Annotated in this window: 46 protein-coding genes (1 of these 46 running past the window's edge); 28 read left to right on the top strand and 18 right to left on the bottom strand. The window is 39.8% G+C overall.

All coding sequences use genetic code 11. The features are described 5' to 3' along the window. From JWQ54_RS21255 to sprA, 9 genes are all read left to right on the top strand, one after another. Nucleotides 1-1039 (top strand): murein hydrolase activator EnvC (locus JWQ54_RS21255; RefSeq protein WP_299589063.1); only part of this gene is annotated, 1039 nt, incomplete at its 5' end. Nucleotides 1040-1095: 56 nt separating this feature from the next. Beyond that, nucleotides 1096-1575, top strand: coding sequence for a twin-arginine translocase TatA/TatE family subunit (locus JWQ54_RS21260; protein WP_299589066.1), 480 nt, complete (start codon nucleotides 1096-1098; stop codon nucleotides 1573-1575). Nucleotides 1576-1609: 34 nt separating this feature from the next. After that, on the top strand, nucleotides 1610-1804 hold the full coding sequence (gene tatA, locus JWQ54_RS21265; protein WP_299589069.1) for a twin-arginine translocase TatA/TatE family subunit: 195 nt from the start codon (nucleotides 1610-1612) through the stop codon (nucleotides 1802-1804). A 111-nt stretch (nucleotides 1805-1915) separates the two neighbouring features. Further along, a complete protein-coding gene (gene gatA, locus JWQ54_RS21270) occupies nucleotides 1916-3340 on the top strand; it encodes an Asp-tRNA(Asn)/Glu-tRNA(Gln) amidotransferase subunit GatA (RefSeq protein ID WP_299589072.1) in 1425 nt (474 codons plus the stop codon). A gap of 58 nt (nucleotides 3341-3398) precedes the next feature. Further along, nucleotides 3399-4802 carry a lytic transglycosylase domain-containing protein gene (locus JWQ54_RS21275; protein WP_299589074.1) on the top strand — a complete coding sequence of 468 codons (1404 nt, stop codon included), beginning with the start codon at nucleotides 3399-3401 and terminating at the stop codon, nucleotides 4800-4802. A gap of 118 nt (nucleotides 4803-4920) precedes the next feature. Further along, nucleotides 4921-5310 (top strand): VOC family protein, encoded by a 390-nt coding sequence (locus JWQ54_RS21280; RefSeq protein ID WP_299589077.1) that lies wholly within the window; start codon nucleotides 4921-4923, stop codon nucleotides 5308-5310. Between the two features lie 167 nt (nucleotides 5311-5477). Next, nucleotides 5478-7769: an NADP-dependent malic enzyme gene (locus JWQ54_RS21285; protein WP_299589079.1), complete on the top strand. Its 2292-nt coding sequence runs from the start codon at nucleotides 5478-5480 to the stop codon at nucleotides 7767-7769. A 272-nt stretch (nucleotides 7770-8041) separates the two neighbouring features. Further along, nucleotides 8042-8626 carry a Holliday junction branch migration protein RuvA gene (ruvA, locus tag JWQ54_RS21290; protein ID WP_299589082.1) on the top strand — a complete coding sequence of 195 codons (585 nt, stop codon included), beginning with the start codon at nucleotides 8042-8044 and terminating at the stop codon, nucleotides 8624-8626. Nucleotides 8627-8650: 24 nt separating this feature from the next. After that, nucleotides 8651-15697, top strand: a complete 7047-nt coding sequence (gene sprA / locus JWQ54_RS21295) for a cell surface protein SprA (protein WP_299589085.1) — start codon at nucleotides 8651-8653, stop codon at nucleotides 15695-15697. Between the two features lie 364 nt (nucleotides 15698-16061). Here sprA and JWQ54_RS21300 read toward each other — a convergent pair whose 3' ends face one another. The 3 genes from JWQ54_RS21300 to JWQ54_RS21310 form a co-directional block, all read right to left on the bottom strand. Beyond that, a complete protein-coding gene (locus JWQ54_RS21300; RefSeq protein WP_299589088.1) occupies nucleotides 16062-16766 on the bottom strand; it encodes a head GIN domain-containing protein in 705 nt (234 codons plus the stop codon). 130 nt (nucleotides 16767-16896) lie between these two features. After that, on the bottom strand, nucleotides 16897-18711 hold the full coding sequence (locus JWQ54_RS21305; protein WP_299589090.1) for a hypothetical protein: 1815 nt from the start codon (nucleotides 18709-18711) through the stop codon (nucleotides 16897-16899). Next, nucleotides 18711-20573: a hypothetical protein gene (locus JWQ54_RS21310; protein ID WP_299589092.1), complete on the bottom strand. Its 1863-nt coding sequence runs from the start codon at nucleotides 20571-20573 to the stop codon at nucleotides 18711-18713. Before JWQ54_RS21310 ends, JWQ54_RS21305 begins: the two co-directional genes overlap by 1 nt. 221 nt (nucleotides 20574-20794) lie before the next feature. Between JWQ54_RS21310 and JWQ54_RS21315 the strand changes: the two genes are divergently transcribed. The 9 genes from JWQ54_RS21315 (at nucleotide 20795) to JWQ54_RS21355 (ending at nucleotide 30262) form a co-directional block, all read left to right on the top strand. Beyond that, entirely contained in the window at nucleotides 20795-22324 is a 1530-nt protein-coding gene (locus tag JWQ54_RS21315) for a MiaB/RimO family radical SAM methylthiotransferase (RefSeq protein ID WP_299589189.1), read from the top strand. Nucleotides 22325-22376: 52 nt separating this feature from the next. Continuing rightward, the gene (locus JWQ54_RS21320; RefSeq protein ID WP_299589095.1) at nucleotides 22377-22745 is read left to right on the top strand and encodes a four helix bundle protein; all 369 of its coding nucleotides are present in this window, start codon (nucleotides 22377-22379) and stop codon (nucleotides 22743-22745) included. Between the two features lie 99 nt (nucleotides 22746-22844). Continuing rightward, nucleotides 22845-24092, top strand: coding sequence for a sigma-54-dependent Fis family transcriptional regulator (locus JWQ54_RS21325; RefSeq protein ID WP_299589097.1), 1248 nt, complete (start codon nucleotides 22845-22847; stop codon nucleotides 24090-24092). 4 nt (nucleotides 24093-24096) lie between these two features. Continuing rightward, a complete protein-coding gene (locus JWQ54_RS21330; RefSeq protein ID WP_299589100.1) occupies nucleotides 24097-24621 on the top strand; it encodes an LptE family protein in 525 nt (174 codons plus the stop codon). A gap of 18 nt (nucleotides 24622-24639) precedes the next feature. Then, nucleotides 24640-26478, top strand: coding sequence for a hypothetical protein (locus tag JWQ54_RS21335; RefSeq protein WP_299589103.1), 1839 nt, complete (start codon nucleotides 24640-24642; stop codon nucleotides 26476-26478). Between the two features lie 11 nt (nucleotides 26479-26489). Further along, nucleotides 26490-26834, top strand: a complete 345-nt coding sequence (gene secG / locus JWQ54_RS21340) for a preprotein translocase subunit SecG (protein WP_299589106.1) — start codon at nucleotides 26490-26492, stop codon at nucleotides 26832-26834. Nucleotides 26835-27081: 247 nt separating this feature from the next. Next, nucleotides 27082-27375, top strand: coding sequence for a co-chaperone GroES (locus JWQ54_RS21345; RefSeq protein WP_299589109.1), 294 nt, complete (start codon nucleotides 27082-27084; stop codon nucleotides 27373-27375). A 53-nt stretch (nucleotides 27376-27428) separates the two neighbouring features. After that, the gene (groL, locus tag JWQ54_RS21350) at nucleotides 27429-29063 is read left to right on the top strand and encodes a chaperonin GroEL (RefSeq protein ID WP_299589112.1); all 1635 of its coding nucleotides are present in this window, start codon (nucleotides 27429-27431) and stop codon (nucleotides 29061-29063) included. Nucleotides 29064-29473: 410 nt separating this feature from the next. Further along, a complete protein-coding gene (locus JWQ54_RS21355) occupies nucleotides 29474-30262 on the top strand; it encodes a mechanosensitive ion channel domain-containing protein (protein ID WP_299589115.1) in 789 nt (262 codons plus the stop codon). Nucleotides 30263-30441: 179 nt separating this feature from the next. Here the strand turns inward: JWQ54_RS21355 and JWQ54_RS21360 are convergent, their stop codons facing one another. From JWQ54_RS21360 to JWQ54_RS21385, 6 genes are all read right to left on the bottom strand, one after another. Then, entirely contained in the window at nucleotides 30442-31788 is a 1347-nt protein-coding gene (locus JWQ54_RS21360; RefSeq protein WP_299589117.1) for a DUF58 domain-containing protein, read from the bottom strand. Nucleotides 31789-31861: 73 nt separating this feature from the next. Further along, nucleotides 31862-32839 carry a MoxR family ATPase gene (locus JWQ54_RS21365; RefSeq protein ID WP_299589118.1) on the bottom strand — a complete coding sequence of 326 codons (978 nt, stop codon included), beginning with the start codon at nucleotides 32837-32839 and terminating at the stop codon, nucleotides 31862-31864. A 2-nt stretch (nucleotides 32840-32841) separates the two neighbouring features. Then, on the bottom strand, nucleotides 32842-34020 hold the full coding sequence (locus JWQ54_RS21370; protein WP_299589121.1) for a DUF4350 domain-containing protein: 1179 nt from the start codon (nucleotides 34018-34020) through the stop codon (nucleotides 32842-32844). Beyond that, entirely contained in the window at nucleotides 34017-34754 is a 738-nt protein-coding gene (locus JWQ54_RS21375) for a DUF4129 domain-containing protein (protein ID WP_299589124.1), read from the bottom strand. The genes JWQ54_RS21370 and JWQ54_RS21375 overlap by 4 nt, the downstream gene beginning before the upstream one ends. Nucleotides 34755-34756: 2 nt before the next feature. Continuing rightward, nucleotides 34757-35629 (bottom strand): hypothetical protein, encoded by an 873-nt coding sequence (locus tag JWQ54_RS21380; protein WP_299589127.1) that lies wholly within the window; start codon nucleotides 35627-35629, stop codon nucleotides 34757-34759. After that, complete coding sequence (locus JWQ54_RS21385; protein WP_367187126.1) at nucleotides 35613-36623, bottom strand: stage II sporulation protein M; 1011 nt, start codon at nucleotides 36621-36623, stop codon at nucleotides 35613-35615. The genes JWQ54_RS21380 and JWQ54_RS21385 overlap by 17 nt, the downstream gene beginning before the upstream one ends. A gap of 52 nt (nucleotides 36624-36675) precedes the next feature. Between JWQ54_RS21385 and JWQ54_RS21390 the strand changes: the two genes are divergently transcribed. Beyond that, on the top strand, nucleotides 36676-37401 hold the full coding sequence (locus tag JWQ54_RS21390; protein WP_299589129.1) for an RDD family protein: 726 nt from the start codon (nucleotides 36676-36678) through the stop codon (nucleotides 37399-37401). Here JWQ54_RS21390 and JWQ54_RS29235 read toward each other — a convergent pair. Continuing rightward, the gene (locus JWQ54_RS29235; protein ID WP_367187127.1) at nucleotides 37383-37715 is read right to left on the bottom strand and encodes a DUF2752 domain-containing protein; all 333 of its coding nucleotides are present in this window, start codon (nucleotides 37713-37715) and stop codon (nucleotides 37383-37385) included. The genes JWQ54_RS21390 and JWQ54_RS29235 overlap by 19 nt on opposite strands. Before the next feature lie 89 nt (nucleotides 37716-37804). On the opposite strand from JWQ54_RS29235, the gene JWQ54_RS21395 reads away from it, so the two are divergent. Both JWQ54_RS21395 and JWQ54_RS21400 read left to right on the top strand, forming a co-directional pair. After that, the gene (locus JWQ54_RS21395; RefSeq protein WP_299589194.1) at nucleotides 37805-39232 is read left to right on the top strand and encodes an L-serine ammonia-lyase; all 1428 of its coding nucleotides are present in this window, start codon (nucleotides 37805-37807) and stop codon (nucleotides 39230-39232) included. Nucleotides 39233-39312: 80 nt separating this feature from the next. Beyond that, complete coding sequence (locus JWQ54_RS21400; RefSeq protein WP_299589132.1) at nucleotides 39313-40617, top strand: aminotransferase class V-fold PLP-dependent enzyme; 1305 nt, start codon at nucleotides 39313-39315, stop codon at nucleotides 40615-40617. Nucleotides 40618-40619: 2 nt separating this feature from the next. Here JWQ54_RS21400 and JWQ54_RS21405 read toward each other — a convergent pair whose 3' ends face one another. From JWQ54_RS21405 to JWQ54_RS21415, 3 genes are all read right to left on the bottom strand, one after another. Beyond that, nucleotides 40620-41348 carry an SGNH/GDSL hydrolase family protein gene (locus JWQ54_RS21405; RefSeq protein WP_299589135.1) on the bottom strand — a complete coding sequence of 243 codons (729 nt, stop codon included), beginning with the start codon at nucleotides 41346-41348 and terminating at the stop codon, nucleotides 40620-40622. Further along, complete coding sequence (gene lipB / locus JWQ54_RS21410; protein WP_299589138.1) at nucleotides 41345-42070, bottom strand: lipoyl(octanoyl) transferase LipB; 726 nt, start codon at nucleotides 42068-42070, stop codon at nucleotides 41345-41347. The genes JWQ54_RS21405 and lipB overlap by 4 nt, the downstream gene beginning before the upstream one ends. 87 nt (nucleotides 42071-42157) lie before the next feature. After that, nucleotides 42158-42793, bottom strand: coding sequence for a 4'-phosphopantetheinyl transferase superfamily protein (locus tag JWQ54_RS21415; RefSeq protein WP_299589141.1), 636 nt, complete (start codon nucleotides 42791-42793; stop codon nucleotides 42158-42160). A 99-nt stretch (nucleotides 42794-42892) separates the two neighbouring features. On the opposite strand from JWQ54_RS21415, the gene JWQ54_RS21420 reads away from it, so the two are divergent. From JWQ54_RS21420 to JWQ54_RS21435, 4 genes are all read left to right on the top strand, one after another. Next, a complete protein-coding gene (locus JWQ54_RS21420; RefSeq protein ID WP_299589144.1) occupies nucleotides 42893-43738 on the top strand; it encodes a phytanoyl-CoA dioxygenase family protein in 846 nt (281 codons plus the stop codon). A gap of 137 nt (nucleotides 43739-43875) precedes the next feature. Then, nucleotides 43876-45069: a Gfo/Idh/MocA family oxidoreductase gene (locus tag JWQ54_RS21425; protein WP_299589146.1), complete on the top strand. Its 1194-nt coding sequence runs from the start codon at nucleotides 43876-43878 to the stop codon at nucleotides 45067-45069. A gap of 290 nt (nucleotides 45070-45359) precedes the next feature. Next, the gene (dcd, locus tag JWQ54_RS21430) at nucleotides 45360-45896 is read left to right on the top strand and encodes a dCTP deaminase (protein ID WP_299589148.1); all 537 of its coding nucleotides are present in this window, start codon (nucleotides 45360-45362) and stop codon (nucleotides 45894-45896) included. Between the two features lie 214 nt (nucleotides 45897-46110). After that, on the top strand, nucleotides 46111-48819 hold the full coding sequence (locus JWQ54_RS21435; RefSeq protein WP_299589150.1) for a TonB-dependent receptor: 2709 nt from the start codon (nucleotides 46111-46113) through the stop codon (nucleotides 48817-48819). 113 nt (nucleotides 48820-48932) lie between these two features. Here JWQ54_RS21435 and JWQ54_RS21440 read toward each other — a convergent pair whose 3' ends face one another. Continuing rightward, nucleotides 48933-50054: a carboxypeptidase-like regulatory domain-containing protein gene (locus JWQ54_RS21440; protein ID WP_299589153.1), complete on the bottom strand. Its 1122-nt coding sequence runs from the start codon at nucleotides 50052-50054 to the stop codon at nucleotides 48933-48935. A 153-nt stretch (nucleotides 50055-50207) separates the two neighbouring features. Here JWQ54_RS21440 and JWQ54_RS21445 point away from each other — a divergent pair, with 153 nt between their 5' ends. Next, on the top strand, nucleotides 50208-50600 hold the full coding sequence (locus JWQ54_RS21445) for a hypothetical protein (RefSeq protein WP_299589155.1): 393 nt from the start codon (nucleotides 50208-50210) through the stop codon (nucleotides 50598-50600). A gap of 127 nt (nucleotides 50601-50727) precedes the next feature. Here JWQ54_RS21445 and JWQ54_RS21450 read toward each other — a convergent pair whose 3' ends face one another. Next, nucleotides 50728-51540, bottom strand: a complete 813-nt coding sequence (locus tag JWQ54_RS21450) for an SDR family oxidoreductase (RefSeq protein ID WP_299589157.1) — start codon at nucleotides 51538-51540, stop codon at nucleotides 50728-50730. Between the two features lie 248 nt (nucleotides 51541-51788). Here JWQ54_RS21450 and JWQ54_RS21455 point away from each other — a divergent pair, with 248 nt between their 5' ends. Together JWQ54_RS21455 and JWQ54_RS21460 are read left to right on the top strand one after the other, a co-directional pair. Next, nucleotides 51789-52259: a sigma-70 family RNA polymerase sigma factor gene (locus tag JWQ54_RS21455; protein ID WP_299589160.1), complete on the top strand. Its 471-nt coding sequence runs from the start codon at nucleotides 51789-51791 to the stop codon at nucleotides 52257-52259. After that, the gene (locus JWQ54_RS21460; protein WP_299589162.1) at nucleotides 52249-52839 is read left to right on the top strand and encodes a hypothetical protein; all 591 of its coding nucleotides are present in this window, start codon (nucleotides 52249-52251) and stop codon (nucleotides 52837-52839) included. Before JWQ54_RS21455 ends, JWQ54_RS21460 begins: the two co-directional genes overlap by 11 nt. Before the next feature lie 285 nt (nucleotides 52840-53124). Here the strand turns inward: JWQ54_RS21460 and recN are convergent, their stop codons facing one another. The 3 genes from recN to JWQ54_RS21475 all read right to left on the bottom strand — a co-directional run. Next, nucleotides 53125-54819, bottom strand: coding sequence for a DNA repair protein RecN (gene recN, locus JWQ54_RS21465; RefSeq protein WP_299589165.1), 1695 nt, complete (start codon nucleotides 54817-54819; stop codon nucleotides 53125-53127). A gap of 111 nt (nucleotides 54820-54930) precedes the next feature. Further along, complete coding sequence (locus JWQ54_RS21470; protein WP_299589168.1) at nucleotides 54931-55968, bottom strand: alpha/beta hydrolase; 1038 nt, start codon at nucleotides 55966-55968, stop codon at nucleotides 54931-54933. Between the two features lie 183 nt (nucleotides 55969-56151). Further along, nucleotides 56152-57671: the 3' portion of a M56 family metallopeptidase gene (locus JWQ54_RS21475; RefSeq protein ID WP_299589170.1), read on the bottom strand. 568 nt of this gene lie beyond the right edge of the window; the window shows 1520 of its 2088 coding nt (coding positions 569-2088); the start codon falls outside the window, past its right edge; the stop codon is at nucleotides 56152-56154.

Below are 57671 nucleotides of genomic sequence, written 5' to 3' on the forward strand. Positions count from 1 at the left end.
CAATAATTTTGTACGTAATTTACAAACCCAGTTGGACCAGCTGAAAAAGGAGTATGCAGCCATGGTTCTTTTTACGTATCGCAATCAAAGTGCATACAATAAATTGATGTTTATTTTTGCCGCAAAAGACTTTAACCAGGCATACAAGCGTTTAAAATATTTACAGCAAATAGGAACTTATCGTGAACGGCAAGCCGGTTATATACAGGAAACCCAAACCGAGCTGCATGTTAAGATAAATGAGCTTGACAAAAACAAAAAAGAAAAAAACAATTTGCTGATAGACCAGGAGAAGGAGAAGAAAACCCTTGGGGATGAAAAAACTGCCCAGGTACAGGTAGTAGCTGATCTTTCTCAGCATGAAGGACAGTTAAAGCAGCAACAACAGGATATTCAGAAGAAAATAGCAAAGAAAAATAAAGAGATTGCTGCTACCATCCGCAGGGAAATTGAAGAAGCAAGGCGTAAAGCCGAAGAAGAAGCAAGGGCTGCTGCAAGGGCCGCCGCCGCTGCCGCTGCAAAGGCTAAAGCCGAGAATAAGGATGTTGCAACGGTACCAAAAGTAAGAACGATAACAAAAAACTCAAGCAATAGCGAGGTTTTAAATGCAACTCCCGAGGCTGCTAAATTATCGAGCGACTTTTTAGATAATCGGGGAGCGTTGCCATGGCCTGTGGCAAACGGCAGCGTTAAGCAGGGTTTTGGAATTTATTATGACGAAACCAGGATAAAAAATGAAAGCCTGGGCTGGGATATAAAAACAAATGCAGGCGCATCGGTAAGGGCGGTGTTCCAGGGCGAGGTATCAAATGTTAAAGATGTAAGCGGTACCTACCTGGTAGTAATAAAGCATGGTGAGTACTTTACTGCATACTCCAACCTTAAATCAGTAAATGTTAGGGCGGGGCAAAAAGTAAGTACCAAACAGGTTATAGGTACAGTAGCAACAGATTCTTCAACTGGTGAAGCTATTGTAAGTTTTTCGTTATATAAGGGAATATCCGCAGTTAATCCTAAAATTTGGCTCGCGCCAAATTAGTTTGAATTTTATAAATTTTAAATTGCCTATATTTGTAGGCTTAATTAATAATCCGTATGCATAGTTTAGTATTGGGATTTTTGAACATCGGTTCATCTGAAATGATACTTATAGTATTTGTAGCTCTGTTGCTATTTGGCGGTGAAAAGCTGCCGGAAATTGCGCGCGGGCTTGGGAAGGGAATACGTGATTTTAAAGATGCCTCTGAAGGTGTTAAACGCGAAATAAACAACCAGATAAATAGCTACGAGGAAAAAAGAGAAGAGAGCAAACTAGATGAACTTGCTGCTAACCACGAGGATGATCAGGATAAGCTCCCTGAACACCCTGAAGGCTTTGCACCCGTTGAAAATACAATGCCGGTAAATGATAATCATTTTACAACAAATGATAACCCGGTGGTTGAAGAGCATAAGGAGACAGCTACAGAAACTGTTACTGAAAAGCAAGCTATTGATTTTACAAAGCACGAGCCGGTAACACATTCGGAAGGTTCAAATCACGAAACATCATCGGAAACAACAAAAAATACGTAATAAGAATATTAATCATAATTAAACATAAAAAATCATGGGTGGATTAGGCGCACCAGAAATTATTCTGATCATCATTGCAATTTTAATACTGTTTGGCGGTAAAAAAATTCCTGAACTAATGAAAGGTTTAGGCAGGGGCATGAAAGAATTTAAGGATGCACAAAACGGAGAAAACAGCACAACAACTTCAGGTTCAACAACCAATACTGAAGAAAAACCAAAAGTTTAAGTTGTAAAACATGGCCGGAATATCCGGCACTGGCTGTATCAATGTTTTAATATTATAAACTTATCTGTTGATTATTATACATTCAACGGATAAGTTTTTTATTTTAGGCCCATGACTAAATCTTATACCTCGTTAGGCGAGATAAAGAGTGAGATTGCAATTGGAAAAATTACGGTCGGAAAACTGGTACAAGGCTACTTAAGTAACATTACCGCAAATGCGCGTTTAAATGCTTTTAATGAAGTATTTGAACATGAGGCACTTAGCAGGGCAAAGGAAATTGATGCCCGCATTAAACAAGGTACTGCCGGCAAGCTGGCGGGAATGGTTATTGCAATAAAGGATAACATTTGCTACAAAGGGCATAAAGTAACAGCCTCCTCAAAAATTTTAGAAAATTTTACTTCTGTTTACTCATCCACCATAGTTGAACGCTTATTGGCCGAAGATGCGGTAATAATTGGGCGATGTAACTGCGATGAATTTGCTATGGGCGCCGCTAATGAAACTTCGTTTTTCGGCCCGGTAAAAAATTATGTCGACGAAACCAGGGTTTCCGGCGGATCATCAGGGGGTTCTGCAGTAGCAGTCCAGGCAAATATGTGTCATGCTGCAATTGGTACCGACACTGGCGGCTCAGTAAGGCAACCAGCTTCATTTTGCGGACTGGTGGGTTTAAAGCCCACATATGGCCGTATCTCAAGGCATGGTATAATTGCTTATGCTTCATCGTTTGATCAGGTGGGCCCAATTACCAGGTCGGTAGAAGATGCTGCACTTTTGTTAGAAATTATGGCAGGCCCTGATGAGTACGACGGTACTTTATCTAGTGCTGCTGTTCCATCATTTAGCAAAGATTTTAAAGCGCCGGGTGTAAAAAAGATAGCTTATCTGCAGGAAGCGCTATCAAGCCCGGGTGTTGATACTGATGTTAAAAACACATTGGTTGATTATATTGAGAAGTTACGCGCCGAAGGCCATATTGTTAAACCAATTGCGTTTGATTACCTTGATTATATGGTGCCTGCCTATTATATATTGGCTATGGCGGAAGCGTCATCAAATTTATCCAGGTATGATGGTGTGCATTATGGCTACCGCAGTCCGGCTGCTACCGATCTTTCATCAACCTATAAAAAATCACGATCTGAAGGGTTTGGTAAAGAAGTTAAACGCCGTATAATGCTGGGTACGTTTGTGCTTAGCGCCGGGTATTATGATGCCTATTTTTCTAAAGCGCAAAAAGTACGCAGGTTAATACGTGAAAAAACAGATGCTATTCTGCAGGAGTATGATTTTATATTAGTCCCATCAGCCCCTGAACCGGCTTTCGCTATAGGAAAACTTGAAAAAGACCCGGTTATAACATACCTTTCTGATATTTTTACCGTTCAGGCATCATTAACCGGCGCACCGGCTATTTCACTGCCTGCGGGCAATAATAGTAAGGGATTGCCGTTAGGATTGCAATTGTTAACCAAACATTTTGACGAACAGGAGTTATTAAATTTTTCTAAATATTTCCTTGAACTATAGAAAATTTATATATTGGTAAAATATCCTGGTAACATTCGCTAAGTTAAACCCCTAAAGAATGAAGAGAACACTTACGCTGATCATATGTTTACTGTCATTACAAATAGTTAATGCCACGCCTCACTTTTCTTCTGTTTCAGTATCTATACTGCAAAACTCAAGGCTTAATAATGACTTTCAGAAAAACCATGCAGATACTATTATAGTTCCGGTAGTTAATCAACCCGCTCCGTTAACCAGCCAAAGCGGTATTTACAAACGCCGTTTAGATTCAATAAAGAAAGATATTCCGCTTGATTATAATGAGTATGTACAAAGCTACATAGATATATACATGCGTAATCGTGATGAAATGGGGCATGTGCTTGGCTTAACAAAGTATTACTTCCCTATTTATGAAAAAGCATTCCATGATGCAGGCATTCCTGATGAAATAAAATATTTATCCATAGTTGAATCAAAGCTTGATCCTTATGCCGTATCAAGGGTAGGAGCAACCGGTCTATGGCAGTTTATGTTTACTACTGCAAAGCTTTATGGCTTAAATATGGATGATTATGTTGATGATCGCCGCGATCCCATACAAGCAAGTTATGCGGCGGCAGCCTATTTAAAGGATGCCTACCAGGAATTTGGCGATTGGCTTTTGGCCATAGCTTCATACAATTGCGGCAAAAGTAATGTTGAGCGTGCTATTGAAAAAGCAGGCGGCGCCACTGATTTTTGGTCCATCCGCCAATATTTACCTAACGAAACCAGGGGATATGTGCCTGCATTTATTGCTGTAGCTTATGTTATGAATTATTACAATAAGCATAATATTATACCACAGGCCTGCAACTTTGCATTAAAAACTGATACCGTCTTAGTGAACAAATATCTGCCGTTAAGCACAGTTTCACAATCGCTGAAGCTTGATCTGGGCCAGCTAACTATTTTAAATCCATCGTATAAAAGGCAGATAATTAACGGTACAGCCAATAAGCCGCGCCGCATGATAATTCCGCAGATAGATAAAGCGCAATATGCGGCTTTGTATGAAGCATTGAATAATACAAATTTACCAGCAACTGCGCCGCAGTCAATGGTTTACACTGCTTACCACGAAAATAAAGAAGAAAAAACACCATCCTATCATAAAGTAAGACGGGGTGAGACGCTAAGGGATATTGCAGATAATTTTGGTGTTGAGGTACAGGACCTTAAAGCATGGAATCATTTACACAGCAACAAAGCTGAAGTTGGAAAAAGACTGAAAGTAAAAGATTCAGCTGATGAACCGGCAGAGAAACCAGCTAAAACAAGCAGTCATAATTACATAACTTATAAAGTTAAAAGCGGTGATACCCTTAAGGGTATAGCTTCAAAATTTGAGGCTTCGGTTGAAAAGATCAGGGAACTTAACGGCTTAAAAAAAGGCAGTCTGCAACCCGGCATGACTATTAAGATCGGCAAAGGGTAGGGGAATTTCGGAATTCGGATGTTCGATTTCGGATTGCCAAATGCGGAAGTAAGAAAATATGTTAAGGTGTTTTGCGGAAGTGGGATGCCTTTTTTCCTCCTCATCAAAACGTAAAACAATGTCAAAGCTTAACTTCATTTCGCCTTTTTTTATTGTTTCCAATATAAAAGATTCCGTGGCCTTCTATGTAAGTAAACTTGGATTTGAGGTGCTGTACATGGGGCCCGAAGGCGATCCATATTGGGCTATGGTGGGCCGCGGCCCTGTTTCCATTATGCTGAAGGCAATTGCCGATGACATAAAACCAATTCCCAATCATACCCGGCATGAATGGGCCGCCTGGGATGCGTACATTTCTACTGAAGAACCCGACACCTTATTTGAAGAATTCAGTTCAACCGGTATAACATTTCGGCAACCCATCCGGGACGACGGCGATGGGCTGCGCGGATTTGAAGTAACGGATGCTGATTTTTATGTTTTGTTTTTTGGCCGGCCCAAAGCGTAAGCGATTTCCCATTCTGCGAATTCATAACCTCTGATTCAAACAATCATTCCGCAATCGGCATTCCGACTTCCGCGTTTAAAAAATCCGAAATCAAACATCCGAAATCCGAAATTAATCTTCGTCCTTTCAGCTTTATCCTTAATTTTGCGGTACCAGTAACTGAGAAGATGAACAAACCCACCCGTAACCAGGATGCGCTAAATTACCATTCAAAGGGGCGTCCCGGAAAAATACAGGTAGTACCTACCAAACCCACCAATTCGCAGCGCGATTTAAGTATGGCTTATTCGCCGGGCGTTGCAGAGCCATGCTTACGTATTGCAGATAATATTGAGGATGTTTATAAATATACAGCAAAAGGCAACCTTGTTGGTGTAATTACCAACGGTACAGCGGTGCTTGGCTTAGGTAATATTGGCCCCGAGGCAAGCAAGCCTGTTATGGAAGGTAAGGGCCTGCTGTTTAAAATTTATGCCGATATTGATGTTTTTGACCTTGAAGTTAACGCCAAAACCGTTGATGAGTTTGTAAACATTGTAAAAGCGCTTGAACCCACTTTTGGCGGGATCAATCTTGAAGATATCTCGGCCCCGAGCTGTTTTGAAATCGAACGCAGATTAAAGGCCGAAATGAAGATCCCGGTAATGCACGATGACCAGCATGGCACGGCAATTATATCGGGTGCCGCGTTAATAAATGCCTGCGAGATCCAGGGTAAAAAGCTGGATAAAATAAAAATGGTAGTTAATGGTGCAGGTGCCGCTGCGGTTTCCTGCTCAAAAATGTACCTGGCACTTGGGGTAAAAAGAGAAAACCTGGTGATGTTTGATATCAATGGTTTAATAACTCCTGAGCGTACCGATCTTGACGAAATAAGACTTGAATTTGCTACCACGCGTAAGGATGTAAAAACCCTTGCCGCGGCGATGAAAGGAGCCGACGTTTTTGTTGGCTTATCAGCAGGTAACATTGTTACGCCTGATATGCTTAAAGCAATGGCAAAAAACCCAGTTGTTTTTGCAATGGCCAATCCAAATCCCGAAATAGCTTATGACCTTGCAATAAATGCGCGAAAGGATATTATAATGGCTACAGGCCGGTCTGATTTTCCTAACCAGGTAAATAATGTTTTAGGCTTTCCCTATATTTTTAGGGGGGCACTTGATGTTAGGGCAACAGCCATTAATGAAGAAATGAAAATTGCTGCGGTTATGGCGATAGCCGGGATGGCAAAAAAACCAATCCCGGAGGCAGTTAACCTGGCCTATAATACTAAAAATTTAAAGTTCGGACGGGATTATATTATTCCAAAACCGATGGATCCGCGGTTAATTACCGAGGTTTCTTCAGCAGTTGCAAGGGCAGCAGTGGAATCGGGAGTAGCGCGGCAAACAATAATCGATTGGGATGCATACACGGAAGAGTTAAGGTCGCGCGTAGGTGTAAATGATAAGCTTTTACGGAACCTTACTAATAAGGCTAAATCAAACCCAAAACGAATAGTTTTTGCCGAGGCCGATACTTATAAAATTTTAAGAGCAGCCCAGATTGTTAAAGAAGAAGGTATTGCCACCCCAATTTTGCTTGGAAATACTGCCCGGATAAGACAAATAATGAAGGAGAGCGATATTGAGTTGGGTGATGTTCATATTATCGATCCGCAGGAAAATTGTGAACGCATGGATGAGTATGCGGCATACTTATACAGCAAGCGCCAGCGAAAAGGAGTTTCAGTTTATGAGTCGAAAAAATTGATGCATGATCGTAATTATTATGGTGCGTGCATGGTGCAATTTGGCGAAGCCGATGCTTTGATATCAGGCTTAACAAAAGATTATGTAACTACTATAAAACCAGCATTGCAAATTATAGGTACCGGCGATGGTGTTAGCAGGGTGGCTGGTATGTATATGATGATCACTAAAAAAGGGCCTGTATTTTTTGGTGATACAACGGTTAATGTAAATCCATCTACACAGGACCTGGTGGATATTACCGTGCTGATAGAGCGTTCGGTAAGGAAATTCAATATCAACCCAAGAGTTGCTATCCTTTCATACTCAAACTTCGGATCCAACCAGGGGCCAATACCTGAAAAAACGATGGAAGCTGTTCGCATTTTGCATGAAAAATATCCTGACATGATAATTGATGGCGACATGCAGGCCAATTTTGCATTAAATGCAGACCTGCTTGCAGATAATTTTCCTTTTTCCACCTTATTAGACAAGCCGGCTAACACGCTGATATTTCCAAACCTGGAATCGGGCAATATTGCTTATAAATTATTGCAGGAGATCGGCGGTGCAGAGGCTGTTGGCCCTATTTTATTGGGACTAAAAAAGCCTGTACACGTATTGCAGTTAGGAAGCTCTGTAAGAGAGATTGTGAACATGATCACAATAGCAGTGGTTGATGCCCAGGAAAAAGGAGATGAAGAAGTAAAAAGCAAAAAATAAATTGCGAAGGAGGTGAAAGGCAAAAGCTTAAAGGCGAAAGGTTTAGGAAGTTTAAAAACGGCAAAGTCTTCAATTAGGCTTTGTAAATCTTACATCGCTTCAATAAATTCGCGATCGACATTCCGGCTTCCGCATTATTACAAAAACCTTTTACCTTTCGCCTTTAACCTTTCACCTGACATATAATATAAATTGGGGATAAGATTTTTTTTAAAAAAACCATAAAAACCTTTACCTTTCACCTTTAACCTTTCACCCCAAATTGATAAATTATGTACGCCTATATTGATGGAAAATTAGCTTTCAAAAGTGCTGCTTTTGTGGTAATTGATGTGGGCGGAGTGGGCTATCACATCAATATTTCATTAAATACTTATTCGAAAATAGGAAGCGGCGAACGCTGTAAGCTTTTTACCTGGCTGCATGTAAAAGAGGATGCTCACACATTGTATGGTTTTATTGATGAAGGCGAGCGCCGTTTGTTCCTGCACCTGATATCAATATCTGGCATAGGGCCAAATACGGGCCGGATGATGCTTTCATCAATTACACCCGAAGAAATTCAAAATGCAATAATTTCGGGCAATGTTTCATTAATACAACGCATAAAGGGTATCGGTCCAAAATCAGCACAGCGGGTCATATTGGAGCTCCAGGACAAGCTACGTAAGGAGGGTTCTGACACACTAAGCACGGTGCCGCTAAATAAAACAGTACGAGAAGAAGCGCTATCAGCCCTGGTTATGCTGGGTTTTGTTCGTAACGCTGCCGAAAAGGTACTAGACAATGAATTGAGCAAAAATAATAATGATTTAACTGTTGAACAACTTATTAAATCTGCTCTAAAAGCTTTATAATTACGTGGATTTTTAACTTGGGCCTTGATTAAATTTTTTACCTGGAGAGTAGCTGTGGTTTTGTTATTTACTTCTGCATTTTGCGGGGTAGGGGCTGCTTTTGCGCAAACTCCCGGCACAAAAAAAGATTCAGTTAAAGTTCAGATCCCGGCTAAGATAAATGAATCAAAAAACTATCGTTTACGCGAAGGCGCATTATTTAACGATCCGGTAAACCTTGTACGCACTTTTGAGTATGATGCAATAACCAACATGTATGTAATGTACGAACGTGTAGGGAGTTTATTGTACAGGCCTCCGCAGTACCTTACTTTTGATGAATATTTACATTATAAAGAGAAGGAAAATAAGCGGGATTATTTTAAGACGCTTTCTGATAACTATGCCTATCAATCGCAGCAACCTGGTTTTATCCCCCCAATAAAACTCAGAAGCCAAACGTTTGACCAGATCTTCGGGGGATCGACCATTGATATAAGGCCGCAGGGATCTGCCGAGGCAATTATGTCAGGCCAGATCAATAAAAACGAGAACCCGCTTTTTAATACCAAGCAGCGCACCCAGTTCAATTTTAATTTTGATCAGAAGATCCAGCTTAACGTAACCGGAAGTATTGGTGATAAATTAAAGATCACAACCAATTATAACACCGATGCCCAGTTTCAATTTGAGAACCAGATAAAGCTTGATTATACCGGCAAGCCCGACGAGATCATACAAAAAATTGAGGCCGGTACCGTAAGCATGCCATTAAATACCACGCTTATTACCGGCAGCCAGGCCCTTTTTGGTGTAAAAACAAAGCTTAAATTTGGCAAGCTTGATGTAACAACAATTATGTCGCAGCAGCGGTCGCAGTCAAAAACAATTACTATAACAAATGGGGCACAGCAGGGCCAGTTTAAATTTACACCTGCGGATTATGAAGCCAACCGGCATTACTTTTTATCGCAGTTTTTCCGTAATAATTATAACAAGGCACTCTCTAATATTCCTATTATCTCCTCAAATATAAACATTACGAAAATTGAGGTATGGACAACCAACAGAACAAACAACACAACCGACTCGAGAGATGTACTGGCGTTAATGGACCTGGGCGAAAATAAACCTTACAATACCACGCTTATCCATGGCGGCCCGGCTTATTCAGGTTTGCCGGCAGGGTTTAAGGGGCCAGGTTTTCCGCAGCAATCAAATACATTGCTTGCTAATTTGCCGCCATCTACACGTTTAACAAATGATCCTCAAAATACTATAAGCAGCTATTTTAAAAATACAGGTGGTTCTGACAATTACACCAAGCTTACTTATGCACGTAAATTAACCACCAAAGAGTTTACACTTCATCCGCAGCTAGGCTATATCTCGTTAAACTACCCTTTAAATAATGATGAGGTTTTGGCAGTAGCTTACCAGTATACCTATAATGGTGTGCAGTACCAGGTTGGTGAGTTTTCCAGCGATGTTCCGGTTGATCCTAATAACCCAAAGGTTTTATATGTAAAGCTGCTTAAAAATCAGTTGTTGAAAACCAGCCTGCCAACCTGGAAATTAATGATGAAGAATATTTATTCATTAAATTCATTCCAGGTTAGCCCTAAAGATTTTAAGCTAACGGTAACCCGGCTGGATGATAAGTCGGGGATTGAAAAAACCATTATGGAGGAGGGGCAGAACACCAAAAGCAAGCTTTGGCTGCAGCTAACCAATTTAGATAACCTTGATCAGCAGCAAAATAAACAGCCAGACGGATACTTTGACTTTTTAGAGGGAATAACCATCGATTCGCAAAACGGCAGAATCGTTTTCCCCGAGCTTGAACCCTTTGGGTCGGATCTTGCTAAACAATTCACAGCCGGTGAGGCAGACCTGGCCAGGCGTTATGTTTACCAGCAGTTATATGATTCAACCAAAACCATTGCGCAGCAATTTTTCCCGCAGCTAAACCGGTATTTGATCAAAGGTACTTACACAGCAACCGGCGGATCTGAATACCAGTTGAATGCCGTTAACATTCCACAAGGGTCAGTAGTTGTAAATGCAGGAACTTTAAAGCTTGCAGAGGGAACTGATTATACGATTGATTACGGAGCTGGCAGAATCCGGATCCTCAATACTGCATTGCTTTCGTCAGGACAGCCAATTACCGTTAAAGTTGAGAACAACGAGTTATTTGGCGTGCAGCAAAAATCATTGTTCGGATCGCGATTTGATTATAAGGTTAATGATAACCTGGCTATAGGGGCAACCATAATGCATTTAACCGAGCAGCCTATCACCCAAAACGAAATAATTGGCGAAGAGTCAATATCAAACACCATTTATGGATTTGATGTAAATTATAATGCAAACTCGAGGCTGCTCACCCGCCTGGTTGATAAAATACCTTTTATACACACCAAGGCACCATCATCAATAAGCTTTAGCGGTGAGTTTGCACAGCTGTTACCCGGCAGTCCGTCCATTTTAAACTTTGCCGGTTCAAAGAACGGGACATCGTACCTTGATGATTTTGAGAACAGCCAATCTGTAATTGATGTTAAAAGCGCAAATAGCTGGCAAATTTCGGGCACACCTCAACTATTTCCGGAATCGCAGTCATTTAATGATTTGCGCTATGGTTATAACCGTGCAAGGCTGGCCTTCTACAATATCGATCCTATTTTTTATACAGGCTCAAGTACTATACCTGTTAGCCGCAACGAGCTGTCAAACCATTATGTAAGACAGATCCTCCAAAACGAAGTCTATCCGTTTAAGCAGTCGCCAACCGGGCAGCCATTAAATATTTCAACTTTAGATCTTGCTTTTTATCCAACAGTAAGAGGGCCTTATAACTTTTCAGCTACCGGCCTTAATACCGATGGAAGCCTGCAAAATCCGCAATCGCGCTGGGGGGGTATGGTACGTGGAATAAATGCAAATGATTTTGAATCATTAAACGTACAGTACATTGAGTTTTGGGTGATGGACCCTTATATCTATAAACCAAATTCAGCTGGCGGCGACTTGTATTTTAACCTTGGCAATATATCAGAGGATATATTGAAGGATGGAAGAAAAGGCCTTGAAAATAGCTTGCCTGTTGATGGCAATTTCAGCAATACCGACGAAACCAACTGGGGCAGGGTATCAAAATTGCAGCCGGTTGTAAATGCCTTTGATAATAACCCCAGTTCACGTAAATCTCAGGATGTGGGTTTGGATGGATTGAACGATGCAGATGAACAGAAAAAATTCTCGGGAGTGGTGCAGCAGGTTAAAGGAGCTATTAATGCCCAGGCAGCTAACACTTTTGCGACAGATCCATCATCAGATGATTACCAGTATTACCAGGGCCCTGATCTGGATAAAACTGCAGCCGGTATCCTGAAACGGTACAGCAAGTACAATGGCACAGATGGTAATTCACCAACTGCCGAACAATCACAGGCTTTACTTGGCCTTCAAACATCAGCATCAACATCATTGCCTGATGGGGAAGACATCAACCATGATAATAATATGGATCAGGATGATGAGTACTTTCAATATAAGGTATCCATGCGCCCTGCTGATCTGGTAATAGGTAAAAACTTTGTTAGCGATAAGGTTACTTCAAATGTCAAACTGCCAAATGGCACCACGCAGGCAGTTACCTGGTATCAGTTCCGGGTGCCTATAAATTCATATCAACAGGCTGTTGGCGGCATCCAGGATTTTAAATCCATCCGTTACATGCGTATGTTCATGACAAATTTCGCCGATACCGCTGTATTGCGTTTTGCTTCGATGCAGCTGGTACGTGGCGAATGGCGTGCTTTTAATACCGAGAATAATCCCAACAATGTAATTGCCGACCCTTCGATAATTAACCCGCCGCTTGATAATTCAGTACTTGATGTTGAAACGGTAAATATTGAAGCGAATGGAAACCGTCAGCCAATTCCTTATGTAGTTCCTCCGGGCATAACACGCCAGGTAGATTATAATAATATACAGACAAATACCAAGCTAAATGAGCAGTCGCTGTCATTAAAAGTATCCGCTCTGCGTGATGGTTATTCACGGGCAGCCTTCCGCCTTTTTAACAATGACCTGCGGAAATATAAAACATTGCAAATGTTTATACATGCCGAAGGTGCCCAGCTAAGGGATAATGACCTGAGCGCATTTGTACGCCTTGGTGTTGATTATGTAGATAACTACTATGAATATGAAATACCGTTAAAAATTACCCAACCCGGTACCTCAGCGCCAACCTCCATATGGCCTGATGTTAATGAGCTTAACTTGCAGCTTTCCTTATTGACTACGGCAAAGCTTGCCCGTAACAATGCGAAATACCAGGGTAAGCCCTGGCCGCTAACCCTGCCTTTTACCGTATCAGATGGGAAGAACAAGATCACTATTGTAGGCCAGCCTGACCTTAGCAGGCTTACGGCTGTAATGCTGGGTGTACGTAATCCTTTAAAACCCCCATCAAACACCAGTAACGACGATGGGCTTGATAAGGATGGGATAATTTGGTTTGATGAATTGCGCCTTACCAATTTTGATCAAAAAGGAGGATGGGCCGCAACTGCGCGAGTTGATGCTAAGCTTGCTGATTTTGCAGATATAACCGTATCGGGCAGTAAAACTACCGTGGGCTTTGGTGCGCTTGATTCAAGACTGGCCGACCGCAGCCTGTATGATAACCAGGTTTATGACGTAGCTGCCAACCTTGAGCTCGGAAAGTTCTTTCCTGATAAAAGCGGGGTGCACATCCCGGCCTATGTAAATGTATCATCGCAGGTAAGTACACCGCAATATGACCCGTCGTCGCCGGATATAACTTTAAAACAAACGCTTAATGCAACCAGCGATTCGAAAAAGCGTGATTCGATAAAAAGCGCCGCCCAGGATTATACCATGCGTAAAAGCATCAGCTTTACCAATGTGCATATTGCCAAAACTGATCCTAAGGCAAAAAATCATGTATGGGATGTTTCGAACCTGAATGCTACTTATTCCTATTCACAATATGAGCATCATGACTTTACGACACAGAATGACCTGGAGAAAACTTATAAAGTTGAATTAGATTATAATTACACCAATCAGCCCAAGTATTATAGCCCTTTCAGCAAGATCATTAAAAGTAACCTGCTGTCTGTATTTCGTGATATCAATTACAGCCTGCTGCCTTCCCGTTTAAATTTTAGCATCAGCTTTGATCGTTTTTACTCAGAAAATACGTTAAGGAACAACGATCCGAACAATTATATCCCTATACCCACCACGTTTAATAAAACCTTTAACATTACCAGGGTTTACGGCATAGGATGGAATTTGTCAAAATCCCTTACCATGGATATTGATGCCACCAACCTTTCAACTGTTGATGAGCCTGCCGGCCGTATTAACGGGTTAAAAGTTGATACACTGTGGGAAAACTTAAAGCGGCTTGGGCGTACAACAAACTATAACCATACCATAAATTTTAATTACACAGTTCCGCTTGCCAAAATACCAGGCATGGACTGGACGAGCATGATTGCCCATTACAGCACAAATTTTCACTGGCAAACACAGCCGCTTTTTGCTATAAATGATCCGCAGTATAATATAGGTAACAGTATCCAAAACTCACGGACCATACAGCTTAATCCTACACTGAATTTTGACCAGTTTTATAACAAATTCAAATTTATAAAAAGGGCGATGGGGCCCGACAATACAAGTTCGCTCAGCAAATTCTTTATTGGCTTGTTAACGAGCGTTAAAAATATTAGTGGTACTTATACCCGTACTGAAGGTACATTTATTCCCGGCTACCTGCCACAATCAAACTTTTTGGGTGAAGATTTAAACTATGGTGCGCCGGGAATAGGTTTTTTATTGGGCAGCCAGGCCGATCTGCGACAAAAAGCGATTGCTAACGGCTGGATAAGCACGGATACACTTCAAAACCAGCTTTATGTAAAAACGCTGAATGAAGACCTGCACTTAAAGGGGACCTTTGAGCCTGTACAATACCTGAGGATTGAATTACAGGCCATGAAAACGCAGGATCATACTTATCAAACCAACTTTAAATCAGTTGATGGGTCAAACAATATCCAAAACCTTAGCCCGGTAACCTCTGGCGATTATACCATATCATATCTAACGCTGGCAACCGCATTTTCTAAATCGAAAGGACTTGATAATACTTCGCCAACTTTCCAGAAATTTTTGGATAACAGGGCGGTTATTTCACAAAGATTAGGAAAGCAAAATCCTAACTCTTCAGGCACTCCTGTTAATGGCTTTAGCGATGGTTATAGCTCAAACTCGCAAAATGTACTTGTGCCGGCATTCCTGGCGGCGTATGCAGGTAAAGACGCCGGAAAATCAGGGCTTGGGCAGTTTCCAAATATTCCTATTCCAAACTGGCAGATAACGTATAACGGCTTAAGCCACGTGCCGTTATTTATGGAATGGTTTGATTCTTTTGATGTAACACACGGTTACCGGTCAACTTATAGCGTATCGGGTTTTACCACCTTGTTACAATACCAGGCAGCTAACGGAGCAGTAAGCTCAAGAGATGCCAATAACGACTTTTTGCCTTATTACCAGTTTTCGCAGGTTACTATTTTTGAACAATTTGTGCCATTAATAGGTATGGCCGCGCGTTTTAAAAACAACATGACGGCTAATTTTGAATACCGCAAAAGCCGCTCGCTAAGCCTGAGTTTATTGAATAGCCAGCTTGCACAGCAAAATGAAAGTATATTGGTGTTTGGCTGGGGCTATCATGCAAAAAATTTCAGATTTCCTTTTGGTTTGATGAGCGGCAAACAGGATAATGATGTGAATTTTAAGATTGATTTTTCATTACAGGATAACAAAACACTGATCTACCGTGCAGATGTAGCGGCGGCAGAAGTGTCATCAGGTGCCCAAAATATTACTATGCGTCCCTCAATTGATTATGTAATAAACCAGCGTTTTAACCTGAACATATTTTATGATTCAAATATAACCCGGCCGTACACCTCACAAACCTTTAACACAGCGTTTACTAATTTTGGGATTAACTTGAAGTTGTTGCTGCAATAATAATTGACTGAACTATGATTGCCTGATTTAAATTACCTGGTTAAAAATCAAGTAAAATCTTTTAATCAGGTAAACGGCAACGCCATCTTGAACTTCATTAAAAAACAAACACCATATGAAGAATCATGGTTCACAATTCTTGCAATTTGCGCCGGGGAATAATCTAACAACAAAAAAGCTGCCTGTTAAAGCAGCTTGAAGAAATATATTATAAGTTATTAAGTGCCGTTTAAGCTATTGCTAAGTCAAAAGTCTTTAGTCGTAAGTCATAAGTGAATTTTATTTTTTTTCTGGCTTAGGACTAAAGACTTTTGGCTCAAGACTAAATGTCAATTAACATATGGCATGAAACCAGGACCTCTCGTTAGTCTTCTTTACTCAACCTGCCTGAGCCAACTGTACGGCTATCGGTAATTGTTGCATTGCCTGTGTAAACCACATTGCCTGACCCTACAATTCGTGCCGAGATGCTTTTATCGGCGCCAAAATGTGCATTGCCCGATCCTGCTATAGTAACTGAAGCGGTATTGGTTTTAAAATGCCTTCCGTCCATTTCACCCGACCCGCTGATGACAACTTTTGTTTCATCTGCGCTGCCGCTGAGTGCAATTGATCCTGACCCGCTAATGGCCGTATGAAAATCGCCTGCTTTAACTGATGAAGAAATGCTGCCTGAGCCGCTTAATGAGATATTAACCTTGTCCCCGCTAACGGTACCATCAACCTTGATAGAGCCTGAACCTGCATTAGCAAGGCCTGATAGTGATTTTGCAGTAACATAAACATCTATCTTGCCATAATTCTCATGGTCCCAGTTGTCATGATGTTTAAATTTTATTTGCAGCTTGCCATCTTCAACTTTAGTTTCAATTTCTTTTATGGCTTCTGATGAGGCTTCAATTTTTAAGCTTTCAGTACCGTTTATTTTTACGTGCACATCAAACGGTCCACCAGAACCAATGCTGGTAAATCCTGAAACCTGGCGTGTCTCTTCCGATTGGGCCGATGCTTTTAGTGTAATTGCAACCATCAATACAGCTGCAAAAACGGTATAGGCTATTCTTTTCATAATTGTTTAGTTTGTTACTTTAACAATAAGATGCAGTTGCTTCATGAAATGTTGCATAGGATCAAAAGTTTTTAGAATTAGAGACCACAGGTTAGCTGTAAAATGGCAAGACGGTTTCCATAGCTAAACTCTAACCTCCGGTCTCCAGTCTTTTTTTCTCCTTCTTCCGTTGCCGCTCCGCTCTTCGCTCTTTCCGCTGCTCTTTTTTTATTTTGTGGTTCTGCTTATTTATTTCTTGCTGATTGAGCATGTAGATCATAGCCTGTTCCGTTTTTTTGTCGAAGCCTATGGATGGTTTTAATCCATTTAACAGCGTTTTCCAGATGGTTTTAAAGAACGCATTTTCAGGTTTTCTCACAAAATTAACATATACTATGCGGGGCTGCATTCCTGGTTTATCAGGGTTGTTATGTTTAAGGATAAATATATTGGTGTACAAGGAGGCAATAGTTTTCCTTTTTAACTTGTCGTTGGTAGTATCGGCCTTTAACATGGTTATTTTTGCATCATTGTAAAGCAGCTCAACTTTTCCTTCCGCTCCATTACGGTTTGCCTTAATGTCGAAATCAAATTGGTTGAGTGTACCTGAGTTTATTTTAATCATTCCCAGCGGCATTACAGCCTGGTTGAGCGCTTGCAGGTTCATCGGGCCAAGCTTCCCTTTAACACCGAATGAATTATTTTTATCAGTTAAATTAAAATTAATATCAGCATCAAACTTACCCCGGTTCATAAAGTAAGTACTAAGCAGTATAGTGCTTATATTGTTTTTTTTGAGTGCCGCTTTATTATTTGTAATATTTAATGCACGGCCGTTGGTATTATTAAATGTTAAAGTGCCTGTTTTTTTTGAGTCTACATTAAACTCATTGTAGGTAATATTAATATAATGTAATAAAACAGTGTCAATTTTTATATCGGTAGATATATTATTCAAAGCTACGTTCGGGAAGCTTCGAATTTTATCCTCTTTCTTTTTTAAGTGATTAGGATTGGCGAAGATCTGTAGCGAGCCGTTGCTTAATATTAGCTTTGATGCTGTTAGTGAACGATATTTATGATAGGTTATATAATCGAAATTGCGAAGCTGGGCCGAATCAAGGCGGAATGTAAAACGATCTCTATGGCTTTCATTAAAAAAAATTTCTGTAGCAGCCGGTTTGAGGATTAAACCACTTACAGTTAATTGTGATTTTGAAGTAGATAATTTAAGTGATTTAATATTATATGAATACAGTCCATTCGGGGTTTTTCCGTTGTAGTTGTTTAGTTCGGCTGTTATATCCTTACAGTATAACACCCGGGATTTGTCAGTTTGTGTGGCTGAATCTATTAGCAAGTCATGGGCGCTAAGGTTCATTTCTTTAAGCTGGGATATGACCAATTTATTGCCTGAGTAATCCTTATACATGAATTTAACGTCGCCCATTAATATATCACCAATGTGTATATAATGAAGGTTCTTTGATATTTTTTGCCAGGCGGTGCGGTTATCTTTTAATACTGTATCGCGGGTGTGGTTAAGCTGGTAGCTTACATTAAGCACTGGATTATATAACATAACCTGTCCAATATCAAGTTTGTTCCTGAAATACAGCCTGAAGGGGTGAATGCGTGACAGTACAAGTTTTTTTATATGAAGCTCAACCAAATTATTTGGCGCAAGATGTGCCTTCTTTTTAGCGTTATAAACTGAGGTATCGGGTTTTAGGGTGATATTTAAAATTACAATAGTACCCCGGAGGACATGCAGCTCGGCGGATGAAAAACTTACCGTGTACAAGCTGTCGCTACTTTTTATAACAATGTCTTTAACTCTGCCCTCCAATATCGGCGACCAGTAGCTGTTGATAAATAAAGCGGGTAATAAAACAAACACCGTAAAAACCAGTACAACAGCTAGACTAATTTTTTGCCATTTATGCTTTAAATATTTATGCGCCATTAATTGCCATTGTTTTGTTTTGTTTTTTCCAGGGAATCTTTTTTAGCCTGGCGGGCCTGCTTTCGTGCTTCTCTTCTTGTTTTACGGTCTGCTTTAAATTTATTGAATTTGTCAAGCAAATTACTAACTTTTGTAACAGTGGAGTTAACCTTGTTCTCGGTTTTTTTATCAAACCCAACACTCGGCTTCAATCCATCCAGCAATCCCTTATATAAAAAGCTGAAAAATGATACGGTCGGTTCTCTTTTTAAATTGATAGGGCCCGGCCTGAAAACGCCTTTTTTATCAGGATTATTGCTTTCAAGTATCAGGTTATTAGCTAATATGGAAATAAACCCTTTTTTTTGCAGCTCAGTTTTACCCTCCACCTTTTTAAGCAGTTGGACGTTCAGATTTTTATAATAGAACTCCAAATTTCCTTTACCACTATAATTGCTGGCATTCACATTAAACTTCAGCTTCTCAATATCTGCCGACACTACATGTACAAGTGCCAGCGGTTTTACCAGCTTATCCAGCTTTCTTCCATCAAACTTACCCAATTCGCCCGAGTAATTGAAGGCGCCGTCTTTTGCCAGCAGGTTAAATTTGAAGTTTACCTGCAAAGGCGCTGCATCCATAAAACGGGTATTTATGTAGGCCCGCATAAATGGGTTTACCCTTTTCTGGTCATCATCATTCGTAACATTTAAAATGTAACCGTTGGTATGTTTGAAAATTATCTGGCCCGTATATCCTGACGTGGCATCAGTTTCTGAATAGTTTATATTTCCATTTTTAATATTCAGGCGTTTTAGCCTCATATCCAGTGCAACATTTTGCAAAGCCTGGTGTGGGTCCTTACCTATTTTACTGGTCTTTTTACCTTTAAATGCATTGTTTGTATAGATCTGAATATCCGGCGTGTTTATATTCATTACGCCGGCCCATAAAAGCTGGTCGCGCAAAAAAGTTTGCAGATCAATATCATCAATATCTATCTGTTTTGACTTTAATGTGTATATATCGCCGGGATGGCCACTGTGCCTGTAAAATTCCGACCGGTTATACCTTGGTGTAAATGACACTTTATCAAGCACAATTTTCCGTTGAGCCGTTGAAAAGAAGATCTTCTCCAGCTCAGCCTTATATAAACCATCAGGAGTTAAAACATGGTAATTATGTATGGTAACATTTACATCTTTTGTATAGTAAAAACGGTCGGCTGCTTTATGAGATAATGAGTCAATAACAACATCAGATATATGGATATCAAGATGATTAAGTGCGGTTTTCTTTGTTACCGGGTGACTTTTATTAATATAATTTAAGCTGATATCATTTAGTGAGATAGAATCAATATGTAATTGCCTGAACGTTTTTTTTAGTATCTCATATGGGGTTTTGGGCCTGCCAACCTTCACGGTATCATTAAATTTATAGCGCTTATTTATAATGGTAAGTTCAGGCTTATCAATAAGAATATTATCAATATCCAAGATCTTCTCCTGGTACGCCCTGCGTGCGCCCACATTTTTTAGGGACAGCTTTTTTACATTTAATATAAATAAGTTATCGGGCGCTTTTTGCAGTGCTACCAACTTATTGTACACATTGGTATCCGGTATCAGTTTAAAATTATAAACAAATGCGTTGCCCGATGTAATATTAAGGTCAAAATCAGCGTACTCAATATGATATAAACTATCGGTTGACCTTAAAATCAGCTCTTTTAATTGTGCTTGTAATAACGGTTTCCAGCGGTTTGATGCCAGGTATTTATTATAAAAATAATAGCCGGTTGCGGCAATTAGCACTACAACAAATAATAATACAAACGGCCACTTTTTTATTTTTTTAGGTTCTATATATTGTTGTTCCACTGATATTTAACGGGATATAGTATTAGAACAATGAATATTTGATTTTGTTAGTCCGTTCCTTTCAGCAAAACAGAGCCTGTAAGAATATTAAAGATAAGAACTTACTGAATCTAACTCATTCAACTTAATCAACCCCAATCAAACTTAATCAACTAATTCCCTGCCAATCTGTCACGCTATATTTAAATTTTATGTATTTTTGCAGACTAATTTTTATTATGATGATGGATTTGCTTGTTCCGGATAAAGCGCACGATGAAAGCAGACAAGGTGAGGCTTTATTGTTAGAACCTATTAAAGATAATAACAATGGCCGTAAATTATACATTGAAAGTTATGGCTGTGCTATGAATTTCTCTGATAGCGAGATTGTAGCTTCTATTTTAGCTGAAAAGGGGTTTGTAACCACATCTGATTATACTGCTGCCGACGTTATTTTTATAAATACCTGTTCAATACGCGAGAATGCCGAGCAACGTGTCCGCAACCGCTTAAGAGATTTTACAATAGCCAAGGTTAAAAATCCCGGACTGGTGGTGGGTGTGCTTGGCTGTATGGCCGAGCGTTTAAAGTCAAAATTTTTAGAAGAAGAAAAGTTGGTTGACGTTGTTGTTGGCCCTGATGCTTACCGCGACCTGCCTAACCTGATAGAGCAGGTTGATGGCGGCCAAAAGGCAGTGAATGTACTATTATCACGTGAGGAAACTTATGCTGATATAAGCCCTGTGCGTTTAAATAGTAATGGTATTAATGCCTTTGTATCAATAATGCGTGGCTGTGATAATATGTGCTCATTCTGCGTAGTTCCGTTTACCCGTGGCCGTGAGCGCAGCCGCGATCCGCAATCAATCGTTGCTGAATGTACCGATCTGTTTAACAAGGGTTATCGCGAAGTTACTTTGCTGGGGCAAAATGTGGATTCATATAAGTGGAAGTCCGAAAGTCCGGAAGTCCAAAAGTCCGAAAGTGAGAGACCTGTTTTGGGGATGGATCTGCTGGATAGGGTGCTTGCTTCGGGCGAGGACTTTATTGAGCTGCAAAATCAAACGGCAGTTGAAGTTGAAGGTGTTACTTTTGCTAACCTTTTAGAAATGGTTGCCCTGATCAGTCCTGAGCTTCGTATACGCTTTTCAACCTCACATCCAAAGGATATAACCGACGATGTGTTGTACACCATTAAAAAGTACGATAACATTTGTAAATACATTCACTTACCCATACAATCGGGTAACAGTCGTGTGCTTAAATTAATGAACCGTACATATACCCGTGAATGGTATATGGACAGGATAGCGGCAATAAACCGTATTATACCAGAGTGTGCTATATCAACTGATATGATAACAGGTTTTTGCACTGAAACGGAAGAAGAGCACCAGGATACTTTGAGTATGATGGATCATGTGAAATATTATTTTGCCTACATGTTCATGTATTCGGAAAGGCCTGGAACTTTAGCGGCCAAACGCTATGCAGATGATATCCCGGAAAGTGTAAAAAAACGCCGCTTACAGGAAGTGGTAGCCAAACAGCAGGAACATTCGCATGAGCGCCTGAAAAAACTGGTGGGCACTACACAAAAAGTGCTGATAGAGGGTTTTTCAAAAAAATCAAACAACGATTATTCAGGCAGGAGCGACCAAAATACTGTGGTAGTTTTCCCGGTGGGAGAGAATTATAAGCCGGGTGAATATGTGAATGTGCTTATAGATAAGTGCACTACAGCTACTTTGATAGGTAGAGTAATTTAGAGTCAAGAATCAAGAAGTCAAGAATCAAGAAAGAAAACAGAGTTAAGAAAATATGTTTAAGCATAATTTTAAGAACTTGAAAATTTGGCAAAGAGCCATGGATCTTACAGATCTTACTTACGATTATTGCAAAGGGCTACCGGGTGAAGAGCGGTATAACCTGATTGATCAACTTAACAGATGTTCTTGTTCTATTCCTTCAAATATAGCTGAAGGTTCTGGTAAAAGGACAAATGCACATTTTGCAGAGTTTTTAACAACATCTTTAACATCATCATTTGAAGTTGAAACTCAATTATTAATATGCGAACGCAGGGCCTATGGTTCTGAAAAAAAATTAAAAGAATGTTTAGAACTCGTTGCTGAAATTCAGAAAATGATATTCTCTTTCAGAGAACGTGTTTTGAATGGTGGCGAATAGAGTGAAGCAGAATTTGGAAGGTTAGGTTCAGGAAGCAAAAATATTTTTATCATATTTTCTTCCTGGCTCTTGACTTCTTGATTCTTGAATCTTAACAACATGGAAATTCAAGAAATTAAACAGCGCTTTGGAATTATTGGCAACTCGCCACTATTAAACAGGGCCATAAATATAGCCAACCAGGTTGCACCAACAGATATATCTGTATTGATAACCGGCGAGAGTGGCAGTGGAAAGGAAGTGTTTTCACATATTATACATCAAATGAGTCCGCGTAAGCATGGGCCGTTTATCGCGGTGAATTGTGGCGCTATTCCTGAAGGGACTATTGACTCGGAATTATTTGGTCACGAAAAAGGTGCTTACACGGGTGCCGTGGGTGAGCGTAAAGGTTACTTTGAAACCGTAAACGGTGGCACTATATTTTTAGACGAAATTGCCGAAATGCCGCTGGGCACGCAGGCCCGTTTATTAAGAGTGCTGGAATCGGGACAATATATAAAGGTAGGATCATCAAAAGTTGAAAAAACAAATGTACGCGTAATAGCCGCTACCAATGTTGATGTTTATGATGCTGTTAAAAATGGTAAGTTCAGGGAAGATCTGTATTATCGTTTAAACACGGTGCCACTCCGCATTCCTCCTTTAAGAGATAGAAAAGAAGATATTTATTTATTGTTCAGGAAATTTACTTCTGATTTTACCGATAAATACCGCACTCCGCCTATCCAACTGGATGAAGAGGCACAACAGGTATTGATCAATTATTCGTGGCCGGGTAATGTGCGCCAGCTAAAAAACATGGCCGAGCAATTAGCAGTGCTTGAACGCGACCGCATTATTACAGCGCAAACATTGCTTACCTACATTCCGCTTGAAATGGGCGGCAGGAATTTGCCGATGCGCGTTGAGAATCAGCAAAAAGAAGATTTTTCTGAACGTGATATTTTGTACAAAGTGCTGTTTGATATGAAGCGCGATATGGTTGAATTAAAAAAACTGGTGGCCGATATTATTGAGCATGGCGGCATTTCTATCAATCATGCCAATCATTCACAAACTATAAATCAGTTGTACCGGGATATTGAATTGCCTAACGGTCCCGAAGCGCAATTTACTTTACAACAACCCGTTAATAGCAATAATAACAATAGCAATAATGCTAATCCTTATAACATAACTCAGGATGCCGAGGAGGTGGAAGAATCACTTTCGCTGATAGATAAAGAATCGGACCTGATAAGGAAAGCATTGAAGAAGCATAAAGGCAAGCGCAAGCTGGCAGCCAATGAGCTGGGGATTTCAGAAAGGACTTTGTACAGGAAAATAAAAGAATTAAATTTATAATTAAATGAGGAGAATAAAGGGGTTAGCAATAACACTTGTTGGTTTAATTTGGGTTTTACAGGGATGCACTTATAAGCTGAGTTTAACCGGGGCTTCAATTCCGCCAAATTTGAAAACCATAAGGGTTGAATTTTTTGAGAATACTGCCCCATTGGTTGTAAATAGCTTAAGCCAGCAATTTACCGAAGCATTAAAAAACCGGATCAGGAACACAACAAGTTTAAGTATTGTAAGCGGTGAGGCCGATGCAGTAATGTCTGGCACAATTACTGATTATAATATCGCGCCCGTATCAGTGCAGGCCACAAACAATACAACGGCGCCGATAGCGGATCAAACCCGTTTAACCATTACAGTAAATGTAAAATATGTGTTTGATGCAGATAAAAAGCTTAGTTTTGAACAACCATTTTCGAAATATAAAGATTTTAAAGGTTCTATTTCTGCTGTGGAGCAATCATTAATAGCAGATATTAATAAGCAATTAACCGAAGATATTTTTAACAAGGCTTTTGCAAATTGGGATTAATTCGTAGCTTTCAACAACGTGGATCAAAATAACAATAATAGTCAGAACGAATTTTTATGGGCATTGCTGGACAATCCTGCTAATGATGCACATTTGTATAATTATAATTTACAGCGACTGGTTAATGATTTTCCGCAAAGTGGTATTTTACAAGCATTACTGGCGCATTCAAGCGACGAAAAGAACTTAAAACAGGCATCTGTTTACTTTAATGCAAGATCCCTGTATAAACTTATCAATGCGCCATCATCGCTTACTGGTGTATCTGACGAAAAAATTATTGTTCAAAATAACATCCCGTCTGCAGCTTATCAGCATCAAACCACCGATACGTATGGCGGTGAAAACTATTTCAGCGATCATACAGCGGTTGAAACTGAAAATGAAGCTACACTAACTACTGATTCTCAGCCGGCAGCCGGGAATGAATTTGGCAAGGATGTAGCCGATGAGCATCATATTACAGAAGCAGGCTCTGGATTATTAAATACTATCCCGTTTGAAGAGCCGGTTGAAAATCATGTTGCAGAAGAACATATTACTGCCCCGGTGGAAATAACCCTTGAAACTGTAATTCCGGAATCAGAAGTTCCGCATGTTGAAGAGCCTGTTGCAGACCATACAGAAGAAACGTATGAAAGATTAACCTCACAAATAAAAGACGAAATTAACAATAGTCCTGTTGCAGAACCTGTTATAAATTATGCATTTGGGATGGGCCAGAGGTTACCACCTGATGCAGAAGTTGCGGACAGCATTGCAGCTGAACCCTCATCAGCAGAAATAACACAGGAAACTGCTGGTACACATGATGAGATAGTAGAAGAAGCTCAAAGTGAGACACCTGCTGAACAGCCAATTGAAAATACTGCAGTTGAGGAGCCTGGCGTAATGCCGGTAGCCACTGAACAGCCTGTATTTATTGATGATACTGTTACCAGTGAATATAAAGAAGTTACGGAACTGGAGGACCATACTTATAATGAAGAGCCGGTATCAACCAATCATATTACTGTTGAAAAGAATTATGTTGCTGAACCTGAACACAAGCAGGAAGAAATAGTCGATTACACAGATGAAACTTATCCGCTGGAAGTTGACACTGAAAGCAACCAGCACAATATAGATGACGAAACCTTCGAAGAGATCACCGGGATTGAAAATATAGATGTTGAACCTGATGTGCCAGGAAATATAGCGGCTACAGACTTTTTTACGTTTGACCGTGCTTTTGGAGAACACAAGGAATCTGAGGCTGTAAATGAACCTTCAACATCAACTCCAACTCTTGAACCTGTAAACGAACAGGCTGACGATACTGAACAGCAGGATGTATCAAAATATCACGATGAAAAGATGCCTTACAGCTTTTTGTGGTGGCTTGATAAAACACGAAAGGAACATTCCGGTGTGTACCAGCCTTATATAGTACCGGATAAAGAGGAGATGCCTGTTAACAGGTCAAGACCAGGTACAGACGAATTGCAGCAGCAGTATTATGAAAATATTTTTCATATTACCTCGGTCGAAGAACTTGACAAGAGCGTTCCTGTGCCGCCGCATGCTCCGTCAGGATTTGATCCAAAAAGTAAAGAGCATGTTATTATTGAGCGCTTTATACAGGAAGAACCACAGATAAAGCCGCAAAGCAGTGATAAGCTGGATAACGAAAATAAAGCCAAAAAAAGCTCGGAAGATAGGGATGAGTTAGTATCCGAAACACTGGCTGCTATTTATTCAGATCAGATGCTGTATCATAAGGCTATTGCATCTTACAAAAAATTGATGTTGAAATTTCCGGAAAAAAGCCGTTACTTTGCTGCAAAGATTGAACAGTTAGAAAAGAAAACCAATTAATATAAAAAGAAATGTATTCATTATTGTTGATCATAGCGATCATTGTGTGTGTCCTTTTAGTGCTAATCGTATTGATACAAAACCCTAAAGGCGGTGGTTTATCCTCGAATTTTTCAAGTTCATCACAGTTAATGGGTGTGCAGAAAACAGGCGACTTTTTAGAAAAAGGCACCTGGATCCTTGCCATCTCTTTAATGGTTTTGTCAATGGCAATTAATGTTGCTGTAAAAGGCGGAACCGAAAAAAGTGATAACTCTCAATTAAAAGAGCAGGTTGACAAGGCTTCAAAACCAACGCCTGTACAACAAGGTACCCCGGCTACTTTCCCTGGAGCAGGTACTAAAAAAACAAAATAATTAAATAAAATATTTAAAAAGGCTTTGCCCCGATAGCTATCAGGGCGAAGCCTTTTTAATTTGAAAGCATACTGACATGATGGCATTATGATGTTAAGCTATTATTAATAAGGAAAACTTCATCATCCTTTAAAGTGACAATTGAACAGGTAATGTGCCAATTTTGAACTTTGAACCTGCTTGGCATAATTGATGTTGATTGCAAGTAGATATTAGAACTTTTTATAAAATCAAACTAAGTATAATTATGTCGTTAAATTTTAAACCTAATGAGGACAGAGTAGTAGTAGAAGCTGCTCCTGCCGAAACAAAAACTGCATCAGGGATTTATATACCTGAAACAGCGCAGGAAAAACCGCAAAAAGGAACAGTTGTTGCCGTAGGCCCTGGTAAGTATGCTGATTTGACCGGGAATTTGATCCCAATAAATTATAAAGCCGGAGATCAGATCTATTACGGAAAGTATTCAGGTCAGGAACTTTCTATTGATGGGAAAGAATATTTAATTATGAAACAATCAGATATTTTAGGCTCTATCTAATAACAAATTGAGTTAAATTAAAAACTCTGTACATTACTAAAAAAACTAAAAACATGGCAAAACAAGTTAAATATAATGTTGAAGCACGCGATGCTCTGAAAAGGGGTGTTGATATTTTAGCCAATGCGGTTAAAGTTACATTAGGCCCTAAAGGTCGTCACGTAATTATTGATAAAAAATTCGGTTCACCGGCTATTACAAAAGATGGCGTAACTGTAGCGAAAGAAATTGAGCTGAAAGATCCTATTGAAAATATGGGCGCTCAAATGTTAAAAGAAGTGGCATCAAAAACTGCTGATATCGCAGGTGATGGTACTACAACTGCTACTGTTTTAGCACAGGCAATTGTAACTGCAGGTATTAAAAACGTTGCTGCGGGCGCAAATCCAATGGATTTAAAACGCGGTATTGACAAAGCTGTAAGAGTAGTTGTTGAAAACCTGAAATCACAAAAACAGGATGTTGGTGATGACTTCAGTAAAATTAAGCAGGTAGCATCTATTTCTGCTAATAATGATGAAGTTATTGGCGAAATGATTGCTGATGCTATGAAAAAGGTTGGTACTTCAGGTGTAATTACAGTTGAAGAAGCTAAAGGAACTGAAACAGAGGTAAAAACTGTTGAAGGCATGCAATTTGACCGTGGTTACCTTTCTCCTTACTTTGTAACCAATGCTGATAAAATGGAAGTGGAACTGGATAGCCCTTATATCCTGATCTATGATAAAAAGATCTCTTCCATGAAAGAATTATTGCCAATACTTGAAAAACAAGTTCAAACAGGCAAACCACTTTTAATTATTGCTGAAGATTTGGACGGAGAAGCATTAGCTACATTAGTAGTTAATAAGATCCGTGGTTCGCTGAAAGTTGCTGCTGTTAAAGCTCCGGGTTTTGGTGATCGCCGTAAAGCAATGCTTGAAGATATTGCTGTTTTGACAGGTGGTACTGTAATTTCTGAAGAAAGAGGCTACAAATTAGAAAGCGCCGATCTTGAAATGTTAGGTAAAGCTGAAAAAATCACCATTGATAAAGATAATACAACAATTATTAATGGCGATGGTGACCCTGAAACTATTAAAGGCAGAGTAGGTGAAATCAGAACTCAAATAGAAACTACTACTTCTGATTATGATAAAGAAAAATTACAGGAGCGTTTAGCCAAATTATCAGGCGGTGTTGCTGTACTTTATATAGGTGCTGCTTCTGAAGTTGAGATGAAGGAAAAGAAAGACCGTGTTGACGATGCTTTACATGCAACCCGTGCGGCTGTTGAAGAAGGTATAGTTGCAGGTGGTGGTGTTGCATTCATCCGCGCTGTTGAAGCTTTGGTAGATCTTAAAGGCGACAATGATGATGAAAACACAGGGATTCAGATCATCCGCCGTGCTATTGAAGAGCCATTGCGTCAGATCTGCGAAAACGCAGGTATCGAAGGTTCTATCGTAGTGCAGAAAGTAAAAGAAGGCAAAGCTGATTTTGGTTACAATGCACGCACTGATAAATATGAAAATTTAATTGGTGCAGGTGTTATTGATCCTACTAAGGTAGGTCGTGTAGCTTTAGAGAACGCAGCTTCAATTGCATCAATGTTGTTAACAACAGAATGTGTATTGGCTGATGATCCTGAAGATGCTCCTGCTGGCGGTCCACCAATGGGTGGCGGCGGTATGGGCGGCATGATGTAAGCCATAAAGTCCAAAGTCTTGAGTCTGTTGTCAAAAAGTACTTAATTTAACTTTCGACTACTGACTTAAGACTAAATACTAAAAACAAAACCCCCTGTCTGTTTTACCAGACAAGGGGTTTGTTTTTATAACGAGTTGTTTCGTCATTTTAAGGTAAACGGGTGGTCATCTGTTAATCAAATGATTGATTAAGTAATATTCGGGTTACAAATAGCAGTATTTTTGTGTAAGAAATCGATGGCAAGGCAATTAGGCACAGCATTTGAAGATACACGGATATTATGAAAAATTTAACAGAAACAGCAAAGCATATCCAGATCCAAATAGTAGAATGGGTGTTTTTTAAAGGCCCGGAACTTTTTATAACTATCTACGGCAAATAATAAAATTTTTAACTTTGCTTCCAACTTATGGAAGTAAAAGAATTTTACCAGGAATTTCACAAATGGCTCATTACCCGCGGGCCAAGCTACATTTTCGGAATTGTAGTTTTTATAATCGGTCTTTGGCTCATCAGGTTTATCCGCTCACGCCTGCGCGACCGAATGAGCAGAAACAAAGTTCATTCATCATTACAACCCTTCTTTCTTAGTCTCAGCATTACCAGCTTATATATCTTATTGATCATTTCAGTTATGAATATTATTGGCTTTGAGCTAACTATATTCACAACCATTATAGGTGCATTTAGCGTTGCAGCCGGTTTAGCCTTATCCGGCACGTTCCAAAACTTTGCCGGTGGCGTATTAATATTATTATTAAAACCCTTTGAGCTCGACGATAGCATTTTAGCGCAAGGACAGGATGGTAGAGTAACCTCTATCCAAATATTCTACACCGTATTGCTTACAGCTGATAATAAGACTGTTATTATCCCTAATGGCAAACTATTTAACGAAGTAATTGTGAACGTAACCCGCGAGGGTAAAAGGCGTTTGGATTTTGATGTGAAACTAGCTTATGCTGCAGATATTGATAAGGCCAAAAAAGTAATGCTGGAAGCCATCAAGTCGACAAAAAATGTATTGGTAACACCGGCGGCAAGGGTAGGGCTTATTGGGCTTGACAGCGATAGCATCAGGATTACCGTAAATGTTTGGGTTGAACCGGGCAACTTTTTGGATGTTAAAATAGCCTTGATGGAAAAGATCATTAAGGACCTTGGTGCTGCCGGTATCAATTTTCCTAAGCCCGGCTAATCAGCAAAACAAATCGTTAGCTATACTTCTAAACACTAAACAAGGTCAATAGGGGCTCCGCTGGAGTCTGGGAAGATTATTAAATATTGCATGAGCTCCATAGGAGCTTCCTGTTTATAGAAAAAAAATTAAGCAAAGTCCTGGCTCCATAGGAGCCTCCTAATATAATTTCCGGCTAATCAGATCTTTTGCTTTGCTTTTAGCTCCAAATATCTGTTAATGGTATTAACTGTGAGGTTTTGCGGAGAGGTTAAAATTGATTGAATATTGTGTTTTGCCAGCTCTTTTACTATCAGCTTTTTATCGTAGGCGAATTTTTCGGCAATTGTTTTTATGTAGATCTCCTCAACATCACCGGCAGGGCTTTCGCTTACTTTTTTTAACTCGGTATTTTCAAAAAACACTACCAGTAAAAGATGAAATTTGGCAATCCGCTTTAAAAAAGGCAGTTGCCGTTGTAAAGCCGACATACTTTCGTAATTGGTAAAAAACACTACCAGGCTACGCTGTTTAATTATGTTGCGAATTGTGGCATATAACAGTTCCAGGTTGGTTTCAAGGTAGCGCGTTTTCTCTTTGTATAACACCTCCAGGATCTTATTGATCTGGGTGGGACGTCTTTCAGCCGGAATTACAGCCCCAATTTTTTCAGCCACGGTTATCAGCCCGGCTTTGTCTTCTTTAAGCAAAGCTATGTTTGATAATACCAGGCTCGCATTTATTGCATAATCTAAAAGACTCAATCCTTCAAAAGGCATTTTCATAGCCCTTGATTTATCTATCACACAATACACATGCTGCGATTTTTCATCAGTATATGAGTTTGTCATTAAGTTGCCTTGCCGGGCAGTTGCCTTCCAGTTTATGGTGCGGTAATCATCGCCTTGTACATAGTTTTTTACCTGCTCAAACTCAAGGCTATGGCCCAGCCGCCTTATTTTTTTTATGCCGATCTCTGACAGGTTGTTTGATATGGCCATCAGCTCATATTTGCGCATCTGCAAAAAGGAAGGATATACAGCTAATGTTTCACCCTGGCTAAAATTATACCGCCGCCTTACAAGCCCTAATGGCGACATCACATATACCCTGATATACCCAAACTCATATTCTCCCCGTCTTGTAGGGCGTAAAGTATAACTTATAAGCTTTCGCTGGCGGGGTTTTAAAAACGTTTTAAACCAAATATCCCTTTTTTGAAACTGAAAAGGTATTTCGTCAATAATCCCAACATTTATATTAAACGGATACCAGTTTTCTATATAGATGCCTAATTCGTTATCATCGCTATTGCTCAAACGTTCAGGAGCATGACGTTTTGCAAATACACCTTTGGGCGATCTGTATAGCATCAGTATATCGGCCAAAGTAAGCAATATTAGTGTATTAAATACCAGCTCGGGAATTATATCGAACCATGGGAAAAAGAAAGCAAACATAAACAGTACCACACAACAGCCAAGCCCTATAAAAAGGCGGCTGGTTAAAAACAGGTCTGTATAAAATAATCTAAAAACTTTCTTCACTTATAGTACTCTTAAAATTCTGCTGAAAGTGTCCTGGATTTCCCCTAATCTCTAACCTCCAATCACTAATCTCTTACCTGGGTATCTCAATTTTCTGGATAATCTGTGCCACTATATCATCAGGGGTAACGCCTTCCATTTCCTTGTCAGGCGTAAGCATAATACGGTGCCTTAAAACGGGTATGGCAACATAGGTAATATCTTCAGGTGTTACAAAGTCGCGGCCCCTTATAGCAGCCAATGCCTTGGCCGCATTTACTATAGCTAATGATGCACGAGGCGACCCGCCCAGGTATAATGATTTGTTGTTACGGCTCTCGTGAATAATTTTAGCAACATAAACCAGTAATTTTTCTTCAACATGCAGCCCCTTTACTATTGCCCGAAGCGAAACAATATCATGTGCGGATAATACCGGGCTGATATGGCTTAGCTGATCGGCAGTTTTTTGCTGATGCTGTTGTGTAATTATTGCTATCTCTTCATCAAGCGTTGGATACGGGATCTCTATCTTAAATAAAAAACGGTCAAGCTGTGCTTCCGGTAAACGATAAGTACCCTCGTGTTCAACCGGGTTTTGCGTGGCCAGCACTATAAAAGGCTCTTCCATTTTATAGGCTTTGCCGTCAATAGTTAGCTGGCGTTCTTCCATTACCTCAAACAAGGCCGACTGCGTTTTGGCGGGTGCCCGATTAATTTCATCAATCAATATAATATTGCCAAAAATTGGCCCATGCTTAAATTCAAACTCGGTGGTTTTCGGACTAAAAATGGATGTTCCCAAAATGTCCGAAGGCATCAGGTCGGGCGTGAACTGGATCCTTGAATATTTTGCATCAATTGATTTGGCAATAAGTTTGGCGGTTAAAGTTTTGGCCACGCCCGGCACTCCTTCAATCAATATATGCCCGTCCGCAAGTATCCCTGCAATCAGCAGGTCGATACTATCATGCTGACCGACAATGATTTTTGAAAGTGTCACCTTTATCTGCTCAACAGCCGTATTCAGCTTACTAAGGTCAGTTCTTTGTTCAAATATTTCCTCTTCCATAATTACCTGGCTTGGTTATAAAAATTTTCTATCAGTTTATTTAATTCAATTAGCTCTCTGTCGCTAACACGTTCCTGCACGCTTATGTATTTAATATAGTTAACTAACTCATTGGCAAATTTGCTTTTAAGCCCTAGTTTACCGGTGAGCTTTTCAATAAATTCATCATCAAGCTTGCTGGTTTTTACCTGGTGTTCATCACGCAGGTATGTTAAAAGGTAGAGGATTTTTTTTTGTGCGATGTTGGCATTGTTCCGTTTTTCGTAATATACCCGGCCCACAACGTTCACAAAATCCAAAGTGGAGTTATTAAGCGGCTCAATTACGGGGATTACACGTTGCCGGCGTTTAATTTCATACAACACAAAAATCAGCAAACTAAATAAAGCTATATAATATGCCCAGAGCAAAGCCGGATTGCTTAAAAATAAGCGCATAGGAGAGTCGTCGCCTTCATCGCCCTGGGTATAGTATTCATCCAGAATTATTTGTTTACTGCTTTTTAAAAATGATAAAGCTGTTGCAGCATATGTGGCCCCGTCGGTTTTAAGCAAGCTGTAATTACTGAAAAACTTCGGGTTAGCACACAAATATAAATTGCCTTTGCCGAAGGCATATTTGATAAAGTTAGCCTTATGTTGGGCATTCTCGCCCAGGACAACTGCATGTAAGGTGTCAAATTTGGCAAAGTATAAACCACCCACGCCTTTGTCAATACTTAATCGTTTTTTGGGGGTTAAGTAAGGGCTCAGAAAACTTACTTCGGTATTTGCGTTGTTAAGTTTAAAATCAGCTTTGATTTGAATGCTCAATTTTTTTTCGAGTAGCTTTCCGTAATATTCTGCTGCTATAAAAATATCATTTCCTTCCTTTATATATTTTATAAGTTGTGTATAGTCCGGCTTTGAAAATTCAACACCAGGGCAAATAATAATATAAGGGGCTTGCTTAATTGAATCTTCGGCAATTACATTGTAAACAGGCTGGCGATAGGTGCTTATATGGGCGCCCGGAAAAATGTCTTTTAACTGGTTTGATAAAATGTAGGTACCATAAGGGATTTTATCCTTATTACTCAGCGTTTCGGCCCAGTCAATGGCCTTTGGCTGATTAATTTTGGCGACAATATAAATGGTTAGCAGTGCTGCTCCAATTATAAGATATACTTTCAGGCTCTTCATGGCAATTGCTTTTTAAAGTCCTGGAAAAGCAGATCGATGTTAGCGAATGCCTGTTTGCTAATTGCAAAATTGCCATACCAAACATATTCAAACTGCCGGGTAAGCAAACCAAATATTTGTTTTTGCCGGGGATTGGTTAATTCATATAAATAAGCTGAGTTGGTTTTATTAATCTGCCATTTTATTAAATTTTCATCGCTCAGCTGTTTTAAACACTTTAAATAAAGCAGGCGCACGGCAAGCCGGTAATTATGCTGCGCGATGGCTTTTTCAATTTCGGCATCAAAATTTATTTCATGAATATTTTCGAGCGATTCACTATAGGGCAAGCTTGTTTTCGCTGCTTCGCCCCTCCATAACCTGCCGGGCTCAATCCCTACAGACTTAATTATTACATATATTACCAGGGTAACAGACATAGCCAATAAAAGATATTTAAAAACCTGCCCGCTGTATGGCACTCCTTCAAACCATGCTGTTATTTTGTTCCATAGCCAATTCCAAAACCGGTCCCATAATGAGGGCTGGCCTGCGCCTATGGCTGTACTATTGTAATTAAAATCCTTATCTGCTTTAAACCTTTTTAGCGCTTGTTCATCAAATTTTTTAACCTGAATTTTTGAAGTATCAGTATGCACTTTGGCCTGTATCTTTTTAACTGTTGCAGGTGCAGCAGTAAATGAGAACGACAAAAGCATCGCGGTTAGAAAAAATGATGGGATAAACTTTTTCATGTTTAATATTCTTCTGCCGGTAAAACCTGGTGGTCATTATCATTTTTACCCATCTGGTTAATGCGATCTAAAAGACCTGTTCCATCTTTTTCTTCCGACAGGCTGAAATAACATAATGAAATGGCAATGGCAGGTAAAATATTTACAAGCATCAATATATTTTTAAGGGCGCTAAAAAAGATAGTTAGTGGAAAAGCAAATCGCTTAAGCGGAAACAGCTTGCCGCCAGCCTGTACAAATTCTAAGGAAATATTTACAAACAAGCCTGACATCAGTCCAATTATCCCCATAATAAAAATAACACCAAACACTACCCACCAATTATCTTTAATTAACCGGAAGCTTTTATTAAAAGCATATCTAAAAGAAGCATTTTCAATAACTATGATAGGAATTATGAGATAAAAAATAGGCATAAGATATATTCCCGGTATCAAACAAAAAAGAAAGCCAAGGGCCGATAGAATAGTTATCACTAAACCGCTGCCAAATGCCCTGAAAAAATAATACCTGAAATATCCCCATACTTCAGGCAGAGTAGCAGCAGAATTATTTTTTTGGATGTATAATGAAACGTAACATAAGGTAACCAGGAAAATACATAAATGCGCCAATATTAAAATGAATAGATTAGTTAATACGCTTATTAAATAAATTAAGGCACGGGAGCGTTCTTCGTAATTATCGCTGGTATAGGAGTGCCCGGCATTATTTAAGGTGAATACAGTGGAAATGGTTCCGAGAATTATAAAAAAACCGCAAATAATTAAGACGAAAATAAATAGTTGTTTAAAATTTTCCTTTAAAAAAGTGAAGGTATCGTTAATAATTTGGCCAAAGTCACGTAAACGTCTTAATTCAATAGGCTGTTTCATTAATAATTAAGTTATTGTGATTTAATTTACGACTTAGGTTTGCCGGATATAATATTACGTACCATATGATAAATATCAGCGAGGATATTAAAATTGTAACGCTTAACCACACGGGCATTTCAGTATGGCGTGTTACAAAACCTTCAAAAAATGCCGCTGTTAAAAATATAGGAATTATCCCAATGGCTATTTTTATTCCATCCTTTGCTCCATTTTTTAAAGATACCATCCTTTTGTATGTTTTTGGAAAAAGGAGGCTATTACCTAATATTAACCCGGCTCCGCCAGCTATTATTATAGCCGATATTTCTAATGTTCCGTGCAGCCATATAACTAATATTGATTGCCACCCCAAACCCTTACTGAAAAAATAATATTGAAACGAACCCATCATAACCCCATTATTCATTAGCTGGTAAATGCTGCCTACGGAGAAAAAGATTCCCAGGACAAATACTAATAGCTCAACCCTGATGTTATTAAAAGCTATTTGAACAAACATCCAAAATTCACTCTCATGTTTATAAACCCCAAATGGATCGCCTTTTGCAATGTTTTCATTGGTCATGTTCACATAATCATTGCCCATAATCAATCGCACAAAACTATTATCATATTTTGCTGAAAGCGCACCTATCAGGCTAAACACAATAAAAAACAGAAGCGAACAGAGGAGTGGTTTACGATGTTTGTGAAATATTAATGGTAATTCATATTTCCAGAAACTGGTAAAACGGCCAGTTTTCTCTTTTTTATTTTTGTAAATTGATTGATGGAAAGTAGCGGCAAGCCCGTTTAAGTATTTAGTTGTGTTTGATTTTGGATAAAATGTTTTGGCATAAGCCAGATCGTCCGTTATGCTTATGAATGATTCAGCAAGCTCATCAGGGCTTATTGCCTTTAAATTCTCATAACCCTTCCACCTTTCGGAGTTTTGTTTAATAAACAACGCTTCCCGCATTTTTGCCTTGAATTTTTTGTTTAAAGTAAACACAAAACTTTAAACTGCAACAAAAATTTAAATAACAAATTTATATTTGTTAAAGATGGAAATAATTACAGTACGCACCGCCCAGAATATTGATATAGATTATGAAATTGGCGGTCTTGGTGAGCGGATCTTAGCCTACTTAATTGATTGGGGTATTTTTGTGGCTTTAACGTGTATTACGTTAATTGTTTTCCCTTACATTAAGGGCACGGGTATGCAGATATATTTCTGGGTCTGCTATATAATCCTGCTTTTTTATGATCTGTTTTGCGAGGTTTTTTTTAACGGGCAAAGTGTAGGTAAGCTGGTGATGAAGATAAGGGTAATAAGCCTGGATGGCGCCAGGCCAAAATTAAGCCAATACTTATTGCGATGGCTGTTCAGGATGGTTGATATTTGGGTAACTTTAGGATTAGGGGGATTAATTACGGCAGCTATGACCGAAAATGGGCAAAGGATAGGCGACCTGGTTGCAGGTACTGCAATAATTAAAACTTCGCCCCGTACAAAGGTCAGCAATCTTATTTATAGAAATACGGACAGCACCTATAAACCGGTATTTATGGAAGCCGGCCAGTTAAAGGACAGCGATGTTGAGCTGATACACGAAGTGATAAGCAATTACTTTAAAACGGGTAACAGCGCCATTGTTTACACTATGGCCGATAAAATAAAGGAATATATAGGGGTTACTCCGCTGCCTAAAATGAATAACCTGTTATTTTTACAAACCATTATTAAAGATCACAGCCATATAGCAGCTCATATGGAAGTACTATGATGTTTATAAACAGCCCAGATCTTAATGCTATAGCTCACCAAAATTATAATTGCCACAGTTGTAAGTAAGGATTTCTTTATAATCTCATTTTTATCGAAGTGATATTTGGTTTTAATGAGTAAAAAAATACAGGTTATTAGTAGCGGGATTGTCGCAGGGTAAAGTCCTAAACTTTTATTAAGATTTCCTTTTAATAATGCGATAACCGATCTCTGAAAACCACACCCGGGACAATCAATACCAAAAATCGACTTAAATCCGCAAGGCAGCATATGTATTTCAAGCCAATTGATCATATATTGTAAAATATACATTTTTTTTAAAAGTTATATATGGCGGGAATAATATTATTTAGCCAATAGAAACTTATTAAGTTTCTATTACTATCATTAAGTTTGCAATGATGACACGTGAGCAAATTTCAGTTTTCGATATTTTTAAAATAGGTATAGGTCCATCAAGCTCACACACGCTTGGGCCATGGCGGGCGGCTCAGCAATTTGTGCAGTCGCTTGAGCAAAAAGATGCTTTACAATTGGTTGAACAGGTAAAGATCCTGTTATATGGGTCATTAGCTAAAACGGGTAGAGGGCATGGTACCGATATAGCTATATTATTAGGTTTAAGCGGCGATGACCCGGTAATTTTTGAGGTTGACCAGGTAGGGCCCAAAACAAATAAGATAAGAAGTTCGCACATACTTACATTGGCAGGAAAAAAAGAAGTTAATTTTTCTGCAGAAGATGACCTGCTTTTTTTATTTAATGAAAGCCTGCCATTTCACCCCAATGCGGTTACCTTCCAGGCATTTTTGAGCAATGGAACGGCAATCTCCGAAACCTATTATTCCATAGGCGGCGGGTTTGTGGTTAAAGATGGGGGCGAGGATCAGCATAAAACAGAAGTTGATTTGCCTTTCCCTATTGAAACCGCCAATAATTTGCTGCACTGGTGTATAAAAACCGGCCTCAAGATCTCAGAGGTGGTAATGGAAAATGAGCTTGCCTGGCGTAGCGAGCAGGAAACACTGCAAGGCTTGCATAATATTTTTAATGCGTTAAAAGAATGTATGTATCGCGGCTGCCATACCCGTGGCACATTGCCTGGTGGCTTAAATGTAGCCCGGCGCGCGGCCAGCCTGAATAAGAGATTAATAGGCAGCAAAACCTATAACAATTTTGACGAATGGGTTACAGCTATCAGGAGCACAGGTAACAGTTTTCAGAATATATTGGATTGGGTAAGCTGCTTTGCTTTGGCTGTTAATGAAGAAAACGCCTCTTTCGGGCGGGTTGTAACGGCGCCTACAAATGGGGCCGCCGGAGTAATTCCTGCAGTACTGCAGTATTATATTGTTTTTTGTGATGGATATACCAACGAGCGCATAGTACAATTTTTACTTACCGCGTCTGAGATTGGAAGCATATTTAAAAAGGGCGCCACTATATCGGCAGCTATGGGTGGTTGCCAGGCAGAGATAGGTGTATCATCAGCAATGGCCGCCGCAGCACTTACAGAATGTTTAGGTGGCACTCAGCGGCAGGTGTTAATGGCAGCAGAAATTGCAATGGAACATCATTTAGGTTTAACCTGTGATCCAATCGGTGGCCTGGTGCAGGTGCCTTGTATTGAGCGTAATACGATGGGAGCAATAAAAGCAATAACTGCATCTCAGCTTGCCCTCCAAACCAACCCCGACAATGCCAAAGTAAGCCTTGATGCCGTGGTTAAAACCATGTGGCAAACTGCGCTAGATATGAACTCAAAATACAAGGAAACTTCTGATGGAGGTTTGGCCATTAATATTCCTATTAGCCTGCCGGAGTGTTAGTTGTTATTTGATTAAAAGATTTCCTGATTTTATTTGCAGGGTATTGATAATCAATAGTTAAATCCTTAAATTCGTTTATCATGATGACAAACGATCGCCGCGTATTCCTGAAACAGGCAGCAACCCTTGCAGGTGCTTTTTCTGTAAACAGTCTTTTTAACCAGGCGCATGCCGCCGAATGGGAAAAAGCTTCACAAAAAATTAACCATTTAAGCCCGGCACAGGCTGCACAGGATGAAGATTATTGGAGTGTTATTCAGCGGTCATATTCTGTAAATCCTAATATTATTAATCTGAATAATGGTGGCGTATCTCCATCACCTATTGTGGTTCAGCAAGCGGTTGAGCGTTATAACCAACTGGCAAATGAGGGGCCATCATACTTTATGTGGCGCATCCTCGACCAGGGCCGCGAGCCGTTGCGCGAAAAACTGGCAGGATTAGCCGGTGTAAATCCTGAAGAAATTGCCATTAACCGCAATGCAACCGAAGCGCTTAACACCATTATATTAGGCCTTGATTTGAAGAGCGGCGATGAAGTTGTGGGCAGTAAGTTTGATTACCCCCACATGATCCAGGCCTATAAACAAAGAGTAATGCGCGACGGCATAGTTTACAACCAGGTGAACCTTAATTTGCCTTCTGAAAACGATGATGAACTTGTTAAAGCCTATGAGAATGCCATCACCCCAAAAACAAAATTACTGCATGTTACCCATGTAATAAATTGGGTTGGGCAGATATTGCCGGTGAAAAAGATCTGTGATATGGCGCATGCAAAAGGTATAGAAGTATTAGTTGACGGGGCTCATTCCTTTGGCCTGCTTGATTTTAAAATTCCCGACCTGGGTTGTGATTATTTTGGTACAAGCCTCCATAAATTTCTTTCGGCGCCAATAGGCAGCGGGATGATGTGGATTAAAAAGGAAAAGATAGAAAAAGTGTGGCCATTGCCAAGCAGCGGCGAGCCGCATAGTAAGGACATAAGGAAATTTGAAGAATTAGGAACCCGCAGTTTTCCGATTGAGCAGGGTATAGGCGAGGCTATTAATTTTCATGAGGGAATTGGCAGCAAACGGAAAGAGGAGCGGATAAGATATCTTAAAAATTATTGGGCCTCAAAGGTTCAGCAGATTCCTAAAGTGAAGCTTTATACTTCATTAAATGCCAAATACTCGTGTGCCATTTGCGGTGTTAGTATTGATGGGATGACACCCGCTGAATTAGACACCACCCTGTTCAATAATTATAAGATCCACATTGTTGGTATAAGTATTGAAAAAATCAGTTGCGTACGCGTTACGCCACATGTTTATACCTCTTTGCATGACCTGGATAAATTTGTAAAGGCAATTGAGGAAATTGCGGCAAAAAAGAAAGCTTGATTTTATTTCTCCAACCGTTGCTTAACCAAAGGCTCAAGCGCTTGTACCCATTGCTTATACATTGCACCTGACGGATGCAAGCCATCTGCTGCAATTAATGAATGATCGGTAGCGGCTTGCCTGGATATGGCAGTTATATCTATATAATTTATAACATGTGCTTTGGCGGTTTCATCACGGTTAATAGCATTAAACAGGTCAATATCGGAGCCTATTTCACCGTCTTTTCCACCCGCAAATGGTGTTACGCCCCAATCAGGAATAGATAAAACAAAAACCCTGCTGCTATCGCCATTCGCAAAATTAATTGCTGTATGTAAAACCTGCGCAAACTTTGTCCGGTAATTATCCTTGCTTTGCCTTTGGTACTGATCATTCACCCCGATTAGTAAAGTAACAAAATCATATTTTTTATCTTTAAAGTCGCTGCGGGCAATGGCGTTTATTAAATTGTCGGTTGTCCAGCCCGTTACCGCAATAATGTCAGGTGCTTGTACATCAAACTGGTAGAACTTTAATAAGTTAGTAAGCTGGTAGGGGAACGATTGAATTTGAGGAACGGCTTCGCCAATAGTATATGAATCGCCTAAAGCAAGGTAAGTGACTGGAGTCGTCATGGGTTTGGTAATCACAGTTGTAGTATCCGTTTGTTTTTGCTGAGGGAATACTGCCTTTTTAGAACACCCCGATAAGGCAGTTGTTGCAATCAAAAAAAGCTGTATTGTTTTCATAACATCATCTCCATATTAAACAATACGGAAATATGATGTTTTAAGATTTTTTTTACTTCATTAATATCAACTTCGTGCCCTAATTCACGCTGCATGCTGGTTACATCTTTATCATCAATGCCGCAAGGCACAATGTTTTTAAAGTAATCAAGGTTGGTATTAACGTTAAAAGCCAGTCCATGCATGGTTACCCAACGACTGCAACGTACACCCAGGGCGCAGATCTTACGTGCCTTGTCATTATCGGCGTCAAACCAAACGCCTGTGTATCCCGGGTACCTGCCGGCTTTTAAGCCATAATCAGCAAGGGTTAAAATAACAGCTTCCTCAAGCGTACGAAGGTAAAGGTGGATATCCGTAAAAAAGTTATCCAGGTCAAGAATAGGGTATGACACTATTTGGCCTGGCCCATGATAAGTAATATCGCCGCCCCGGTTAATAGGATAGTAAACTGCTTGTTTTTCTTTTAGCCCCTGCTCATCCAAAAGTAAATGCTCTGGTTTACCGCTTTTGCCTAAAGTATATACATGCGGGTGCTCACAAAATATTAAATAATTAGGGGTCGGTGTATCGTCCGCTTCGTCAACTCCTGCAGCCACTTCCCGGTTACGGATCCGGATTTTTAGATTAACAGTATCTGCAAACAACGCCTCCTGCTTTTCCCAGGCTTCTTTATAATCAGTAAGCCCCCAATCCTGAAAAAATACCTGTTTGTTTTTCATTAAAGTAATGGTTTTTTAAATGGCAATGAAGCTATCCTGACAATTGTTAATGCGTGTTTTATAGGTTGCCCACGATAGATTTATCTTTTACCCTTTTACATAGCCAATCATATAATCCTGGTATTGCAGGTAGCCAACATCATACTTAATACTGGTTTCATCCTTAAGCAAATGAGCCTTTATCCACCCGTGTCCCTCGAAGTTAAATGGCTCCAATAAAATATTATCAGCAAATGATACCTCTTTTTGTCCGAAACATTTATAAACTGCTTCCTTTGCGCACCAACAAGCATATAACTGCTGTATTTTATCCGCTCCGCCAATAAATGCTAATTCTTCCTTTCGCATAAACTTATGGGCAATGCGCTCAACTTTTTCCTTTACCTGTTCAATATCAATGCCAACCGGTTCTTTGCCTATCATTACGGCGGCGTAATCAAAAGAGTGGCTTAATGAAATATGATAGGGGAGATTTACCAAATAAGGTTTACCATGCGAATCAACCTTGCAGTCAATATACTCATTGGTTTGCAGCATTTTGCGCAACAATACACGCGTGCCTAACCAATGCAGGTTACGTTTGCCAACTTTAAGGCCTTCGTAATGTGCCTGTTCCTGTTCATCTAAACGCAGCTGGCTGTACAATTCATCAGCATCTTCCTCAATTTTCCAGATTGCAAATTCTGTGTCGTCATCAACCTGCTGTCTGTATGCTATAGCCATAAAAGTAAAATTGCAAAAAGCATGACAAACTTATATCAAATAACACTAAATTGTGTTTCTTTTTGTTAATTATAAAAACAATCAATAAAAAATTACATCATGCTAACCGAAAAACTCATCCCCCTGCAGGTTGAGCAGTACAACCGCGACGGATATATAATTATTAAAAATTTTTGTACACCTGCCGAAACAGAAAAACTGTATCACACGGCACTGGATGATAATGCCATGCTGAATAATGCGCTTGACCTTAACGACCAGACCGGGAAAAAGACCCGCCTGTCATTATGGTTTACGCCCGGGAATGACGTTTTTGGTTATTTAACCCGAAGCCAAAGAATGGTAAGCGTAGTGAAGCAGTTACTTGGCGATAAAGCCCCGGTATGCCATTTTCATTCAAAGCTAATGCAAAAAGAACCAAAAGTTGGCGGTGCCTGGGAATGGCACCAGGATTATGGCTACTGGTATAAAAACCAGTTTATGTTTCCGGATGAGCTGATCAGCATTATGGTAGCCTTAACGGAAGCTAACAAGCAAAACGGCTGTTTGCAGGTTATAAAAGGCTCGCATAAATTGGGCCGGGTAAATCATGGGTTTGCAGGCGAACAGGTGGGCGCCGATATGCAAATGGTAAATAATGCTTTAAAAACAATGGAATTAGTTTACGTTGAGATTGAGCCCGGTGATGCACTTGTTTTTCACAGCAATTTGCTCCACAGGTCAGAAGCTAACCTTTCTGACCGCCCGCGGTGGTCAGTTATTTCCTGCTATAATCTGCAATCAAACCTGGCCTATAATGAAACATCAACCTCCTATAAAGTTCCGGTTGATATAGTACCGGATGAAGCCATATTGGAATGGGAACCTGAATCACTATCAAACGCAGATTTCTTAAAGAAGGAAAATGACCCGGCGCTGAAGGAAACCGGATGGGAGAGTGTTTGATTTGAAGATGTGCTGATTTGAAAATTTGAAGATGAAAAAATTGAAAAATTGGTTGGTAGTTTGAAAATAAAGAATGATTTTAGAGCTTTCAACCTTTGCAACAACTACAACATTTACAACTCTTACAACCAAAAATTATGAACATTGCCATGCTCGGTTCGGGTTTTATTGCCCGTTTTTATGCAGACTCATTAGTAGCACAACGCGGAAAAGATACGCTGATAAGTGTTTACTCCCGCAATATTGATAAAGCCAAAAAGTTCGCTGAAGATTATAAATTATCTTTTTATAGCGATAATATGGATGAAGTGTGCAGCCGGGAAGATGTAGATGTGGTTATTATTTCGTTACCCAATAATCTGCATGAAGCTGCTGTTGAGGCCTGTGCCAAAGCCAAAAAGCATGTGTTGTGTACCAAGCCGCTTGGCCGCAATGCGGCAGAAGCGAAGCGCATGCTTGACCTGGTTGAAGAAGCCGGCATAATGGGCGGGTATCTTGAAGATTTATGTTACACGCCTAAGTTTTTAAAATCGATGAAGTCTGTTAAAGAAGGCAGCATAGGTAAGGTGTTATGGGCCAAATCGCGGGAGGCACACCCCGGGCCGCATAGCGATTGGTTTTGGGATCATGAACAATCAGGCGGCGGTGCAATGGTAGATCTGGGTTGCCATTGTATTGAAATAGCCCGTAATTTTATTGGTAAAGAGATCAGGCCGGTTGAAGTGATGTGCTGGGCTGCAACACAAGTACACCCCATACAAGCTGAAGATAGCGCTATAGGGCTTATAAAATATGCCAACGGATCGATAGGGCAGTTTGAAGTGAGCTGGTGTTTCAGAGGCGGAATGGACTTGCGCGATGAAGTAATGGGAACCGAAGGCACCATTTGGCTCAACAGTTTTTTACGTACCGGTTTCGAAATGTTTAGTACAGGTAAGGGCGGTTATGTGGCTGAAAAAGCCGAAAGCAGCAGCGGATGGCTCTTCCCGGTAGGCGATGAGGTACATGAACTTGGCTATACGAACATGTTTACCGATATGTTTAATGCCATTGAAAATAAAACCGAACCGCTGGAAACATTTTACGACGGATACATTGTTAATGCGATAATAGATGCTGCATATCTTTCTGCGAAATCAGGCAGGTGGGAGCCTGTGCAGATTGAAGGCTGGAGAGGAAATATATCAGAAGACAATGGTCCGGCCACAACATCATACGATGGCGATTATTACCTGATCAAGAGAGAGATCCTGCCATCCGGCGAACATAAACTGATCCTTAAACATAAGGTTAGCGGAGAAGTGGTGGTAAGAGAGATAATCGCTGATTAATTTGGATTACACCTATTGTTGGAAGATTACACCGATGGCAAGACAAACTCACGAAGTTTTTAAAACTTCGTAAGTTTTCTCCGCAAGATACATGTTATCGGAATATGTGAATTTTGGCTAATCATAAAATAAACTAATTTGAGTAAAATATGGTTCTGAAATAATCCTGCAATCCTTAAATCCTATAAATCTTAGTTTATATTTCCACATCTTCCTAAAACATTTGTTGGTAACATAGCATTGTCATGCCGGGCAAATAGTTATAATTTAGCCCCTCGTTACAGGGCATTATGATATTATCAGACAAAAGAATTTTAGAAGAGATAGAAGAGGGACATATTATTATTGAACCCTTTAAACGTGAATGCCTTGGGACAAACTCCTATGATGTGCACCTGGGTAAATACCTGGCCACTTACCGCGACCGCGTATTGGATGCAAAGATGCATAATGAGATTACTTATTTTGAGATCCCTAAAGACGGTTTTGTTTTACAGCCAAATACTTTGTACCTGGGGGTAACAGTTGAATATACAGAAACACATAGTCATGTGCCTTTTTTAGAAGGAAAATCAAGCACCGGCCGTTTGGGCATTGATATACATGCCACCGCCGGAAAAGGCGATGTAGGGTTTTGCAATACCTGGACCCTGGAAATATCATGTACCCAGCCAGTTAAAATTTATCCCGGCATGCCTATTGGTCAGCTGATATATTTTGTGGTTGAAGGCGAGATAGAAACCTTTTATAACACCAAGGATAATGCTAAATATAACAGCCCATCAACCAAACCGGTGGAGAGTATGATGTGGAAAAATGTGTTTTAGCTAATGGTTTATAGTTGGATTTGGAAAAGGGTTACTATGGCCCCATGGATTAGTTATTGCCATTTAAAATAATTTTCATTTCAGATCCATTAAATCCGCACTAAATATTTAGTTCAAAGTGTTGGTAATCAGGACGCCATGAATTGTAACGATTTTGTTGCAAATTCTTGGTTTGTATATTTTCTAAATTCAGCCTTAGAAACGCCTTATCGCAATGAACTACAAAAAACTACTTGCACGTCTTTTTATAATTGTTGGTGCTACAGCTCTCTGGGGTTTTACCCGGATTGATGATGACCCTATAGCTAAGATAGCTGCACAATTAGAAGAATGGCTCTCAAACCATCCACAGGAAAAAGTTTACCTGCAATTTGACAAACCCTACTATGCTATTGGCGATACAATTTGGTTTAAGGCGTATGATTTAATAGCCCGCAGGCATCAGCTCTCGGCCTTAAGCGGTGTGCTGAACGTAGATCTGATTGATGACCGCGACTCGGTTAAAAAAAGCATAAAGCTTCCGATAGAGAATGGGGTAAGCTGGGGCGATTTTGTACTGCCTGATTCACTTACAGAAGGTAATTACCGTGTTAGGGCATACACCAACTGGATGCGCAACGCCGGCGAGGATTATTTTTTTGATAAATCTATAACTGTTAATGCAATAACTAATACTGTATTTACAAAAACAAATTATAGCTACAATACCCAAAACGGGCAGCAAAAAATAAATTCAGTAATCAATTATACTGATATTGATGGTAAACCTTACGCAGGCAAACAGGTAAACTATGAAGTGATGACAGGCAAAAAAACAATAGATAGGGGTAAAGGTCAAACTGATGAAAATGGAAACCTTAACATCAGCTTTGCTAATGCCGCACAGGTTACATTAAAACCCCGCCGTATTATTACCACTTTGAAAGTGAATGATAAGGAATCGGTTACCAAATCAATTGTGATAAAAGCGACGTCAGAAAAAGTGGATGTTCAGTTTTTCCCGGAAGGAGGGCCCCTGGTAGTAGGAAATCCATCAAAAATAGCATTTAAAGCTATAGGCTCAGATGGCCTTGGCGCTACAATAAAAGGTGTGGTTATTGATGATCAAAATAACCAGGTGGCAGAAATTGCTACCACGCATTTAGGTATGGGGGTATTTAACCTGACGCCTGAAAGTAATAAAACCTACAAAGCAAAGCTTACTTACACAGATGGTTCAGAAAATACCGTTGAGCTGCCTAAGGCAACCGACCAGGGTTATTCTTTAATTGTATCAAACGCCGGACCTTCTCATTTTAGTTTAAGGGTTTTACCGGGACCAGCAGCTTCAACTGCGGTGCAAAACGGGCTAATGAGCATAATTGCCCAGGTTAACGGTGTTATTTGCTATGCCGGTAAAAGTGAAGCCGGCAAACCATTTATGGCGCATATCCTTAAAAGTAAATTTCCATCAGGAATTGTTCAGTTTACCTTGTTTTCATCAACTGGCGAGCCACTAAATGAGCGCGTGGTGTTTGTCAAAAACCCCGATCAGCTTAAATTGAACGTAACAACAGGAAAAGAAAGTTATTCCGCCAGGCAAAAAATAAAAATCGAAGTTAACGCAAAAGATAAAGAAGATAAGCCGGTTACGGGCAGTTTTTCGGTATCGGTAACAAATGAAACAAATGTGCCTGTTGATGAAATTTCAGAAAGCACTATCTTATCAAACCTGTTACTTACATCGGATATTAAAGGCTATGTTGAAAAACCTAATTATTACTTTACCAATACCAACGAAACAACACAGGCCGACCTGGACGTGCTGATGCTTACCCAGGGATACAGGAGATTTGAATGGAAACAACTATTGAACAACAGTATCCCGCCTGACGCTTATCCCGCCGAAAAATCATTGAGCCTGGCCGGCCATATAAAAACATTAGGCGGTAAACCTTTACCCAATGGCGCCGTTAAAATATTAAGCAATAAGGGCGGTTTCTTTTTTAGAGACACCGTTGCTGATAATACTGGCGCATTTTCCTTTAACGGCCTGGTATTTAAAGACAGCACAAAATTTCTAATCCAGGCACGGTCGGCGAAAGACCGAAAAAATGTACAAATAGATCTTGATAATACCGCTCCTCAAACAGTAGGGGTTAATAAAAACGCTGCTGATATGCAAGTAAACATTAACGATGGCTTGTCGCAATATTTACAAAGCAGTAAGGCCCTGTATGATAGTGAGCTAAAAGCCGGCTCAGTAAAGCGCCCAATAATATTAAAAGGGGTAGTAGTAAATGCAAAAAAGAACAAGGTGGTATATTCAGAAAATTTAAACGGGCCGGGTAATGCTGATGCCGTTATTACTGCTGACAGGTTGGGAAACTGCGGCGGTTTTCTTTCTAACTGTTTACAGGGCCTTATAGCAGGTGTCACTTTTCGTAATAATATACCTTTTAATAATCGCGCAAATGCAGCAATGGCCATCGTGCTTGATGGTAACTTTATTGACAATGACCTTTTTAGCGATATAAACCCAAGTAACGTTCAAAGTGTTGAGGTTTTGCTGGGGCCGTTCCGTACGGCTATTTACGGGAGCCGTGGCGCAAATGGCATATTATTAATAACAAGCAAAAAGGGCAGGGATGCAATGAGCGCTTATGAGCGTTATGCGCCGGGTGTTATTACTTATACGCCTAAAGGATATTATAAAGTACGCGACTTTTATTCGCCACAACACAATAACCCTAAAACCGATCAACAATTACCCGATTTGCGCAGCACCATCTATTGGAACCCTAATTTTATTACAGACAAAGCAGGTAAAGCGTCATTCCAGTTTTTTAATGCCGATACAAAAGGCACTTATCGTGTAGTTATAGAAGGTGTTGACAGCGACGGTAATTTAGGCAGGCAGGTATTTAGATATAAAGTAGAGTAGGTACCTGGTGTTGTGTCAATCATGAATTGAAGATTAGTCTTGAGTCGAAAGTTTTGAGTTCTAAGTCAGAAAAGAAAAAATTTGACTTAAGACTTGCGACTTAAGACTGCTGACTAATCACTACTCCCAGGCACATAATCAACAGGTAAAAGCTCGGCCATTAGCCTGCGACCCCAGTTACCATCAAAAGAAATGCTTAAAGGATTTATAATTATACCGTTATTGTCAAAAAAAGCGTAAGGTTCGTTAAAAATCAAAGTTGTGATAAGTGCATCGTTCCATGCAGCGTTTGATGACCATTCCTTAGTGATGGTATTTCCTGAATGAGCTCGTTTTTTGTTATACATTACGTACAGGCAATCTTTAAAGCTTAATGCATATTCCCCTTCAACATCGGTAGGCTTTACAAAATCACTTGTGTTAAGCGGAAGATCAACCAGTGTCCGGAAACTTTGGCTTCCGAAACTTATACCACCAGGATCGGATTTGCTGATCAGGCGTAGTACCTTAAATCCGTTATCTGTAATTGTATTTGTGACTACTGATCGTAAAAATTGCATGCTTGAACCCTCATATGCCTTTAATCTGTTTTTTTTCCACCTGCGTATTTGCGACTCAGAACCCGCAAGTTCTTCAAATGCAGCCGTTCCTTCATAATAAAAGCTGCCGGTACGGGCATTGCGTTCAAGATCAGATAAAAGATACTTAATCTTATAACCCAAAGCTTTATTTTCAATCTCTAAAAAATCGTTTGATTTTGCTGTTAACATCATTGTTTTGCTGTCATAATCAAGGTCAAGTACATCAGGCAGATCTTTATTTAATATTTTGCACTTATCTGCAAATGCCGATTCACCAAAAAAATAGCGTTTAAATTTTTCATAATCTCTTTTCCAGTTACCGTTTGACCTAATCTTCACTTCCTGCAGCATCATGGTTTTAGGTGATATTTCAATGGTGGCCAGTTTCACATCGGCATTTACCATGATATTTTGATGCGAGGTTTCATAGCCCAGGCTTGATACCACCAGGTCATATTGGCCTGGCCTTACATTTGTTATTGTAAAGGCACCCTTATCATCTGTTTTACTTCCGGCCACAGCGTTATTTAAAAATACACTGGCGTTAGCTACAGGAGTTTTATTGGTGCTGCTCAATACTTTACCAGTAATAACAAATTGCGCAAAACAGGTAAGCGGCAATAAAAATAAAATAAAGAGGCATGACTTTATCATACTTTAAATTTAACTAAAAAATTAGTTTAATAAAAAAGAGTTTTGTTTTTATTGATTTTTTGCCCGATAATTGGCTTTTTAAAAAAAAGTTAAAATTTATATTAAACCTTTTTAAAAAACGTTGTTCTTAGTATACAAATAAACAACATACATATGAAAAGAATCTTATCAATCATTGGCTGCGTTATAGTATTGGCAGCGTCTTCATGTACTAAAAAGTATATTACCCCTAATCCTAATCAAACCATTTTACTAACTGTTAAATCTACCGATTGGACAACTACAGATGGAGGAAAAACATATTCTGCAGTAATAGATGCTCCTGAAATTGACAGCTATTTTAATGACCATGGCGGGGTATTGGTTTATTTCTCATTTACCGATGGCGTATATGAGCAGGTTCCGGAAGTTTATCAGGGAATAGCGTACAGCTATACACATAACACAGGAAGCCTGGCGTTGTACGCACAGTCATCAGATGGTATTACACCCGTAGCAAGGCCTGATGATACAGTTGTGAAACTTTTGCTAATTGATTCTAACTAGTCCGGAAGTCGGAAAAGTCCGGAAGTCAGAAAGAAAAAATCCTGTGGGAAAATGCTCTCACAGGATTTTTCTATTTTTAAGGAAGCAGAAAACTAATCTCTAATCTCCAGCCTCTAATCACTAATTTCTATTTCTCCATCTGCTCAATCACCTCATCCGTTACCCCGGTAAAAGAGAAACCGCCGTCGTGGAAAAGGTTTTGCATGGTTACCATTTTTGTAAGATCAGAGAACATGCTTACACAGTAATCAGCACATTGATCGGAACTGGCATTACCCAGCGGGCTCATTTTTTCAGCATATCTTATAAATCCTTCAAATCCTTTAACACCCGAACCTGCGGTTGTGCGGGTTGGCGATTGTGATATGGTATTGATGCGTACATGTTTCTTTTTGCCATAGTAATAACCAAAACTGCGTGCAATGCTCTCCAGGTAAGCTTTGTTATCGGCCATGTCATTATAATCAGGGAATACTCGCTGGGCTGCAATATAAGTTAAAGCCAGTACAGATCCCCACTCATTAATGGCATCCATTTTCATGGCGGTTTGCAATACACGGTGCAGACTCAAGGCTGATATATCCAGACCTTTATGGGTAAAGTCATAATTATTTTCAATGTAGGGAATATTTTTACGAAGGTTAACGCTCATGCCTATTGAGTGCAATACAAAATCAACACCCCCGCCAAAATGCTCCTGCGATTTGGTGAACAGGTTAACCAGGTCGTCATTGTTGGTAACATCGGCACCAATAATAGGGGCATTGCATTCTTCGCCCAGTTTATTTAATTCGCCCATGCGTAAAGCAATAGGGGCATTGCTCAAGATAATTTCCGCACCTTCCTGTACAGCGCGCTGTGCTACTTTCCAGGCTATTGATTGCTCATTCAGAGCGCCAAAAATTATTCCTTTTTTACCTTTTAATAAGTTGTAAGCCATTTTAATGATTTTGTTTATCGCGATAAAAATAAAATTAATTATCGGTATTGAGAATTTTGACTTTACGGATGGAATTCATCGGTAAAAATAAATAATTTGTGAATGTAGCATTTTGAACATTACAGTATCTAACAGCCAAAATCAAACAAAATAAAGGTGGAAAGAATAAGGTATATTACTTGCATTAGCTATATAAGTATTTGGTTATACGATAAACAACTTGCTAATTCTATAAATTAAAGCCCCTTATGGTGTTTGAAGATATTTACCGTGACTATTGGAACAAGGTGTTTAGAATCTGCATGGGCTATGTTAATGATGCCGACTGGGCAAAAGATATTGCGCAGGAAACTTTTATTATTATATGGAAACAATTACCCAAATTCAGGAATGAATCGGCCATTGGCACCTGGATCTTCAGGATAACTTCAAACAATTGCCTGCGGCAAATTGAAAGGCAAAACCGGATGCCGACAACTGAACTGCCGGAGCAAATTGAATATGAACCGGATCCTGATAAAGAATGGCAATCAAAACTGTTATATAAATGCATTGCCGAGCTGCCCGAAACCGACCGCATTATTATTTCACTTGAACTGGAGGATGTTAAACAAGTCGAAATTGCTAAAATAACCGGGCTGTCAGAAAGTAATGTCAGGGTTAAGATCTTCCGGATAAAAGAAAAGCTGACTCAAAAGTTTAAACAATATGAGCAATAACATAGATTTTAAAGAGCTGTGGAACCGCGGAAAGGCCAGTGCGCCTGATGTAAGCGAAATTTTTGCAAAGGCAGATCGGCTAAACCGTAAAATACGTAATAAAATTCTACGCGGTAATATCATATTATCGTTAACCATAGTGCTTACGGCATTTATATGGTGGTATTATCAGCCTCAAATGATCACCACAAAAATAGGACTGATATTAATGATCATTGCTATCGTCGTGTTTTTAGTAACTACTAATCAGCTGTTTCCCCTATTAACTAAAACAAATGAAGAAACTGATAGTCGCCGGTTTTTAGCGCAGATGATCCGCATTAAACACAAGCAGGAGTTCTTGAATAAAACTATGCTAACCGGTTACTATATTTTTTTATCAGTAGGTATTTCTCTTTATATGATAGAGTATGCCCGACGTGGGAGCCTCATTTTCCAGTTATCGGCCTACGGACTAACATTTGCATGGATAGCTTTTAACTGGTTTTATGTCCGTACTAAAACTATTAAAAAGCAACAGCGGGCCATCAATGATATTATTACTAAACTGGAGGAAGTTGATAAGCAGTTACTGGATTAGATTATCGCTATATTTTCGTGATAAGTAGTTAAGGGGTGCAATTTAAATTGTCGCCAATAGCTATAACTCAATCGTTAACTATCTGCTTAGCTTATTGAAGCCTCGCAGAATTTGGCTAAAGCCCTATTTTGATCGCCCATTGTCCGTTGGCTGAAGCCAAACGGCAATGAATAAAAAAATAGCAGACAACTTCATTGCCGTCCCATTTATGGGGCGGGTAAGGATAAAATAAGAGTTAAGGGCTTTAGCCCAAAACCAGCAGTTAGCGACAATTTGCCCCTGTAGTTAACAGGCCAAAAGTTCCCTTGCATTTTGCAATGCACTTTCACCAGGCTTATCGCCGCTTAGCATTTTGGCAATCTCTAAAATTCGTTCCTCTCTATTTAATTGTTTTATGCGAGTATAGGTTGTCGCCGCTTCATCATCCTTGTAAACAAAATAATGGCTCTGGCCTTTGCTGGCAATTTGCGGCAGATGTGTTATGGTGATCACCTGTAAATTGCTGGCAAGCTTTTCCATTATCTGGCCCACCTGGTTAGCAACCTCGCCGGATACGCCGGTATCTATCTCATCAAATATTATAGTCGGCAACGCAGTGTTTTGGGCGATCAATGATTTGATGCTAAGCATCAGTCTTGAAAGCTCACCACCCGATGCAACCTTGCTCATTTCTGATAGGGCATGACCTTTGTTTGCGGTGAAGAGGAACTTAATATCATCAATCCCATTTTTCGTAAAAGACTCGGTATTTTCTGTCTTACGGACTTCCGGAACTTCGGACTTTCGGACTACCTGTTCAATTTTTAGGTTTGAATTGCTCATTCCCATTTCGGCAAGCGTTTCTAAAACTTGTTTTTCAATTGCTGGGATCACTTTTTTACGATTTGCAGATAACTGACCTGCTAGCTTTTCAAGCTCGTTTTTATCGGTCTCAAGTTGTAATTTTAGCTTTTCAATAGCCTCATCACCAAAAACCGCCTGCTGTATTTTATCTGAAAGCTCATCCTGAAGCTGCAATAATTCGGCATTGGTGTTTACGCGGTGTTTTTTCTGCAAAACGTATATCAGGCTCAGACGGGCATTTACTTCTTCGGCCCTTGCTTCATTGGTATGGGTACGTTGCTCAATGGTTTCTATCTCAGCAGCTATGTCCTTCAACTCTATAACAGTGCTATTTAACCGTTGGTGCAGATCCGCAATTTGAGGATTGAATTTCTCCAGAGATAAAAGCTGGTGGCCAGCCTCGCGTAATTGGATAATGGCGGATGCTTCCCCATCTTCCATTAAATAAAAAGCACCCTGCAGGTTCCGTTTTATCTCGCCTGCATTATTGAGCGAATAAAGCTCCTGTTCCAGTAACTCCTGTTCATCTGCCGAAAGCTCAGTTTTTTCCAGTTCATCAAACTGAAACTGGTAATAATCAAGGTCGGCTTTTGCTTTATCGCTTTCTTCAATAAGTTGCTGCAGTTTTGACGTCGATTTTTTGTATGCCCTGAATTTTGTCCTGTAATCATCTAACAGGTCATCGTGCTTGGCAACTGCATCCACCACCAGCAATTGAAACTCCGGATCATTAATCTCCAGAGTGGCATGCTGCGAATGAATATCTATCAGCTTTTCGCCTAAAGCTTTAAGCGAATTTAAATTAACCGGTGTATCGTTTACGAATGCTCTTGATTTTCCATCGGCCGAGATCTCGCGTCTTAGTACAGTTTCGGCCTCGTAATCCAGGTCATTGTCCTCAAAAAAATGCTTTAAATGGAATGCACCGATTTTGAATGTGCCTTCAATAACGCATTTTTTTTGCTGGTTAAAAAAATAGCGACTCTCGGCGCGCTGACCTAAAATAAGCGAAAGCGCACCTAATATGATTGATTTTCCGGCTCCGGTTTCGCCTGTAAGTATATTTAAACCACCATCGAAACTAATTTCAAGGTTATCAATTAATGCGTAATTATTAATACTGAGCTTCTGAAGCATAAAAAGTACTCTGTTTTGAAAGTACTAAATTACAGTTTTAGTTGATTGAGTTGATTAACCAGGCAGTTGATTTTTTTTAAAACTTAATCACCCTGATCATCTTAGCCTAACTTAATCAACCCTTAACTTTTCATGCGTTTTAGAGGCATGGATAACCTGGTTAATGGCGTCAATTACCATAGCAGGATCTTCCAGATGAATATTGTGACCGCTGTTTTTGTCGATAACGTGCTTGCTGTTTGTAGATAAATGGGACAAATCGATTTGCAACTTCAGGCGTTCGTCCTCTAATTGTGCAGAATCAGGCATGCCGGAATACCCGCCATTGCCCCTTGAAAGTACGATCAACGGAATGTCTCCAAGCATATAACCAGGTTTTCCTTTGTTGGCGTACATATCCGCAACATCCTCCGGCGACCAATTCATTTCGTCGCCTGCGGCTTTTCTGTATACCGGCTGTGACTGTGCCCAGATCTGCATCTGCTGAACTTTTTTTGGCAGCTTATCCATTGGCGGCTCAATGGTGGTGTCCTGCACTACCGGTTTTTTATCTGCAGAAGTGGTGTCTCTTTTTACCATGTTCCTTGGTTCCGGAGCATGTTCGCCTTTTGCCCAATCACGGATCCGAACGGCTTTGTTATTAATTATGATCTTTGAATCTTCATTTAACGCGTCAACTAAAACAACGCCGGCGACTTCTTTTTTATAAAACCTGGCAAATGACCGTACTAAAAACCCCCCGAAAGATTGGCCTACCAAAATGTATGGACCGGTTATACCGGCATTATGGAGCGCTGTGTGAAGCTCATAAGCTATTTGCCGCCCTGTACGCGGAAGGGGGCCTTCTTCACTCCAGGCAAAACCAGCCCTGTCATAAGACACTGCCGTGGTTGTTTTCGCTATCTCAGGCTGAACCAGGTTCCAGATAAATGAAAAATCACCGCTGCCTCCTTCCATTATAACAACGGGCTTTCCCTTTCCCAAAACATTTATATGTAACAGGTGTCCGCCCGCGTCCACAAGCTTACCTGGTGGCGGATAAGATTGCCTGGTTTGAGCATAGCAAACAGGAATTGAACCTAAAAAAAGAACCAGGCAAAGGATCTTTGTTTTAAATAACTTTATGGTAAGTAAGATATATTTATGCATAACTTTCATTTTTAATCTCTTTTAAAAAGCTATTGTAAAATAAGCTAAACATTTGATTATCAATGTGCAGAAAACGACAATTTTAGCATCCTTTGAAAATAAAAACGCCCCTTACAGTTTTCACGGTAAAGAGCGTAAAGGTTTATCCGATAGGGACGGAGACGTAATTAGAATAATTATATTTTATTGCTCATCAACTGATTGTTGAGGTTTTTCCTGTTTATCCGCTTTCTCTGTCTTTTCTCGTTTTTCAGATCTGTCGGCTTTTTCCTTGTTCTCACGGCTTTCATGCCTTTCAGCTTTTTCCGTTCTTTCATTCCCATCATTATAATTAAAATCAAAATTGTAGTTCATTTTTGATTTCAGGTATTTCCTGTACTCAGCGCTATGAATGTAGGCAGTCATCTTTTTAATCGATTGCTCAAGCAATTGTTGTTCTTTTTTTATTTCTGGATTGTTTTGATAATCGCCCATTTGGCGGCCTAATCTATCCATTTCACTTTGCTTTTCTTTTACAGCAGGGTCATTATAAGCCCTTCTTAAGCTATCACCCAGCTTTTGGATCCGCTGGTTTTGTGCTTTAAATTCAGGGGACTCATAATGTGCGGTCACTTGCTCGCCCATCTTTTTTAAATCCTCCTGGGTTAACTTAATATCTGATGGAATGTGGGTTTCCAGCTCGGCCTGGTATTTTTTATAATTGTCACTTTGGCGATCATTGTCATCATAGTAGTAATCACTTTCAGGAATGCCGTATTTCTTTTTCAGCTCCTTGTTCATCTTTTTAAACTCTGGTGTGTTATAGTAAGCACTTATTTTGCGTCCTTTATCACCCATTTGTTCGGTAATGGCTTTCATTTTGTCATTCTCACCAAAGTTTTTTGAGTAAGTTTTGCTCGCTTCCGAAAGGTCTTCCTGTAATTTTTTCAACTCGGGGCGATTATAAAAATCCTGCACATCTTTACCATTTTCTTCTAATTCGTGCTGTGTTTTTTTAAATGCATCACTTTTGTAATATTCAGTTACCGCTTGCGAATGTTTTTGCACTTCGGCACTTAAAGCCTGCATCTTTTTATCTCCATTTTCATCTGCGTAGCTATAGGCATCGGTATCATCATTATTCCGTTTAACGGCATGAGTAGCCTTTTTTACCGGATGTGCCTGTAAATGTGTTGATTTTTTTGCAGCTGCCTTGCGGCCTGTATCAGCAAGCAACTCGTTAATTATAGGAGTAAAGGCTTTTACAGAGATTTTTCCCTGTGCTATTTCAGGGTTTAGCAGTGACATGGCGCCTATGCCCATGGTTAATATAAGCATGGCCAACAATGTTGGGCGCAGGCTGGGTAATTGTTTTCTAGTTTTCATGATTCTTTCAATTCTGTTTAATAATTGGTATTTTTTGCCTGTTGCGGCCAGCGCTAGCTGCCAGTCGTTTTGGCGGGTTTGCTCCAGCTTTAATAAAGCTTTTGCATAGATGATAGGGTCTGCGGTGGCCTTTACAACCAGGTCGTCGCAGCAGTTCTCACGTTCTTCGTTTATGATCTTGTTTATCAGCAGTGCACATGGATTAAAGAATAACAGGACTGAAATAACCTGCTGTACCATATTTACCAGGTAATCGTTACGTTTAATATGGGCCAGTTCATGTAATAATATGGCCTCAATTTCTTCTGCAGTTAAGTAAGTAGCTAAACTAAATGGCA

The sequence above is a fragment of the Mucilaginibacter sp. genome, from assembly GCF_028288225.1.
GTDB lineage: Bacteria > Bacteroidota > Bacteroidia > Sphingobacteriales > Sphingobacteriaceae > Mucilaginibacter.

Coding starts and splice junctions, on each gene's coding strand:
- JWQ54_RS21260 (WP_299589066.1), top strand. CDS start 1,096: ATGCATAGTTTAGTATTGGGATTTTTGAACATCGGTTCATCTGAAATG.
- tatA (WP_299589069.1), top strand. CDS start 1,610: ATGGGTGGATTAGGCGCACCAGAAATTATTCTGATCATCATTGCAATT.
- gatA (WP_299589072.1), top strand. CDS start 1,916: ATGACTAAATCTTATACCTCGTTAGGCGAGATAAAGAGTGAGATTGCA.
- JWQ54_RS21275 (WP_299589074.1), top strand. CDS start 3,399: ATGAAGAGAACACTTACGCTGATCATATGTTTACTGTCATTACAAATA.
- JWQ54_RS21280 (WP_299589077.1), top strand. CDS start 4,921: ATGTCAAAGCTTAACTTCATTTCGCCTTTTTTTATTGTTTCCAATATA.
- JWQ54_RS21285 (WP_299589079.1), top strand. CDS start 5,478: ATGAACAAACCCACCCGTAACCAGGATGCGCTAAATTACCATTCAAAG.
- ruvA (WP_299589082.1), top strand. CDS start 8,042: ATGTACGCCTATATTGATGGAAAATTAGCTTTCAAAAGTGCTGCTTTT.
- JWQ54_RS21300 (WP_299589088.1), bottom strand. CDS start 16,766: ATGAAAAGAATAGCCTATACCGTTTTTGCAGCTGTATTGATGGTTGCA.
- JWQ54_RS21305 (WP_299589090.1), bottom strand. CDS start 18,711: ATGGCGCATAAATATTTAAAGCATAAATGGCAAAAAATTAGTCTAGCT.
- JWQ54_RS21315 (WP_299589189.1), top strand. CDS start 20,795: ATGATGGATTTGCTTGTTCCGGATAAAGCGCACGATGAAAGCAGACAA.
- JWQ54_RS21320 (WP_299589095.1), top strand. CDS start 22,377: ATGTTTAAGCATAATTTTAAGAACTTGAAAATTTGGCAAAGAGCCATG.
- JWQ54_RS21325 (WP_299589097.1), top strand. CDS start 22,845: ATGGAAATTCAAGAAATTAAACAGCGCTTTGGAATTATTGGCAACTCG.
- JWQ54_RS21330 (WP_299589100.1), top strand. CDS start 24,097: ATGAGGAGAATAAAGGGGTTAGCAATAACACTTGTTGGTTTAATTTGG.
- secG (WP_299589106.1), top strand. CDS start 26,490: ATGTATTCATTATTGTTGATCATAGCGATCATTGTGTGTGTCCTTTTA.
- JWQ54_RS21345 (WP_299589109.1), top strand. CDS start 27,082: ATGTCGTTAAATTTTAAACCTAATGAGGACAGAGTAGTAGTAGAAGCT.
- groL (WP_299589112.1), top strand. CDS start 27,429: ATGGCAAAACAAGTTAAATATAATGTTGAAGCACGCGATGCTCTGAAA.
- JWQ54_RS21355 (WP_299589115.1), top strand. CDS start 29,474: ATGGAAGTAAAAGAATTTTACCAGGAATTTCACAAATGGCTCATTACC.
- JWQ54_RS21365 (WP_299589118.1), bottom strand. CDS start 32,839: ATGGAAGAGGAAATATTTGAACAAAGAACTGACCTTAGTAAGCTGAAT.
- JWQ54_RS21370 (WP_299589121.1), bottom strand. CDS start 34,020: ATGAAGAGCCTGAAAGTATATCTTATAATTGGAGCAGCACTGCTAACC.
- JWQ54_RS21375 (WP_299589124.1), bottom strand. CDS start 34,754: ATGAAAAAGTTTATCCCATCATTTTTTCTAACCGCGATGCTTTTGTCG.
- JWQ54_RS21380 (WP_299589127.1), bottom strand. CDS start 35,629: ATGAAACAGCCTATTGAATTAAGACGTTTACGTGACTTTGGCCAAATT.
- JWQ54_RS21390 (WP_299589129.1), top strand. CDS start 36,676: ATGGAAATAATTACAGTACGCACCGCCCAGAATATTGATATAGATTAT.
- JWQ54_RS29235 (WP_367187127.1), bottom strand. CDS start 37,715: ATGTATATTTTACAATATATGATCAATTGGCTTGAAATACATATGCTG.
- JWQ54_RS21395 (WP_299589194.1), top strand. CDS start 37,805: ATGACACGTGAGCAAATTTCAGTTTTCGATATTTTTAAAATAGGTATA.
- JWQ54_RS21400 (WP_299589132.1), top strand. CDS start 39,313: ATGATGACAAACGATCGCCGCGTATTCCTGAAACAGGCAGCAACCCTT.
- JWQ54_RS21405 (WP_299589135.1), bottom strand. CDS start 41,348: ATGAAAACAATACAGCTTTTTTTGATTGCAACAACTGCCTTATCGGGG.
- lipB (WP_299589138.1), bottom strand. CDS start 42,070: ATGAAAAACAAACAGGTATTTTTTCAGGATTGGGGGCTTACTGATTAT.
- JWQ54_RS21415 (WP_299589141.1), bottom strand. CDS start 42,793: ATGGCTATAGCATACAGACAGCAGGTTGATGACGACACAGAATTTGCA.
- JWQ54_RS21420 (WP_299589144.1), top strand. CDS start 42,893: ATGCTAACCGAAAAACTCATCCCCCTGCAGGTTGAGCAGTACAACCGC.
- JWQ54_RS21425 (WP_299589146.1), top strand. CDS start 43,876: ATGAACATTGCCATGCTCGGTTCGGGTTTTATTGCCCGTTTTTATGCA.
- dcd (WP_299589148.1), top strand. CDS start 45,360: ATGATATTATCAGACAAAAGAATTTTAGAAGAGATAGAAGAGGGACAT.
- JWQ54_RS21435 (WP_299589150.1), top strand. CDS start 46,111: ATGAACTACAAAAAACTACTTGCACGTCTTTTTATAATTGTTGGTGCT.
- JWQ54_RS21440 (WP_299589153.1), bottom strand. CDS start 50,054: ATGATAAAGTCATGCCTCTTTATTTTATTTTTATTGCCGCTTACCTGT.
- JWQ54_RS21445 (WP_299589155.1), top strand. CDS start 50,208: ATGAAAAGAATCTTATCAATCATTGGCTGCGTTATAGTATTGGCAGCG.
- JWQ54_RS21450 (WP_299589157.1), bottom strand. CDS start 51,540: ATGGCTTACAACTTATTAAAAGGTAAAAAAGGAATAATTTTTGGCGCT.
- JWQ54_RS21455 (WP_299589160.1), top strand. CDS start 51,789: ATGGTGTTTGAAGATATTTACCGTGACTATTGGAACAAGGTGTTTAGA.
- JWQ54_RS21460 (WP_299589162.1), top strand. CDS start 52,249: ATGAGCAATAACATAGATTTTAAAGAGCTGTGGAACCGCGGAAAGGCC.
- recN (WP_299589165.1), bottom strand. CDS start 54,819: ATGCTTCAGAAGCTCAGTATTAATAATTACGCATTAATTGATAACCTT.
- JWQ54_RS21470 (WP_299589168.1), bottom strand. CDS start 55,968: ATGCATAAATATATCTTACTTACCATAAAGTTATTTAAAACAAAGATC.